At 37.9% G+C, this 40,960-nt stretch carries 35 protein-coding genes and 1 pseudogene (1 of these 36 running past the window's edge); 16 read left to right on the forward strand and 20 right to left on the reverse strand.

Annotated features, from left to right (window positions below):
• The 3 genes from atpB to M2R48_RS20280 form a co-directional block, all read right to left on the reverse strand.
• Nucleotides 1–505, reverse strand: partial view of a F0F1 ATP synthase subunit A gene (atpB, locus tag M2R48_RS20270; protein ID WP_004723427.1) — the 5' portion only. Its footprint begins 371 nt before the window's first position; the window shows 505 of its 876 coding nt (coding positions 1–505); its start codon is at nucleotides 503–505; the stop codon falls past the left edge of the window.
• A 103-nt stretch (nucleotides 506–608) separates the two neighbouring features.
• Entirely contained in the window at nucleotides 609–1,007 is a 399-nt protein-coding gene (locus M2R48_RS20275; protein ID WP_004723429.1) for an ATP synthase subunit I, read from the reverse strand.
• 171 nt (nucleotides 1,008–1,178) lie between these two features.
• On the reverse strand, nucleotides 1,179–2,021 hold the full coding sequence (locus tag M2R48_RS20280) for a metal ABC transporter substrate-binding protein (RefSeq protein WP_151802219.1): 843 nt from the start codon (nucleotides 2,019–2,021) through the stop codon (nucleotides 1,179–1,181).
• A 138-nt stretch (nucleotides 2,022–2,159) separates the two neighbouring features.
• On the opposite strand from M2R48_RS20280, the gene M2R48_RS20285 reads away from it, so the two are divergent.
• Genes M2R48_RS20285 through znuB form a run of 3 tightly spaced genes read left to right on the forward strand, consistent with a single transcriptional unit; the run spans nucleotide 2,160 to nucleotide 4,234 of the window.
• Nucleotides 2,160–2,657 carry a transcriptional repressor gene (locus M2R48_RS20285; protein WP_004723431.1) on the forward strand — a complete coding sequence of 166 codons (498 nt, stop codon included), beginning with the start codon at nucleotides 2,160–2,162 and terminating at the stop codon, nucleotides 2,655–2,657.
• A complete protein-coding gene (gene znuC / locus M2R48_RS20290) occupies nucleotides 2,630–3,430 on the forward strand; it encodes a zinc ABC transporter ATP-binding protein ZnuC (protein WP_004723434.1) in 801 nt (266 codons plus the stop codon). Before M2R48_RS20285 ends, znuC begins: the two co-directional genes overlap by 28 nt.
• Nucleotides 3,431–3,433: 3 nt before the next feature.
• Nucleotides 3,434–4,234: a zinc ABC transporter permease subunit ZnuB gene (znuB, locus tag M2R48_RS20295; RefSeq protein ID WP_262087304.1), complete on the forward strand. Its 801-nt coding sequence runs from the start codon at nucleotides 3,434–3,436 to the stop codon at nucleotides 4,232–4,234.
• Between the two features lie 33 nt (nucleotides 4,235–4,267).
• On the opposite strand, the gene M2R48_RS20300 is transcribed toward znuB, so the two are convergent.
• Complete coding sequence (locus tag M2R48_RS20300) at nucleotides 4,268–4,888, reverse strand: LysE family translocator (protein WP_262087305.1); 621 nt, start codon at nucleotides 4,886–4,888, stop codon at nucleotides 4,268–4,270.
• Nucleotides 4,889–4,960: 72 nt separating this feature from the next.
• Complete coding sequence (locus tag M2R48_RS20305; RefSeq protein ID WP_004823696.1) at nucleotides 4,961–5,581, reverse strand: LysE family transporter; 621 nt, start codon at nucleotides 5,579–5,581, stop codon at nucleotides 4,961–4,963.
• A gap of 162 nt (nucleotides 5,582–5,743) precedes the next feature.
• Here M2R48_RS20305 and M2R48_RS20310 point away from each other — a divergent pair, with 162 nt between their 5' ends.
• Nucleotides 5,744–6,664: a Dyp-type peroxidase gene (locus M2R48_RS20310; protein ID WP_262087306.1), complete on the forward strand. Its 921-nt coding sequence runs from the start codon at nucleotides 5,744–5,746 to the stop codon at nucleotides 6,662–6,664.
• 247 nt (nucleotides 6,665–6,911) lie between these two features.
• Here the strand turns inward: M2R48_RS20310 and M2R48_RS20315 are convergent, their stop codons facing one another.
• The 7 genes and pseudogenes from M2R48_RS20315 to M2R48_RS20345 form a co-directional block, all read right to left on the reverse strand.
• Complete coding sequence (locus M2R48_RS20315) at nucleotides 6,912–7,373, reverse strand: hypothetical protein (RefSeq protein ID WP_262087307.1); 462 nt, start codon at nucleotides 7,371–7,373, stop codon at nucleotides 6,912–6,914.
• A gap of 56 nt (nucleotides 7,374–7,429) precedes the next feature.
• Nucleotides 7,430–8,048 (reverse strand): annotated as a pseudogene (locus tag M2R48_RS20320) (transposase family protein).
• 160 nt (nucleotides 8,049–8,208) lie between these two features.
• On the reverse strand, nucleotides 8,209–8,733 hold the full coding sequence (locus tag M2R48_RS20325; RefSeq protein WP_262087308.1) for a hypothetical protein: 525 nt from the start codon (nucleotides 8,731–8,733) through the stop codon (nucleotides 8,209–8,211).
• Between the two features lie 402 nt (nucleotides 8,734–9,135).
• Nucleotides 9,136–9,879 (reverse strand): RND transporter, encoded by a 744-nt coding sequence (locus tag M2R48_RS20330; protein ID WP_262087309.1) that lies wholly within the window; start codon nucleotides 9,877–9,879, stop codon nucleotides 9,136–9,138.
• Complete coding sequence (locus M2R48_RS20335) at nucleotides 9,876–12,242, reverse strand: LysM peptidoglycan-binding domain-containing protein (RefSeq protein ID WP_262087310.1); 2,367 nt, start codon at nucleotides 12,240–12,242, stop codon at nucleotides 9,876–9,878. Before M2R48_RS20335 ends, M2R48_RS20330 begins: the two co-directional genes overlap by 4 nt.
• 20 nt (nucleotides 12,243–12,262) lie before the next feature.
• Nucleotides 12,263–15,565 (reverse strand): type VI secretion system Vgr family protein, encoded by a 3,303-nt coding sequence (locus M2R48_RS20340; protein ID WP_262087311.1) that lies wholly within the window; start codon nucleotides 15,563–15,565, stop codon nucleotides 12,263–12,265.
• A 158-nt stretch (nucleotides 15,566–15,723) separates the two neighbouring features.
• Entirely contained in the window at nucleotides 15,724–17,421 is a 1,698-nt protein-coding gene (locus tag M2R48_RS20345) for an NAD-dependent malic enzyme (protein WP_262087312.1), read from the reverse strand.
• Between the two features lie 323 nt (nucleotides 17,422–17,744).
• On the opposite strand from M2R48_RS20345, the gene M2R48_RS20350 reads away from it, so the two are divergent.
• Nucleotides 17,745–18,341, forward strand: a complete 597-nt coding sequence (locus M2R48_RS20350) for a hypothetical protein (protein WP_244014397.1) — start codon at nucleotides 17,745–17,747, stop codon at nucleotides 18,339–18,341.
• Nucleotides 18,342–18,346: 5 nt separating this feature from the next.
• On the opposite strand, the gene M2R48_RS20355 is transcribed toward M2R48_RS20350, so the two are convergent.
• Both M2R48_RS20355 and M2R48_RS20360 read right to left on the reverse strand, forming a co-directional pair.
• Nucleotides 18,347–18,616: a DUF2798 domain-containing protein gene (locus M2R48_RS20355; RefSeq protein WP_004723447.1), complete on the reverse strand. Its 270-nt coding sequence runs from the start codon at nucleotides 18,614–18,616 to the stop codon at nucleotides 18,347–18,349.
• Nucleotides 18,617–18,674: 58 nt separating this feature from the next.
• Nucleotides 18,675–19,094, reverse strand: a complete 420-nt coding sequence (locus tag M2R48_RS20360; RefSeq protein WP_262087314.1) for a hypothetical protein — start codon at nucleotides 19,092–19,094, stop codon at nucleotides 18,675–18,677.
• Between the two features lie 194 nt (nucleotides 19,095–19,288).
• Here M2R48_RS20360 and argS point away from each other — a divergent pair, with 194 nt between their 5' ends.
• The 7 genes from argS (at nucleotide 19,289) to M2R48_RS20395 (ending at nucleotide 26,682) form a co-directional block, all read left to right on the forward strand.
• On the forward strand, nucleotides 19,289–21,079 hold the full coding sequence (argS, locus tag M2R48_RS20365) for an arginine--tRNA ligase (RefSeq protein WP_004823680.1): 1,791 nt from the start codon (nucleotides 19,289–19,291) through the stop codon (nucleotides 21,077–21,079).
• Nucleotides 21,080–21,224: 145 nt separating this feature from the next.
• Nucleotides 21,225–21,818: an SPOR domain-containing protein gene (locus M2R48_RS20370; RefSeq protein WP_004723450.1), complete on the forward strand. Its 594-nt coding sequence runs from the start codon at nucleotides 21,225–21,227 to the stop codon at nucleotides 21,816–21,818.
• A 441-nt stretch (nucleotides 21,819–22,259) separates the two neighbouring features.
• A complete protein-coding gene (gene creB, locus M2R48_RS20375) occupies nucleotides 22,260–22,979 on the forward strand; it encodes a two-component system response regulator CreB (RefSeq protein WP_262087316.1) in 720 nt (239 codons plus the stop codon).
• 3 nt (nucleotides 22,980–22,982) lie between these two features.
• Nucleotides 22,983–24,446, forward strand: a complete 1,464-nt coding sequence (creC, locus tag M2R48_RS20380) for a two-component system sensor histidine kinase CreC (RefSeq protein WP_262087318.1) — start codon at nucleotides 22,983–22,985, stop codon at nucleotides 24,444–24,446.
• A gap of 113 nt (nucleotides 24,447–24,559) precedes the next feature.
• Nucleotides 24,560–25,975: a cell envelope integrity protein CreD gene (gene creD, locus M2R48_RS20385; RefSeq protein ID WP_262087320.1), complete on the forward strand. Its 1,416-nt coding sequence runs from the start codon at nucleotides 24,560–24,562 to the stop codon at nucleotides 25,973–25,975.
• 66 nt (nucleotides 25,976–26,041) lie between these two features.
• Nucleotides 26,042–26,266 (forward strand): hypothetical protein, encoded by a 225-nt coding sequence (locus tag M2R48_RS20390; RefSeq protein WP_209828918.1) that lies wholly within the window; start codon nucleotides 26,042–26,044, stop codon nucleotides 26,264–26,266.
• A gap of 59 nt (nucleotides 26,267–26,325) precedes the next feature.
• Nucleotides 26,326–26,682: a RidA family protein gene (locus M2R48_RS20395; protein WP_262087322.1), complete on the forward strand. Its 357-nt coding sequence runs from the start codon at nucleotides 26,326–26,328 to the stop codon at nucleotides 26,680–26,682.
• A 59-nt stretch (nucleotides 26,683–26,741) separates the two neighbouring features.
• Here the strand turns inward: M2R48_RS20395 and M2R48_RS20400 are convergent, their stop codons facing one another.
• From M2R48_RS20400 to M2R48_RS20415, 4 genes are all read right to left on the reverse strand, one after another.
• Nucleotides 26,742–27,266 carry a DUF2726 domain-containing protein gene (locus M2R48_RS20400; RefSeq protein ID WP_262087323.1) on the reverse strand — a complete coding sequence of 175 codons (525 nt, stop codon included), beginning with the start codon at nucleotides 27,264–27,266 and terminating at the stop codon, nucleotides 26,742–26,744.
• Between the two features lie 431 nt (nucleotides 27,267–27,697).
• Nucleotides 27,698–30,103, reverse strand: a complete 2,406-nt coding sequence (locus M2R48_RS20405) for a YgiQ family radical SAM protein (protein ID WP_166782828.1) — start codon at nucleotides 30,101–30,103, stop codon at nucleotides 27,698–27,700.
• 266 nt (nucleotides 30,104–30,369) lie between these two features.
• Nucleotides 30,370–31,590 (reverse strand): MFS transporter, encoded by a 1,221-nt coding sequence (locus M2R48_RS20410; protein ID WP_262087324.1) that lies wholly within the window; start codon nucleotides 31,588–31,590, stop codon nucleotides 30,370–30,372.
• Between the two features lie 234 nt (nucleotides 31,591–31,824).
• Entirely contained in the window at nucleotides 31,825–32,478 is a 654-nt protein-coding gene (locus M2R48_RS20415) for a response regulator (RefSeq protein ID WP_004823671.1), read from the reverse strand.
• Nucleotides 32,479–32,856: 378 nt separating this feature from the next.
• Here M2R48_RS20415 and msuE point away from each other — a divergent pair, with 378 nt between their 5' ends.
• The 3 genes from msuE (at nucleotide 32,857) to ampC (ending at nucleotide 36,230) form a co-directional block, all read left to right on the forward strand.
• A complete protein-coding gene (gene msuE / locus M2R48_RS20420) occupies nucleotides 32,857–33,594 on the forward strand; it encodes an FMN reductase (RefSeq protein ID WP_004723461.1) in 738 nt (245 codons plus the stop codon).
• A gap of 46 nt (nucleotides 33,595–33,640) precedes the next feature.
• Nucleotides 33,641–34,759, forward strand: a complete 1,119-nt coding sequence (sfnG, locus tag M2R48_RS20425) for a dimethylsulfone monooxygenase SfnG (protein WP_034614949.1) — start codon at nucleotides 33,641–33,643, stop codon at nucleotides 34,757–34,759.
• 346 nt (nucleotides 34,760–35,105) lie between these two features.
• Nucleotides 35,106–36,230: a class C beta-lactamase gene (gene ampC, locus M2R48_RS20430; RefSeq protein ID WP_410004184.1), complete on the forward strand. Its 1,125-nt coding sequence runs from the start codon at nucleotides 35,106–35,108 to the stop codon at nucleotides 36,228–36,230.
• A 216-nt stretch (nucleotides 36,231–36,446) separates the two neighbouring features.
• Here the strand turns inward: ampC and M2R48_RS20435 are convergent, their stop codons facing one another.
• Nucleotides 36,447–37,631: an acyl-CoA dehydrogenase family protein gene (locus tag M2R48_RS20435; RefSeq protein WP_262087326.1), complete on the reverse strand. Its 1,185-nt coding sequence runs from the start codon at nucleotides 37,629–37,631 to the stop codon at nucleotides 36,447–36,449.
• 169 nt (nucleotides 37,632–37,800) lie between these two features.
• On the reverse strand, nucleotides 37,801–39,744 hold the full coding sequence (acs, locus tag M2R48_RS20440; RefSeq protein ID WP_096735376.1) for an acetate--CoA ligase: 1,944 nt from the start codon (nucleotides 39,742–39,744) through the stop codon (nucleotides 37,801–37,803).
• A 293-nt stretch (nucleotides 39,745–40,037) separates the two neighbouring features.
• On the opposite strand from acs, the gene M2R48_RS20445 reads away from it, so the two are divergent.
• Nucleotides 40,038–40,619: a DUF805 domain-containing protein gene (locus tag M2R48_RS20445; RefSeq protein WP_262087327.1), complete on the forward strand. Its 582-nt coding sequence runs from the start codon at nucleotides 40,038–40,040 to the stop codon at nucleotides 40,617–40,619.
• Nucleotides 40,620–40,960 lie beyond the last annotated feature (341 nt).

The following is a 40,960-nucleotide window of genomic DNA, read 5'->3' on the forward strand; positions in this document are numbered from 1 at the left end:
ACATACCAAGGGTAATGTTAGGGTCTGTAGATGGAACAACCTTGAAGTAAACGTGGTGAGGGTCCATACCAAATACGTTTGCACCAATCAATTGAGCTGTATACGGAATCCAGTCAACAGGAATTAAGTCCATCGCATTCATGAGGAAAATCCACACGAAAATGGTCAAGGCTAAAGGCGCAATTAAACGTGATTTACCATGAAACGTATCACGAACACTTGAGTCAACAAACTCGATAATCATTTCGATTGCAGACTGGAACTTGGTAGGAACACCAGAGTTTGCAGCTTTCGCTACGCACCAGAATATCAAACAGAAAATCACACCAAGGCCAATTGACCAACCCATTGAATCCAAGTGGATAGCAGTGAACCCCATCTGTTGAGCTTCTGCACCACTTTCAGCCAATTTCCAAGTACCATCTGGCATTTTGCCATAGGTCATATTGGTCAAGTGATGCTTGATATACTCGGTCGAAGTCAGGGCATGTTCTTCAGCAGCCATAAATCACACCTGGTCAATGTCAAATAATAAATAGAGTTAACGAATATCGCGTGCTGCATGATATCTCGTTAATCCCCAAAAAAATTTTCAATTTCTGCTGCGCTTATACTCGTTTTTGTTGTCGTGCTACCCAAAAAGGTGCAATCCACGACATCGCTTGAACGAGAATAAAACCACAAAACAATGCCACCGGAGATAACGGTTTGACATTGCATAAAATTAAAATGAAACCAACGATCACAATTGCAAATTTGCCCATTAAGCCTCTATACATGTTCGAAAGAACCTGTTTTGAAGCACGCGCCCCTGCTGCTCGAAACGACTGCCAAGAAAAATAACAACTGGCAAGCCAACATATCAGTGCACCTAACGCTGCACTCAGAGCCGCAGTCGAGTCTTTCAAGACCCACGCTACCAAGGCTGAAACAGGAATCATAAACGCTTGCAAATAGACCAAAGCTTTTGCTAATCGTCGGTCAATCAAGCGACTAGTTTGGCTCATTTTTTATCCACTCACAGCATAAATGCTTGACAAGTTTAGCTGATGATCGTTTTTAATCGCAGGCATTATAGAGTTACACCCCTGAACATGCAATCTTTTCCCGACCTTAGTCGTGTTTTTTTCGATATACAGGTTGCTTTGCATATGAACAATTGTTGATTAATTTTTGCATCATTTCCGTGCATTAAGTACGCAAGCTTGTGTTTGTTGAGCCAAAGTCTGCCATGCAACCACAAAATCTTGTTGTTTAGCTAAAGTTTCGTCTACCGCTTGAAATGAAATTTCACCCAATTTTCGGTACTGACTTGGACTTGCGCTGCCTTCTGCCAGCAAGCACATTTTTTTGTAAGGTCTCGTGTCATTTAAAAACTTGATTTGAGTCACAGTCGGCGCAACATGCGGATCATCTGTCATCGCACCTGCAAATTTTAAGTTTAATGAACGCTCTAAATATTGGTAAGCATCATGATAAGCCCAGTATGGACGTGCGCTACCAGCACTGATACTTTTCTGTGAAACGCGCAGCATTTCACTGGCAAACTTCTTCGCATTATTCCAATATGCTGCTTTATTTTCTGGATGTTGTTGTGAACGTAAGGCAGCAATGAAGAAACCGATACGTACAGCATTATTTGGATCTAACCACACATGTGTATCAATCGTATCTTTCAGCGCAACACCTTTTGGACTTCTTAAAGGAAGTGCTTGGATAATGCCTGAATTGAGTATTGAAATCGCTTTTGGATTGTCACCTAAAACCTTTTCCAAAGGCGCTTCATGTTCTTTTCCCAGCCAAATCACCAATGAAGCATCCATAATCGTTTTGCGATTATCTGGTGTAAGTTGCACATCATGCCCCGTTTGATTTCCCAAAAGTAAAACAGGCTCTTCTATGCCTTCTGTTATTTCTTTTGCAATCAAATAAATAGGATGAGTTGACACCACTAAAGGCGCTTGAGCCCAAGTGACACTAATAAATAATGCACATAAGCAAAAGGCGATAATGCGATTCATGGGAGTGTATTACCAAAAAAAATTTATGTTATAGTATAACAGAAGTTAAAAAATACCTACGCCATTCGTAAGTTGATAGAGCTTCATGTTAATATTTGCGATTCTCTTCCATTCAAATAACAAGTTTTGAGGTCTGATATGAGCTTATGTTCACACGAGCAGCATGATACTTTGCATGGTGTACACGATCATCTCAATGTAGAAGCTCGTTTATCAGAAGCAGAAAGCCTTTGTGCAACCTCAGGTGCCCGTCTTACCCCTTTGCGTAAAGAAGTACTTGAATTAATTTTGAATGCCTCAGGTCCTGTAGGTGCTTATGATCTTTTAGCCAAGATGAAAGGTGCTGCAGAACGTCCAGCTGCACCACCTACTGTGTATAGAACCTTAGATTTTCTCTTAGAAAAAGGTTTTATTCATCGTTTAACCTCTATTAATGCTTATATCCCTTGTTGTCACCCACGTGAAGGACATCAAGCCGCATTTTTAATTTGCACTGAATGTCATACAGTGAAAGAAGCTTCAGCAAAAGGTTTGATTCAAGAATTAAACCACTTAGCCGCGTCAGATCACTTCAATGCACATCACAGTATTATTGAGATTTCAGGAATATGTCAGCAGTGCTCGAACAAAGCGTAAACTCCCCTCTCGTTCAACTGCAACAAATTAATGTCCGAATTGATGATCGTGACATTCTAAAAAATATAGATTTTTCATTACAAGAAAAAGAAATTGTCACGCTTATTGGTCCCAATGGCGCAGGCAAATCAACCCTGATCAAAGTATTATTGGGTATTTTAAAACCCAATGCGGGCAAAATTATCAGCTCAAAAAAAATTAAACTGGCGTATGTACCACAAAAATTTAATCCCTCTCATAGTCTGCCTTTAAGAGTAAAAGATCTACTGGATCTTGAGAAATGTGATAAGGCTATTAAAGCTGAAATCATTCGAGATACAGGCATTGCCAAATTAGAGTACGCCAAAGTACAACAACTTTCAGGTGGTGAACGTCAGCGGGTTTTATTGGCGCGTGCTTTATTACGCCAACCCGATATTTTAGTTTTAGATGAACCTATGCAAGGTTTAGATATCCAATCTGAAGCTGAACTGTATGAATATGTGCGTAGCCTACCACAACGTTATGGTTGCGCCATTTTAATTGTGTCTCATGATTTACAATGGGTCATGCAAGGCACTCAGCGAGTTGTCTGTTTAAATAAGCACATTTGCTGTAGTGGTTTACCTGACAGTATTCAGCAGCATCCAGAGTATCAAGCTTTGTTTGGTGATACCTTTGGAAAATACCACGCTTTTTACCAACACCATCATGACCATTGTGCACATGGTGACTCCGCCAAAACTTGTGAACATGGCCCACATCCACACATTCACCCAGAACCGGAAGCTTAAACCATGATGGAATGGTTAGAATTACTGTTACCTGCATGGATTATGGGAACACTTTTAGTGTTTCTAACAGCTCCGCTAGGTTGTTTGATGCTATGGCGTAGAATGTCGTTCTTTGCTGACACGATGGCACATGGTACCTTGCTAGGTGTTGCGTTAGCCGCTGTTTTAACTTTACCGCTTTGGGTTGGTGTTACCTTTACTGCGATCCTCTTGGTGGCTGTACTTTGGGTTTTACATGACCCGCGCTTACCCAATGACGCCTTACTTGCATTATGTGCTGCGACCTTACTTTGTTCTGGTCTATTGTTAATTCAACACTTACCCGCATTACGTCCTGAATTATTAAGTTATTTATTTGGTGATTTATTAACAATTGAGTGGTCAGACCTACCTATTTTTGCAACTGTGATTATTGTTGCTTTAGCTGTCCTCTACCGTTACTGGCAAGCACAAATTCAAATTGCGATTGATCCTGATATTGCAGTGAGTGAAGGTGTAAACGCCAAATGGCAACGCTTAATTTTTATGTTGTTATTGGCTTTATTCACCGTACTCGCTTTACGTGCAGTTGGTTCGTTATTGATGGGCGCATTATTAGTTATTCCAGCACTGGCTTCACGTCTTATTTCGCACTCACCGAAACAAATGGTGATAGGGGCGTTTGTAATTGCTCAAATTGGTGTGACTGTGGGGTTATGGTCAAGTGCAGCCCTGAACATCTCTACAGGGCTAAGCATCGTATTAACCATGTCTTTGCTGTTTGCTGTGATTTTCTGTGTAATGAAAGTAAAAAAGATGGCTTGATGGATCAATTCCATCTTTAGCCTCAATCAATATTTAAACCATGCTTTTTAACGAAACATATAACCCATATACAGCAATGACAATCAGAATTAATCCGCAAAGCCCTAATATTTTTGGATAAATTTGACTTTTAGAAAGCTTATTAAACGACAGATAGACCAAAGATAACGTGAGAAAATCTAAAATAATCCATGTCACGACTAAAATAACCAGACTGGTATTTATATCAGCATGAATATGAATAAACTGCGGAAAAAATGATGAAAAGAAAATGATATCTTTAGGATTTGAGATACCCACTAAAAAGCCTTTGCTGAGACCACCCTCTACAGGCGACAACATCGTATTGAGTTGATGCTCCTGCTGCGATAATACTTCTTTTAGAATTCCATAACCTAGATAGGCAATATAAAGACATCCTAAAACTTTAATGATCAAGAAAAGTGTTTCATTGACACTAAACATGCCTTTTAAAATTAAAATAGAGGCTGTGATAAGTACCAAAGAAGCCAAATTTGTCCCAACAATAGTCAGTAAAGACTGTCGGTAGCCGCCTTTTAAACCTGCACTTGCAACCAAGATCATGACTGGACCAGGCGTTGCAATCATGATAATCACACTAATGGCATACAAATAAAATTCTAAATAATTCAAAGTAACCTCGAAACAATGGCTTATTTATATGGTCAAATCTCTAACGAATAACGCACTTAATCGCCTAAGTTTTTATTGATGAACCAGACTTAATAAGCCAGCGGCACAACTAAACAATACAGCAAAGGTACGGTTCATATATTTTTGTTGTTTTGGTGATTTTAATAGTCTTAACACTTTGGCTGCCAATCCCGTATAACCAGCCATGACTATCAAGTCAATCGTGATCATGGTCACTGCCATAATCACATATTGAATCCATTGTGGTTTAGACAAGTCTAGAAATTGTGGCAAAACAGCAAGTAAAAAGACGATAGCTTTTGGATTACTGATATTGACAATAAAGCCATATAAGATCAGCTTGGGAATAGATTTTGTCGGTTGCTCAGTTGGGATATCTATCGACTGTGTTTTCGTCGTCCATTGTATGTAGGCTAAATACAGTAAATATAAAACCCCAAACCATTTCACCACGAAAAATGCCAGCGGTGTGGTTGCAAACAATACCCCAACCCCTGCTGCGACAATCGCAATTTGAACCAACAAGGCCAGTTGTAAACCGATTGCATTCCAATAACCACGGCGAAAACCATAATTTAGACCGCTCGACATAGACGCGATCGCACCCGCACCAGGTGAAATACTGATCACCCAGCACGCCAACATATAGGCAAACCAGACTTGATACGACATAACAAAAGGATAGAAAACTTTTAACACGCTATTATAGCGGTTTTAAAACCATACATTTCGATTAATTTAATTGGTAAAAAATATAAGACTTTACTATTCAGCTGTTGCTTGATCATGCACAATAAGGGGATTGATAAATAAAAATTGAGGAGCCATCACCATATGACAGCCCAATCTGTAATTCTACCTTTACCTTCTAATCATGCTCGTTTCATTGTTTTAAATTTAAAAAATCTGTCTACTGATGGCTTAAAAGAACAACTCAATGCGTTGTTAAGTACACGTGATCGCCTAATCACTCAACATCCTGAAGCCGAAATTAAAACCTCAATCGCTTTTGGCCCTGAACTTTGGGCAAAACTTTATCATACAACTCCTGAAGGGTTTAAGCAGTTAGAACCGATTCAAGGCGCATTTAAGATGCCAGTGGTTCCTGCTGATGTACTCATTCATATTGCGTCTGCACGTACAGATATTTGCTTTGCGCTTAGCCAATCCTTTTTTGATGGTATCCAAAATCAAGTTGAGGTTCTGGATGAACGGGTGTGCTTCCGTTATCTCGACGGTCGTGACCTGACTGGTTTTATTGATGGTACTGAAAATCCTCAATTCCCTGATGATCGTGCTGAGACTGCGTTATTAGGTGAAGATTCAGGTATTTTTGAAGATGGATCTTTTATTTTTGCACAACGTTATGTACATGAACTTGAAAAGTGGAAACGTTTAAAAGTTGATGCACAGGAAAATGTGATTGGTCGTTCTAAATTAGAAAGTATAGAGATGGACGATGAACACAAACCTGAAAATGCCCATATTGCTCGTGTTGTCATTGAAGATAATGAAGGCGAAGAATTAGAAATCCTACGCCACTCTCTTCCTTATGGCGATGGTCAAGGCGAGCAAGGCTTATTTTTTATTGCCTATACCAAAGACTTAACCCGTATTGATCGTATGCTAGTCAATATGTTTGGTACTCAAGGCGATGGGATTCATGACCGTTTGCTGCACTTTGTAACACCTATGGATGGTGCTTATTTCTTTGCACCAAATGAAGAAGTGTTGGAAGATATTTTGGAAGATTGAAAGAAATCCATTAAATAAGCAGCTTTATAAAGCTGCTTATTAATTTAAAAAATAATCTCAACATTCTGAAATTATATTATTTTTCATTAACCAAGGTGTTCGTTTTCTATTAAGAACAGCCGACTATCAAAAATAAAATAAAGAATAAATGTTTTTCCCGAAACTAAATATCATCAATATAGGCTTCCTATAAATGTAAATAGAATTGAATAACTAGGCTCCTAATTTACATAAAAGCCCAGAAATTTTATAATTTTTCTTTTATCGTTTTTCCATTTTTGATATAAATTAAATTATAGTTTTTATCTATAATAAACTTTGTTTTTTCAGATAAACTTTTTCCTGTGACAACTCCAAATTTATCAACAATGTTTATATTTAAAAGTGTTTCGCTTTCATCTGAAAAAGGCGAAATAACTATCAACTTCCCATCACTACTTTCAGGTAGAACAACCCCACGCCCATACTGAGAATTTATAAAATTATAAGCATGAGTAAGTTTACTAGAAGAAATTAAATTTACTGATTGGCAATTATCTTTAAAGTTATTTTCCAAACATTTCAAATGATCTTGAGAGTTATAAGGTAAATGCGTTATCTCTAAACCATCACTATTTTTATCTTTTTGCTTAATATTATCCGCACCAGCATAAGTGCTAAAACTTAAGAAAATAATAATAAATATTTTTTGGTAAATACTTTTAAACAAGTTGAATTCCTTCGAAATATTTAGGATCTGTTGACATTTAGGGTTCATAATTTAACCTACAAGTGGAGCCATAAAAATATGCAAGCTAATGCAACAGAAATTTCATAGTTCCGTTTTAATTTGTCATATCAAGTGGCTATTTCTCAAAACTACTTTAATCTACAAAACATATTTTCTACTAAATGCCTGACTTTATATAAATAACAATCTATATGGTCATTGTTTGATTAGCTATTGGATTTTTTCTTTTTACCATTATAGAACTTAATTTGTTTGTTTGTTTGTTTGTTTGTTTGTTTAGGACGTTCTATCTCAGATTCTGTTACCTCCACAATAACAAAGTCATGATCTGTAATGTATTGATTTCTTTTAGGTAATAAAAATACTCTAGACTGTATAAGCCAGTTCTCAATTTTTTGGATGGTTCGATTAACGTTGCTTTCAGCTATTGCAAACTCAGCAGACAATTCAAGCTGAATACTATAAGATCATAAGTACTTCAATGTTAATAACAATTGATCTTCAATTGCTAAGTTGTGAGGACGGCCAAATTTTTTTCTTAAAACGCTCAGCCTCTTGTAAAACGAGATCCATTTTACAAAATAAAGGACATGTCACTCCGACTAAACGTTTGAACTCAATATCATCGAACTTTGTTAAATTTTCATATCTCATAAAGCTATTATAAACAATTTATACTTTCGTAAGAAGTCTAATATAATTTTTGTACTCATAGCAAAAGCATCAACATATGATGCTTTTTCCTTATGGCTATTCCTTGCAATTATTAATTAAATTTCATTTTAAAAAAAGTAATATCTAGTATTTTAGACAACTAATTGAAAGGACTTTTACTTTTCATAATAATGCCATCATCAGAAATTTTATAATAGTTTATTTTAGCTAACTTACCATCATAGCTTTTAACCTTAATATTATATTTTTTATCAATCCAGAATTCTGATCCCGTTCCAAAATTCACAGAATGTCCCTTGCCATCTTTAAATACATTAAGACTATAATTTTCCAGCTCTCCTTCATCAGTAAAATAAGCAATAAAAACCGTTTTATTGCAAATATCTGGTAATCTTATTGCTCCTCCAAATTGCACAAAATCACCATGATTCTCTGAAAGTTTTTGTAAAAAACTTTCAGAGAATTGAGAGAATGAAATTGTATTTTCTCTTTTTAATTTACTCTTTGATGAGATAGGTAGAGCCACTGGGAGTACACTTTTAAAGTTATTTGCTACAATATTATTTTTATTACAAAATTCTCCATTATTATTTGGCTTAGCTATAGAATTAGTCATATAAATCAAATTCATAATAACAAGAAATATAATAAGTAAATTTTTCATTTTACACTCCAAACTGTTTTTTCACTTCCCATCTCACTTTTTTTGTTACTGATGATATTGATAGATTTTTTCTAAGATTTGTTTGACCATTTTTGTAGAACTTGATTTTGCTTGATTAGCAGTACTTTCATAATAGTATTTTGTAATCATGACAATAGCACCTATGTATAGTGCTTATTTTTACAACAAATAAAGATATTTTGGAAGGCTGATAAAAATCAATTAATAATAAATTTATTAATTACAGTGTTTAAAAATAATATCTTACAAAAAACCAAGCAATCTTAATGAAAAATCAATATAATCAAAACAGAACTCTTATATTCATTAGCTATCTATCCATTAGTTTCAGTATTTATTAAAAAATCGCACTCTAAAAATTAGACTGCGATTTTAAAACCTTCATTTTATTTGTTGAATTTGCATAAAACCTTCATTACATTCAAGAATTGAACCTTTTAAGTCCTCGCATTTAATTTTATTATTTTTCATTAACTTAAATTTAAACCCGTTATTAATTTTATGCCCTGGTTTAAATTCTTTTGATAAAACTGCCCAAATAGCAGGGTTGTTCTGCTCATATACAGAATCTACACTGTACGTATTTAAAGAATCATCTACGCTAATTTTCTTTATATAATTTTGATCTAGAAAATTATAATCATACTGACCATTCTTATTACGAGAAACACTTGTGTTATTTACTTTAACAACAGCAACTTCTTTTGCTTTCTTATTAAAAATATAAAATTTCTTTATAACATAAAAATCACCTCTTAATATGTTTTCCGTATATTGCACAAAACCAATAAAATTGTTATCAGAAAAGTAAGGTGAAATAACATACCTATTCAAACCATATATTTTATTTTTATCTAAAGTATATAAAACATCTCCTTTCTTCAAAAGAATACTATAAGAATTAGCACTATTATTATCGCCAGAATTCAAAGAGTTTTCTTTAGTTATAATCTCATAATCTTTATCTATTTTTACAGACTGCCCAAGTTCATTAATACTTTTGTAGCCTTGAGAAATACCACTATTTGAATCATCATAAAGAATAATATTTTTCGCCTGTAAAAGGCCTGGTATCAACAGAGCTAATATTAAAAATATTTTTCTTAAATACATATCTAATCTCATCGTTTTTCTTTAGTTGGAGGTAATGGGTTATTAAGTAAAGGATACGGATCAAAACGCCCAACTAGACCTCTACCATCTTGATCCTTTGTTGGTAATGATTTGTTCCCTTTCCCATGATCCTTCAAATACCAAACTTCAAAATGTAAATGGCTACCTAATTCAACTGTTGGCATTACATGTGCATTTCCACTACAGCCAGTTTTTCCTAATGGAGTGCCAGCATCAATCCATTGTTCATCACTTTCAAAACTATTGATTTGACTCAAATGGGCGTAAAAAAACCAAACAAATGTTATATCCGGATAGCGTTTTCTTATGTAAGATTTTTGTTTATCTGGTAAATCATCTACTTTTACTTGCAATGTAATAGATGCTCCAAAACTACTATCTCCTTTAGCATTAAAGTCCCTATTAACAGCATATAAAGTTCCTGAAGCAACAGCCTTTATTTCATCTCCAACTTTTGCTTCTAAATCAATACCTTGATGTGCTCTTGTTCCACCATTTCTGACCATGCCAAATGTGCAAGATTTTGCAACTGCAGCATATTTTCCTGCAGACCTCATTCTATTTACTCTTAATGGATCAAACCAGACATTTGCTCCACCAATTTTTGTTTCCTGTTTTTGTTCCTGTTTTTGTTCCTGTTTTTGTTCCTGTTTTGCTTCCTGTTTTGCTTCCTGTTTTGCTTCCTGTTTTTGTTCCTGTTTTTGTTCCTGTTTTGCTTCCTGTTTTGCTTCCTGTTTTGCTTCCTGTTTTTGTTCCTGTTTTTGTTCCTGTTTAGAATTTAAAACTTTCTTTTCTATATCCACCATATTAGATTCATGTAATCCATTTGTATTTAACATAAATTCTAAGGTATGAACTTTTGTATCAATCAAATTTTCATACATCCAAATTTTATAAGCTTGAATATAATTATTATTACCTTGCTTTAAGTATTTAGCTTGAACTTTTGCACTCACATTCGATTTAAAGTTCTTTTTGGCCGTATCTTCATCAATACTATTTCTCATGATCAAATATGCTGTTCCAGATGATTCATGATGACAAAAATATATCAACTTGCTCATTTCTAATGGATTTAAACTATCAACCCCACTAGTATCTAAACCATTCTTCTTTAATCTGCGCTTTAAGCCCTCTAAATTTTTTTTTGCAGACAAAGCTATAGTATCAATTGATAATCCTGCATCTGTTCTTAGTGAGTTTATCCAGTTGATATCATTGCTATTCAGCTTAACTATAGGTTCTTGTAATTTCTTCTTTTTTTGTTCTTCAGTACGCTGGTCATCAGAAAGCGTATAGTTTCTCCAACGACCACTTCCAACTAACACCTTATACCCTTTCTTCTTAACTATATATTGATTAAGCTTACCCGTTTTATCTGTTGCTAATTCCAACCAAGTTGGTGTAAAAAACTGACCTAAACCGACTCCCGTTCCTTCTGGATTTACTGCTTTTGAATCCCATTTATTTTCGACTTTCCCTCCACCTGTTTCGATACAAATAAGAGCTGCTATTGTTGCTGCATTTATGCCATATTTTTTTTCAGCATCCAGAATATCTTTTCTATAAACTTCATTTGCAGCAACCAGTCTCAAATTTCCTTCAATTCCGACCTTAGCAATAGCATGTGTTTTTTCTCCTCCTTCAGTTCTAATCGATTTGTCGATTGTTTCAGGTAAATTAGTTGGAGGTTGTTTTTCTTTTGTTTTTTGTAAACTCCCACTAGCTGGAGTCTTCTCCCCACTAGCAACCAATACTCCTTTTTGATTATTTAACTCCTTATTATCTTCAACTACTAGAGGGCCTGAGGATAATGCTACATCTTTCTTCTTTGCTATTTCTTTATTCTTATTTTTTAAATCAACTTTAACATCTTTTACTTTTTGATTTTCAGTACCCTCTTTATAACCATATACACCGTATGATTTCATCATTCTTGAAGTTAAAATTAATTTCTTTTTCCCTAAAGGCAATTTCTTATGATCAGCAATTAAATAAAAGCCTTTTTGGTTACTTTTAAAATAAACTTTAATCCCTTTAGTATGATCTTTAACAGCAATTACAGAAGAATTTCCATTTAATATTTCAATTTCTTTTTTTATACCATCATATTCTAAATTTAATATGGCTGTATTAATTGGATTAAATGCTAAATCCAATAATCGAATAGTTAGAAATGTGTCAATTTCTTCTTCAGGTGGGCATAAGTATATTTTTTGCCCAATACTTATATTATGAATTCGTCGCCCAGTTAAGTTATTCCAGTCAGCTAAATTGTTTAAAGGAATTCCATAGTGTTTTGATATCCCCCAAAGTGTTTCACCTTTTGCAACATTGTGTATCTTCTTATTCATTTATTCATACCCACTAAAATTTAATCAAGTTGTGAACCATGGTCGCCCGGTTCTAAAATCATATCATTACTACTCTCATCATCGATTTCATCATCATAAAAAGAGCTAGACCATTGATCAAAACCTAAATATGCAGAATATTTCTTAGCATCGTCGCTTTCTAATAAGGCTGTTAAACCACTTCCATCAGTTAATCCTTCCCATAGTGTCTGTTTTTCTAAGTCATCAAACACTATAACTTTAGCTTCAGGAATTGCCTCTCCAAATATTGAAGTAAATAAAAATTTAATTGCAGATGGCCCAACCTTCGGCAATTCAGGTATATCCGAAGACACCTTTTCACCACTGGTAAACAACTGTTGTCCCGATTTAACCTCAAACTTTCCACCAGTTTTAATAAAGACACCACTACCATTAACCACAAGCTGAGTCCCGCCTGCTTTTAAGTCAATTTCTTTAGAACTGGTCAGCTCAATCTTATCTTCAGTCGCGATGAGTTTAATCACTTTCTTCGCAATGATTTCAATCAAATCATCTTGCGCCTGCACCTTGATCGGACCCTTTGCGGCAAATGCACTTAAACCTTTCTGTGCTGCAAACAAACTGATCTTATCCTGTGCATGACCGACAATATTCTTCTGTGCACTTAAATTAATTGAGCCTTGGGCACTTTCAGCAATATCTTGCGAAGCTTGTAACACGATGTCTTCTGGGGTGGTTAATGCAATCCCATTAGGTGAAGCCAGTAACATCAATGCCTGACGAAAGATCTTACCTTGTTCTTGTTTGGCACTATCACCACTACTTTCTAAGTCTTTTGTATAACTTTCCATAAAGCCCTGTAAGGAGCCTAAAGCCTGCATCGGATTCACATCCAATTTGCTGCCTTTATTAAAAGTTCCACAAACACTAGTTAAATCAAAATCCTTAATTTCAACATTGGCAATTACCTTACCCACGTCTTTTAAAGCGCTTAATGGTTCTGAATCAAATTTGTCTTTTAAACTGGTTAATTTACCTTTTAAAACATCTGAACCATGTTCTTCAATATTTTCGATAAAACTCTTTAAGTTCTCAATCGACTCTTTGGAATCATTAAAAAAGTCTTTAAATTCATCTACAATATTCTTGGTATCTTTACCAAATTTCTGGATGTCCTCGATAAAATCACCACTGTTTTTCAGTGCTGAAATTGGATCACTCCCCACAGCATTTTTAAATAAACCCACGGTTGCCTGTAAAGCCTGATTTGCACCTTTTAGTTCTAAAGAGTTAATCAGTTTCGGTAAACGATTGACAACATTCAAGGCATCTGTTTGTTGTTTGACTGCTATTTCACTCAGCACTTTCATACTTTCTGCACCTTGATTTAACAAGGACTGCGCTTGTGCTGCTTCTAAGTGGTCTGCAATCGCATTTTCTTGGGCATACGTCGTGATAAGCATGCCTTTGCCTGCACGCATCGCACCATAAGCATCGGTTCTTAACTCAAAACCTTCACCACGCCCATTGCTGGTTTCCTTATCTTTCGGATGGCTTAAGTTCCCAAGGTTAAGTTGTGTTGCTGCATGACTACTTTGTAGCTGCGTACTGATTTGGCCTGTTGTATCATCAAAGCGGAGTTGGTTAAAACCTGATCCACCTACTTCCGATGAGCGAATACCGCTTAATTTTTTGGTATCAGGCAACTGGCCTTTGATATCAAACATGGTTTGATGACGTTCTGCTTCATGTAAACGTCCCATCACAAATGGACGGTCGACATTGCCATCAAAGAAATCAATCACTACGATTTCACCAATTCGTGGGTGGAATCTTGTGCCATAACCTTCTCCCGCCCAAGAGGTCAATACATCAACCCAAGCTGAGTCTGTATCATTGTCATTCGAGCCTGCACCACCATCATGACTATTGTCATCGGTACGGGTGAAGAGGAAACGAACTTTGATCCGTCCCCATTGATCGACATAAATCGTTTCGCCTTGCGGGCCAACCACTTTGGCACGTTGTGGAAATGCAGAAGGTCTATGTGCTAAAGGGTTATACTCAGGAACGATCGGAATTCTACGGCGTACCAAGGACAACTCATTGGCTTGACGCTGGTCTTTAATTAAATGGTTCCAATAATTTAAATTAAGCAGCTTGGATAACTGATCTTGTAACTCTTTAGGTAAGTTATTTTGATTGTAAAAAGTCTTACCTAAGATTAAGAACTCACGATCCGAACCATCATGTTGATCAATTTCAGGGTGTTCTCTTAATTCAAACCAATAGCCAACTTGCGCATCACGCACTGAACTGGTTGCAGTAAAATATTTGGACTGTAATTCTTGGTATTGTGTTAGTTGGATATTTAATTTATCAACTTGGGCTGAACTGGAAACTGTGGTTTGATCTTCGCCATTGAGATCACTGGTCCAAGCTGGGCTAATTGTCCAAGCCTGCTCTAAACTTAAAGTTTCATTATCTTGTTGATCACTATGTTGGTGATTACTTAACTGGCTATCGCCCTGATCTTGTAAAAGGCTATCCGCTTGCCAACGTTGTACTTGTATTGCTGTTGATTGAATTGAGCGCTGGGCAATGAGGCTGGTAATCGTGTCAAAGCGTTCTGTTGCATGACTGCGATGGAAACGAATACTTCGTCTAGGCATTGCCTCATATTGCGTATTGTCATCAATGAGACGTAATTTCTGTGCCTGAATCTGCGTTGCCGAAATAGGCACAATTCGTACAGATTCATCAACTAACCAGTTAATACCTTCACTGCGCCACAAGCGAGTTAAAAACTCATAATCCGTTTCATTGGCTTGCATTACAAAAGGACGGATATCGTATTGTTTTTTTAAACCACTACTGTCCAGACTTAAACTGGCAGAAAATAAGGCACTTTTCGCTTGCCACTCTTTAAATAAGATTTCCGATATTTCCAGAACACTTTTGTTCATAAAAACACGGCTATTACGACGCTTATGCCAAAGACTGGTTGCATCTTCAAGCGTTAATTTATAAACGCTTAACGCCCCATCACTCTGCCCTTGGCTTGCCCCTGTTACAATTCCAGTGGTTCGGTACAATTCACCAAAATCGGTGACTTGATCAACTGCAACCTGACACCCGATAAATTGTTTTAAAGCAATATGCGCACTGGTTGAAAGGCAGAGTAATTCTGCCTTTAAGCCTTGATTAATCTGTTGTTGCCCCTGAATGCATTGCAAGAATACACTGCTGTTTAAGGCTTGATTTGAGAATTGAACGTGGATCGCTCGTGTTTGTAATCCCAAGCCAAAGCTTTCAAGTAAGGTCGTAATATTTTTCAGCATTTTAGTTATTGATATTTAATTACAAGTGTCCTTATTTTAATTAAAAATTCAAAAAAAGACACCGATAAATTGTTATATTTTTTAATCAATATCTCTTTTAAAAAAAGGGAAATTATCTAGTAATTTCCCTTTTTAACTTCATTACCTATCAATAAAAGTTAGAACGGAACACGTTTATAATCACGATATTCTGGTTTCCAGAAGTTCTGTTCAATACTTTCTAGCAATTGCTCATCACTGATCATCGGTGCTACACCATCTTGAATAGCGGCTTTAGCAACTTTAAACGCGATAATTTTAGATACTTGCTGCAATTCATTTAAATCAGGCAATAAATCTGCGTGGATATCTTGCAACTTCGGTGAACAATCGGCCAAAGCTGAACTTGAAGCCATCAACATATTGTCTGTAACACGGGTTGCTTGAACTGCAACCACACCCAAACCAATACCAGGGAAGATATAAGAGTTATTGCACTGTGAAATCTGATAGGTTTCATCATGATAATTCACTGGGGTAAATGGGCTGCCTGTCGCAATCAATGCTTTACCTTCTGTCCATTGAATAATATCAGCTGGCACGGCTTCAACTCGTGAAGTTGGGTTGGATAAAGGCAATACAATCGGATATTCACAGTTTTCAGCCATCGTTTTAATGATCTCTTCTGTAAATAAACCTGGTTGACCGGATACCCCAATCAATACGGTTGGTTTGGCATTTTTCACAACATCAAGCAGTGAAATGATTTCCTCAGCATTGCCCCAATGTGCAACATCTTCAGGTTTCTGCGCAAGTTTACGTTGGAAATCCAATAAGTTTGGCTGATTTTCAGTGATTAAGCCAAAACGATCTACCATAAATACTTTGGCACGCGCTTCAGCATCCGTCAGGCCTTCAGCAACCATCTGTGCAATAATTTGTTCTGCAATACCACAACCTGCGGAACCAGCCCCTAAGAAGGTAATTTTCTGGTCTTTGAGCTGTTTACCTGCGGCTCTACTCGCAGCAATTAAAGTACCAACGCAGACTGCCGCTGTTCCTTGAATATCGTCATTAAAACAACAAATCTTATCACGATATTTTTCAAGTAAAGGCATGGCATTTTTTTGCGCAAAATCTTCGAATTGAATCAATGCTTTTGGCCAACGACGTTTAACCGCTGCAATCACTTCATCGACAAATTCATAGTATTCATCCCCACTGACACGAGGTTGCGACCATCCCATATAAATCGGGTCATTCAATAATTGTTGATTATTGGTTCCCACATCAATGGTAATCGGCAATGTATAGGCTGGACTAATACCACCACATGCGGTGTAAAGAGACAGTTTTCCAATTGGAATACCCATGCCGCCAATACCTTGGTCGCCTAAACCAAGAATACGCTCACCATCTGTGATTACAATCACTTTGACATTTTTACGGTTTACGTTGTGAATGATTTCATCAATGTATTTACGGTCAGGATAGGAAAGAAATACGCCACGATGACGACGATAAATATCGGAGAAACGCTGACATGCTTCACCCACTGTCGGTGTATAGATAATCGGCATCATCTCACTTAAGTGATTTTCAATCAGGTGGTAAAACAGCGTTTCATTGGTGTCTTGAATATTTCGTAAATAAATATGCTTATTGATCGCTTCACTGAAAGAACAGAACTGTTGGTATGAACGTTGACTTTGTTCCTCGATACTTTCGATCACATGAGGAATTAAACCGTGTAAGTTAAATTGAGTTCGTTCTTCTTCTGTGAAGGCTGAACCTTTATTTAATAAAGGCAGCTCTAATAAGGCATTACCTGCATAATGAATATATAGAGGATATTTTTTCAGGGTTTCCGTTGGCATTTCCATTCTCATTGAAGCAGACTGCCTGCTTCTATCTTTTGCTAAGCTACGACTTTGGTCTGATACAAGCTTAAGCCTATTTTTGACTAAATGGGTATTTAGATACGTGATAATGATATTCAAAGTATTTTACAGAATGATAAATTATTCTCAGTTTTGCGGATCAAATTCTCTTTTTTAAGCAATTTAATATTTTTCCATAAAATAATGAGTCATGATCCCGCCATTAAAATGCATATTTGTACGCAATTTTGACCAATCATTGATTTTTTTTCGGTTTAGATTTATTTTGTTTAAAATACGATGAAGCTAAACCAATAACAATGAACACAAAGATCTCTCTACTCCTTCTTAGCACAGTCATTGCATGTACTGGTTGCCAAACTGCAAAAAAAGTCTCTTCTGGTGTTTCTAAAACCACTGAAAAAGTCAAAAGTATGGTGGGCTTAGGCGAAGCCAAAGTTCCAGAAGTTGATCAACAAGGTGTGGTTGATGTCAGTAAAGCCACCCTCGAAAAACTAGAACAAATGAAGATCAATATGCCCACTGGACAATGGGTCTATATTGAAAATGATCTTCAAGGTATTTACACCTTACAGAACAAATCCAGTGATGGAAACGTCCTATATTTGCGTTTGAATTGTAAGATTCCTTCGCAGAAGTCTGGTTTTACGATTGAAGATAAAGATGGCAAAGAGCTGCTTAAAGCACATGATGCGCAAACCGGTCAAGTTCAATTCTTAATCGACAATAACAACTATGGCAATCCATTTGACTTAGTCAATGCGAAAAAAATGCCGACATTTAAAACAGCACTGAGCAAAGCCAAAGTGATTAAAATCTTTAACAATTCCAAACTTTATACCTTTACAAATGGCCATGCTGAATTGCTTAGCAAGCCTGTCACATGTAAAGAGTAGATCCATTATTTAGGCATATCCACAAATACGGCGGTTAAACGTCGTACTAAGGGTAAAACAATCAGAACCACAGGATATGCCACAGCCCATGATACCATCCATGCAGCAAGCCATTTGACCCAAAATCCGTTAATCAAACCCACATTGATCAACATATTAATCAATGACACCATGCCACTCATTAAACAAGATAAGAACAACGGCATAATCCATGCTGCAAATTTTGCAGGGAGTTTTGGGATATTGCCAATAATTGTGGGAGGAGTATTTGACATATATCGCTCTAAATTTACCAACAGGACACATTTTATTCTTTTAATAGACCTGAAACAATTAATCCTTCCACATAACATCGGCCACATTTTGCCATTTGATTTGATTGGACAAATTTAAAGGCTGATCATAGAGCTCAGATATCACATTGATTGCATCATCGAGTGAAATAATTGAATTTAAAGGGAGCCAGGTGTCATCACCAACATCAAATAACGCTAAGTTCAGATCTTCATTGCAAGACAGCCACGACTCGCCTTGTTGGGCAGTAGGGATATTTTTATCGTAACGCAAAATCAAGTGAGTCGTATCTATCCACCAAAACAATAAAATGATCTGACCTTGTTTTGGCATATCTAGCGCAAGATAACCTGAATTTGAATATTCCAAGTCTGTGGGCTGAATCTTCGCAAATAACTGTATAACTTGTTCTTTTTCTATATTCTCATGATCAATTTGATCTAAAAAACTCACAAACATATTTTTTATCCAGTGATTAAAGCAGTGTAATCCGTCAAATCCATTTGAAATCTAAACGCCAATACACAGTGAAATTGAGCATACTGCCATTTTTCTTATCGAATAAGTTTTATTCTATACAAATGCATTCACCTAAAAGGCGCAAAATTTGCTATATTTAGCGTTTTTCTGCGACATTTATTTCTCTATAGATTATGAATACGGCCATACAAGCAGCTCTTGATCATGCAGTGCAATCCCTACAAGCTGAAGGGACTCTTCCATCTGACTGGAAAAACACAAGTGTTTTAACGCGAACTAAAGACCGAAGCCACGGTGATTTCGCATCAAACATTGCCATGATGGGCGCTAAAGTTGCTGGTATGAAACCACGTGATCTTGCAGAGAAAATTTTGGCAAATTTACCCGAAGTGGTTGATATTGCCAAAGCTGAAATTGCGGGTCCTGGTTTTATCAACTTCTTTTTAAATGCCGATCAACGCTTTACTGTGTTGGATCAGATCCAAGCACAAAAAGAACAATTTGGTAAAACCCAAGCAAATGCAGCCAAGAAAATTCAGGTTGAATTCGTTTCTGCAAACCCAACCTCTAGCCTGCATGTAGGTCATGGTCGTGGTGCTGCATATGGTATGACTGTTGCAAACTTACTTGAAGCAACAGGTGCCAAAGTTGAACGTGAATATTATGTCAATGATGCTGGCCGTCAAATGGACATCCTCGCCACATCAACTTATTTACGTTATTTAGAATTAAGCGGCCAAACTTTAGTTTTCCCTAAAAATGCTTATCAAGGTGATTACGTTAAAGAAATCGCCCAAGGTATCATCGACAAACATGCTGATGCTTATGTACGTAGTGTGGCTGATGTTTACAAAGATGTTCCAGAAGATGTGCAATATGCTGAAGAGCTTGATGCCGATGGCAATAAAGTGGTTATTTCAGGCGATAAAGAAAAGCACATTGATGGCTTAATTCACAACTCACAAGCTTTAGTGGGTGAAGGTTATCGTGTATTCCATCAAGCAGCTTTACATGCCATTTTAGATGACATTAAAGATGACCTTGGTGAGTTTGGCGTAACGTTTAATCACTGGTTTAGTGAAGCATCTTTGGCTGAAAAAATTGATGAAGCCTTACAAACATTAGACCAACGTGGTTTTCTTTATGAAAAAGATGGCAACATTTGGTTTAAATCAACTGAATTTGGTGATGAAAAAGACCGCGTAGTCAAACGTCGTAATGGACAAACCACGTACTTTGCCTCTGACATTGCCTATCATTTAAATAAATTACAACGTGGCTTTACTGACCTTGTTGATATCTGGGGTTCAGACCACCATGGCTATATTGCACGTGTTAAAGCTGCAATTGATGCGATGGGCTATGACTCATCTAAATTGACGGTACTTTTAGTACAGTTCGTCAGCTTATGGCGTGGTGGTGAGATGGTACAAATGTCATCTCGTTCAGGTCAATTCGTGACATTGCGCGATCTTCGTAAAGAAGTCGGCAATGATGCAGCACGTTTTTATTATGTGATGCGTAAATCTGAACAGCACATTGATTTCGATTTAGATTTAGCGGTATCTCAAAGCAAAGACAATGCCGTGTATTATATTCAATATGCACATGCTCGTATTTGCCGTATGTTAGAAAAAGCAGCAACAACAAATATTCAATTTGATACTGAAAATGCACGTCAATTTGCTGCAAAATTAGAACTTGATGCTGAAACTGAAATTTTAGCGAAACTCGCGGCTTATCCTGAAGTCCTTATTCGCGCTGCAAATAATTATGAACCACATCAAGTTGGTAATTATTTGAAAGAACTTGCTGCTTTATTCCATGGTTGGTACAACGAGAATAAAGTATTGGGTGATGATGCCGAATTGACTCAAGCCCGTTTATTGCTTTCAGCAAATATCAAACAAGTCTTACATAATGGTCTTGAATTATTGGGTGTATCTGCACCTGAAAGTATGTAAGTCAAGAATTGCTTTACATGTTCCCAAGACCAAGGTCTGGCTCAAAGTAAGCATTGAAGTGTGTAATAAATCATTACTTTACATCGTGTTCAAGCAAAACTATGCTTGAACACGATCTAAGCAATACATAATAAGAGGGTTCCACGTGTTTGGAAAAACGCAACGCGGTGTTTCAGAAAGGCCAACCAAACCTAAACAACCATTGATTCCTAAATGGTTAGGGATGCTTGTCGTCATTTTAATCGTGTTAAGTTTTGGTGTCGCACTGATGCTCTGGAAACCGTGGGCGCCCGTCCAACCCAAAAACGAAATCACGTCTGAGCATTATCAAGAAGATACTAACAAAGACTATCGTTTTTATGATCTGTTACCTCAACAACAGGTTACCCCTATTCCTGAACAAGCTGTTCCTGAAAGTAGAAATCAACAACAACCAGTAATTGTTGAAGCGCCTTCTCAATCTGAAAATGTTGATGTCGGTGTAAATGCTGAACGTACAACACCTGTTCAACCCGAATATATTTTACAAGTTCGTAGTTATGATGATCCTGATGCTGCCGATGCACGTCGCGCTGAAATTATCTTAAATGGTTTATCTGCCGATGTGGTTCAAAGTACAGAAGCTGGAAAAACTTGGTATCGTGTGATTTCAGGCCCTTATGAATCACAAAATGCAGCAGTAATTGCCCAACAAACCTTACAACATAGTGGTATTGACTCTATTGTAGTTAAACGCTGATCCATTCAGGCATGGCCTGATCAATCAATCGTTAAAACAGGATGCTTTGGCATCCTGTTTTATTCTTCAAAATCGTTTTTAACCTTGCTTAGATATGTGGGCAAATTGAATAATTTTTACTCAAAAGAAATATAATTCGATAAAAATTTACCCAAATTGATCAAAATTAGAGTAATCTATTTTCCGCAATACATTACCCATGTCGTTGCCGAGATATCAAAAGTCACCAATACTTTTGATTTGCTGTCCTGTGATTGGCGTGACGATCAAATCCGAAGATTACAGGGCGCTCAGAAATTCACATGGGTAAAAGCCCACACCAATAGGCATTCAGCCAATTTCAAACAATAAAACAGTTCATCTAAACTTCACTGAAAATTCATTCGCCTAAGTATTTCAATTTGAGTACACTCCTATTGAGATTATGAGTTTTTAAATGCAATGAATAATAAAAAACAGATTTTATGTGTAGAAGATGATGCTGCTATTCTTATGCCGTTACGTTACGCACTTGAACGAGAAGACTGGCAAGTGACTTGGGCCAATTCAGGTCTGCAAGCCATTGATTTTATTCAACAGCAACCCTTTGATTTTATTATTTTAGATGTCGGATTACCTGATTTAAATGGTTTTGATGTCTGTAAAAAAATTCGTCTCTTTAATCACACACCCTTGCTATTTTTAACCGCACGAGATGATGAAATAGATCGTATTGTGGGTTTAGAAATTGGTGCAGATGACTACTGTACCAAGCCATTTAGTTCGCGTGAAATTGTGTCTCGGATTAAAGCCATTTGGCGCAGAATGGAGATACAAAATCAATTGCAACACACCTCACAGCCGAACACACAGCTTTCTGCAACGCCAGCTAGAGTTTGGCAATGCAATGATGAGGCTTTGCAAATCCATTACTTAGGCACAATACTACAGCTGACTCGCTATGAATATCGCTTACTTAAATTATTGATTCAACGCCCTGAACAGGTGTTTAGCCGTCAACAATTGATGGATCATGTATGGGAACACCCTGAGCACAGTTTAGAAAGAACTGTCGATACCCATATCAAAAGTATTCGCAATAAACTTAAGCAGATCTCTCCTGAGCAAGACCCAATCGAAACCCATCGAGGTTTTGGCTATAGTTTAAAAAGGCAAGGCTAAACCATGTCCATTTTTATTCGTATTTGGTTCTTCTTTGGATTGATCATCTTGCTGGGGTTATGGTTTATGTCTTATACCTTCAATCAACAAGTAAAGCCCAATGTACGACAGGTCGTAGAAGATACCCTTGCGGAAAATGCCAATATTATCGCGATGTTAGTGGCTGAAGATGTCTATGAAAATAAAGTCAGTACCATTCAGTTTGATGAAAAAATTCAAAAAGCGCTGAATCGAAAACTCAATGCCACGATCTGGAAACATAATAAAAATGAGATCAATCAACAAATCTATATTACCGACAACAAAGGTATCGTCATTTATGACTCACAAGGTATCGCTACAGGACAAGATTACTCACGATGGAATGATGTTTACCTGACCTTAAAGGGAAAATACGGCGTTCGCTCTACACGCAGTTATGAAAAGGACAGCAATAGCAGCACCATGTTTATAGCAGCACCAATCTATTATCAAGTTGGTCAACAACAGCAATTGATTGGTGTTGTCAGTATTGGAAAGCCCAATATTTCAGTACAGCCTTATATTCAGCGTGCTGAAAATCAGCTGATCCGTCAAGCCGCTTGGATTACATTACTCAGTCTGTTTCTCGCCAGTTTGGTGGCCTATTGGCTAAAACACAGCATTGACCGTGTGCGTAAATACGCACAAGCACTTGCCCCTGTCAATCAAACCCCCTATTTTCGTTCAGCAAAAGAGCTCAATCAAGTTGCTCAAGCAGTTGAAAATATGCGAGAAAAACTCGAAGATCGTGCTTATGTGGAACACTATGTCAATACACTGACCCATGAACTCAAAAGCCCACTTACCGCAATTCAAGCCAGTGCAGAACTACTCAAAGAAGATTTACCATTAAATGATCAACAACAATTTGCCACGCATATTCATGAACAAAGCCAGCGCTTACGTAGCCTGATTGATCGGATGCTCTTATTGACCCGTCTGGAAAAATCTAAACATCAAATTGAAATGCAAAATTTCAATTTATCTGAACTGATTCAACAAACTTTAGACCAGCATGCCAGTCAAATTCAGGCCAAAAAAATCCAGTGTTTACTGGATATTGAAGCCAATTGTATGCTTGGTGCAGATCGGTTTTGGATTCAACAAACTCTCGCCAATATTTTAGATAATGCGCTGGATTTTTCTGCAGATTCAGCAAAAATCCTGATTCGGCTTCATCGTCAAACACACCAGCAAGTAGAATTACAGGTTTTTAATGAGGGCGAATGGATTCCAAATTATGCACTTACGCAAGTGTTTGATACTTATTTTTCCTTGCCTCGTCCGATTAGCCAGCAACGCAGTTCTGGTATTGGACTAAGCATTGTTAAACAGGTCATTGAACAACACCATGGACAGATTCACATTGGCAATATTCAAGGAAATGAAATCACCATCTTACAACCCCACCAAAAAGGTGTATTGGTAAAAATTCAATTGCCTTAGCACGACCAAACTTCACTTAAAATTCATATAAAAAACCGATACACCTCAAACAAAGCACATTGCTGTTTCGCATACTCAACACTGACAAAAAACAACGGCGAAGGAAAACAGTGATGCGCTCCAACTTTATTACATTCAAAATTATTGCAATCGCAATTTTAGTTGCCTTATTTTGGATAGGCTTACTCTTTATTAACAGTCTGGTTTCAGAACGACAAGATTATCAACGGGCATTTCTGAAAGAAATTGCACAAAACAATATTAGCCCTCAAACCGTGATTTCACCGTATATCCGTGTGCCCTACAATGAGCAAAAAAACTGCCTCGATGAAAAGAAGGTGGCCTATTTGTGTACTGAGGAACAATGGCTATATATCAGTGCTGACAGCACACAATGGTCATCCAACTTTAACGTTTCTGACAACACTTATAAACGCACCATCTATCGAGCAATTAGCTACACCGCCAATCTCATGGCCAAAGGGGTATTCCAAAAACCAACACTAGAAAAGAAAGATTACCAATGGGACCGAGCTGAAATTATCTTCCCTGTGCATGATCCTCGCGGTTTGGATACCCAACCGAGCTTAAACATGCTCAATAAAACTTATGCTTTTGAAATGAGTGCTCAAGGCAGTAATAGTTCTGGTTTTGACTTTATGTATGTTTCTGCAAAAAAATATCCTGAATTAATCAATGCCATTCAAAATGGTTTCACTTTTGATTTAACCGCCAATATTACGGGTCTGGGGAAATTCACCCTGATCCCAACCAGTCGTAGTGTCACTTATCAGGCCAAAGGCAATTGGGCGGATACCAAATATTCAGGACAAAACTTACCCTTTGCAAAAACCAGTACACCACAACAATTCACTGCACAATGGAAAAATATTGCTCTAGGTCATCAAAACATCAGTAAATTGATTGATTGTGACAACAATGAGTGTATTCGCCAGTTTAGTAATGGCTATTTTTCCCAAGAGCCAGCTTATATGGGTGAACCTGCTCAAAGTATTGGTTTATCAACAGAATTCCTAGAATCAGTCAATGTCTATACACAAACAGATCGTGCGATTAAATACGGTATTGTGATTATCATCATCACCTTTGCTTGTTTCTTTCTCTTTGAAGTGCTTAAAAGCTTACGGATTCACCCCATTCAATATTCTTTGGTGGCGATGGCTCAAGTAGTGTTCTTTGTCTTACTACTTTCAATCAGTGAATACTATGCCTTTGCATGGGCATACCTCGTCGCTGGAATTGCCTGTGTCGGGCTCATGAGTTGGTACCTATACTATGTGATGAAAGGTTTTAAAGCCGCTGGCCTATTCAGCATCATTCTGAGTTCACTTTATGCCGTAATGTATATGCTGTTGCAATCTTCAGGTAAAACCTTTCTGATCGGCTCTATCATTTCATTTGTTTTACTTGCTGTGGTGATGTTTATTACACGGCATATCGACTGGTATCAAATCAACAATAAGCCTGAGCAAAAACTCAAATCCTATACGCCTCCGCAAGCTTGGTAACGGCACAGTGAATAGCTCAAAGCGATTCACTGGCTTAAAAATAGAATCTAAATAATAGGTATTTCAATGAATACTTCCATACCACAGGAGCAGCAACACTTTAAGCAGTTGCAACAACTTTGTCCTCTGCAATGTTCAATTGCATTTTGTTTAAATCAGTTACGTGGTGCGCAAATTCAATTTTTAAATTTAGGCAATTTCATTATTTGCCCAGAATATAACTGTTTGATTATTTTTAAGTATAAAATTCTCATTCGTATAGATAGATTCACCAACAAGCAACAAAGTTGATTTGCAGATTGTAAATCATGACGTAAAATTTAAAACATAAACAAACTTTGAGAATGATCATGACTGTACAACGTTTGCACGTAGAAAAACGCTTTTCTGAAATCGCAATTTCGGGAAATTTAGTTCACTTGGCGGGTCAATTGGCTACGGATTTAAGTTTGGATATCAAAGGGCAAACTCAACAAACCTTAGATATCATTGATCGTTTTCTTGCAGATGCGGGCACAGATAAAAAGCATATTATGTCTGTGATGATTTTTTTAAAAGATATTGAAAATGATTATGCAGGAATGAACGAAATCTGGGATGCATGGTGTTCAGATATGCAAGCTCTGCCGAGAACTTGTGTAGAAGCAAAACTTTATCGACCTGATGTTTTAGTTGAAATGACGGTTGTTGCGATCAAACCAGAATAAACTCGTTATTAATTTTTGGAAAGCGTAAAAATGCATGTTTAAACATGCATTTTTTTTGATTAACTATATGCGCGATTTGAGTACAGATCAAACTTCCCCAGTACATGTTCCTCCAACATTTGCGAATGGCTCATTTCTGAAAATTCTGTTAAAAAATCTTCTCGCAAATCCTGATATTCTGGAATTCCCATATAACGAATCACGCGATAACCTGCCGACTGTAACAAAGCATCTTCATAGGTATTTTGATTCGAACGCTTGATCGCATTGATATCATCTAAAGCAATCACAGCTAAAACTTTATAATCTTTGTCCAGCACAACAAAATTTGCAAACATTTGCTGATACTTACGACGTGTATGTAAATATTTTGTCGTTAACAAGGCATCAAAAGATACATGAGCCAAGATATTGGCTTCAGGTAAAATTTCTTTTAAACGCGTAAACGTAATTTGTTCATGTGAGTTAAATACTGCTCTTCTTCGTAAAGCACTATCTGCTTGTTGCTTATTTTTCAATCCTTTATAAGCAGCACCAATCACGACAGCAAGTAATATCAAACTCGCAACGATTATCATGTCCATTTTTCATTTCCTAATTCTTTATTATAATTTGGTCTACGACCAGTTCTTGTGTATCAAAGATACTATTTTTCATCAGTTCAATTTTGTAATATGCCAGACGCATTCTCATATTTGCTTTTTCAAAATAATCAAATAAATCACATTTTTAACTTATTTATTGAACTATTATTTGTTTTATTCACTTGGTATTTCAACCAAATGAATTTAATTGCACCTCATATATAGCGTGTATTGAATGCGAATACAACTGAATTTAATGAATCTTGAGTACTATTGTAGGACAAGGATATTCGAGAATTGTGTGTTTTTAGTACACTAAAGTTTTCAACAGTTTACAGAGAGTTATCCACAGTTGCGTATTTTTATTATTCAATTGCTGATTTAAGAAAGGATGCTTAGGCATCCTTTCTTATTACTATTTTGAACAGTACCTAAGCTCTACTTTTTGACTTAGACTTTGCTTTGCTATTTCCAGCAAATGGTTTTTTATCACCTGTTTCACGCGGCGGTAAACCTGTATGTTGCGTCAGTATTTGACCACGTTCAGGACGCTTTTTAGTATTGGAAGGGCGCGATTGCGTTTTCGCCTGCGAATTACGACTATCTCCAGTACGCTTTTGCGAATCACCATCAACAGTCGAGTTTTTCTTACGCGCAGATTGGTATTGCCCTTCTGTTCCTTGTGGTTGATAAGTTGGAATCAGATGGTGCTTAGAGTTACCAATCAAATCTACCCGGCCCATTTCACGTAATGCATCACGTAGTAATGGCCAGTTGTTTGGATCATGATAACGTAAGAAGGCTTTGTGTAAACGACGACGCTTTTCACCTTTTACAATATCCACACTTTCGGTATAACGAGCCACTTTGGCCAACGGGTTTTTCCCCGTGTGATACATCGTGGTCGCTGTCGCCATTGGTGATGGATAAAAGGTTTGCACCTGATCAGCACGGAAACCATTTTTCTTAAGCCAGATCGCAAGATTCATCATGTCATAATCCGTTGTTCCCGGATGCGCTGCGATAAAGTACGGGATTAAATACTGTTCTTTACCCGCTTCCTTACTAAAACGATCAAACATCTGTTTAAAGCGATCATAGGTTCCGATTCCCGGTTTCATCATCTTCGACAATGGACCTTTCTCAGTATGCTCTGGTGCAATTTTTAAATAACCGCCAACATGGTGTTGAACCAGTTCTTTGACATATTCAGGGTTCAATACCGCAAGGTCATAACGTAAGCCTGAACCAATCAGAATCTTTTTGATGCCTTTAAGCGAACGTGCTTTGCGATAAAGTTGAGTAAGTGGCGCATGGTCAGTATGTAAATTTTGACATACACCAGGATACACACAAGAAGGTTTACGACAGTTCTTTTCAATCTCAGGATCTTTACACTGCAAGCGATACATGTTTGCAGTAGGACCACCTAAATCTGAAATGATGCCTGTAAAACCTGGGGCTGTATCACGAATTTTTTCAACTTCACGTAAAATTGATTCTTCTGAACGGTTTTGAATAATACGACCTTCATGTTCAGTAATCGAACAGAATGTACAACCACCAAAACAACCACGCATGATATTTACAGAGAATTTGATCATATCAAATGCAGGGAAACGCGCTTCACCATAAGCTGGATGTGGTAGACGCGCATAAGGCAAGTCAAACACATAATCCATTTCTTCGGTGGTCAATGGAATCGGTGGTGCATTTAACCATACATCACGTTCACCATGCTTTTGTACCAATGCACGAGCATTCCCGGGATTGGTTTCAAGATGCAAGATGCGGTTAGTATGTGCATAAAGTACAGGATCCGTTGCCACTTCTTCAAAAGCAGGCAAACGAATCACAGCCAATTCACGCGGCGGTAATTTATGTTTAATCGCTTTGGATGTCGGCAATAAACGTACAATCTGGGTATTTTCATCCAGTTGATCACCTTCACGAACAACAGGATTTGCCACCAATTCTTTTTGGAAATTTTGGTATTGGGTTAAAGAATTTCCTTTGCCTTGCTCAATTTCGCAACCATCTAAATCTTCAGTCATCACATAAGGATTGATGATTGGATCAACACGGCCAATCGCATCGACATCATTCGATGCAATTTCAACAAACTTGGCTTTAGAAACACGATTAATTTTATTGACGATAAATGCAGTACCACGAACATCAGTGATTTCATGAATTTTTTCGCCTTTGGCAAGACGATGCATAACTTCAACAACAGACCGTTCACCATTGCCATACATCAATAAATCCGCTTTGGAATCCATCAACACTGAACGACGAACTTTGTCTGACCAGTAATCATAATGTGCAATACGGCGTAATGATGCTTCGATACCGCCCAATAATACGGGTACATCAGGAAATGCTTCACGACAACGCTGACAATATACAGTTGCAGCACGGTCAGGACGTTTATTGGGTAAATTGTCTGGTGAATATGCATCATCAGAACGGATTTTACGGTCAGCCGTATAGCGGTTGATCATAGAATCCATATTACCCGCAGTCACACCCCATGCAATATTCGGTTTGCCTAATACTTTAAATGCTTCGGCAGAAGTCCAATCTGGTTGTGCAATAATGCCGACACGGAAACCCTGTGCTTCAAGCGTTCGGCCAATAATTCCTGAACAGAACGATGGATGATCGATATAAGCGTCACCACATACGAGGATAAAGTCACAACTATCCCAACCGAGTTGATCCATCTCCTCGCGTGACATTGGCAAAAATGGTGCTGGTTCAAAGCACGATGCCCAATATTTGTCATAATCAAACAACGCAGTAGGCGCTGTCTGAGCAGTATAAGCGGTCGACATGGTGAGTTTCTCGATTGGCAGTTGGCGATCGGGAGAGATCTAAAATGAAAGTTGATCATTTTACCATGAATTTTACTCATGTTGTTTGATTAAAAAGTAAACATTTCTTCTTGGTCTTCTATTTAGTCTGTTATTGATAGCTTTTTAAGATGTTAAAGGTATTCGTCATACATTAAAAAAGAAAATTTACTCATTATGGCGCATTGTTTAAAAGCGCAGAGAAATTGAATAGAAAAGGTTATTTCACGCTATTTAGATGCAGCCGCTCATACTTTTGCCTGATCTTTATGCTGCGTTTGATTTAGTTTTAAAGCCACCAAGAGCCCGATACAAAGTACACAAGTCATCGTAACTGTTAGGCCAAACCATCCATATTTTTCCCAGACTAAACCACTACTGCTGCCCAAGAAACTTGAACCAAGATAATAACAAAATAGATAAAGCGAAGAACCGACTGCACGATATTGTAAGGATTGTACCGATACCCAACTGCTTGATGTGGAATGGGCAGCAAAAAATGAGAAAGTAAAAATCAATAGACCAATCAAGATCCCCCATAGTGATGGAATCAGCATCATCCATAACCCCAGAATCATGCTTGAGAACATCACAATCAATACCTTACCTCGTCCAAATTGACGACTCCAACTGGCTGCACGAGGTGAACTATAAATGCCTGATAAATAGGCAATCGAAATTACACCAATCCATGTTTGTGATAATTCAAAAGGTTTTTCTAACAGATGATAACTCATGTAATTAAACACGGTCACAAAGCATCCCATCAGAATAAAACCTTCTACAAACAATAATCTGAGCTTTGGGTCCGAAAGATTTTTCTTAAAGGATTCGATAAAACGTGTGAATTGAATGGGATAAGATTTAAAGTGTTTAGAGGCAGGTAAGGCTATGTAAAATGTAATCGCGATCAATAAATTGAGTAGACCAATAATCATTGTCGCAGTTTGCCAAGAGATATAATCCAGCAATACCCCTGCAATCAAACGCCCGCCCATTCCCCCTATCGCAGTACCTGAAATATACAGTCCCATGGCAAAGCCAACATCTTTTTGTGCAATTTCTTCACCGATATAGGTCATTGCAACAGACGCGACACCACTAACAGCCAAACCAATCATCATGCGTGTTGCAAGAAATATCTCCCAATACGGTAAAAATGAACTCAGCAATAACAAGCTTGCCGTGGAAAATAAAGAAATGGCCATGATCTGCTTACGACCATAACGATCTGAAATCAGTCCTGCAAAAAGAAGCCCTAAGGCTAAGGCGATGGTGGAAAATGAAAGCGGGAAACTACTATGGGTTGGTGTAACATGAAAAAAACTTGCCAAAAACGGCATCATCGGCTGAACACAGTACAACGATGAAAATACAGCAAAGCCAGCTAAAAACAATGAAAGTAAAATTGCGATAAAAGGCCGAGTGCCATACTCAATATAAGCTGTAGATTCAGGTGCTTCAGACATAATTATTCCTCATGTCCATTCAGTATACGCCTATTTTTAACTCTTGATAAAAGCTAAAATTTTATTGCAGACAATGCCTTGATCATTCAAGTTAGATATAAATTTTAAATATTTGATTTAGAATAAAATTACATGAGGAAATGCAGAAATAAGAAAATAAAAAAGAGCATATTTTTAATACACTCTTCTCGTAATTTTTCAATATATTGAGGTTAAATTTAACTAGCAAGAATCTTAAACTTTTCGTTCTTCAATATTGAGTGCATTGATTGCGAGTACTGCTTGAGTACGGTTCTGTACACCTAATTTACGGAAAATTGCCGTCACATGCGCTTTAATGGTCGCTTCCGAAACATCAAGTTCATAAGCAATTTGCTTATTCAATAAACCTTCTGCAACCATCATCAATACCCGGAACTGTTGTGGTGTTAACGATTGAATACGTTCAGCTAAAGCTGTTTCATCTGCGGCACGTGGGTCAAAATTCATATTCGCTGCGGGTAAGTTTGGCGGTAACCAAATATCACCATCCAGCACTTGGCGAATTGCTTCCCCAATATGGCTTGGATGCGCAGATTTAGGAATATAGCCCATTGCGCCATGTGCAATTGCACGTTGAATAATGGACGCATCTTCGTGAGCAGAAACCACAATAATAGGAAGTGCAGGATACTGTGCACGAACATGTACCAATGCAGAGAAACCCGATGCGCCTGGCAGATTTAAATCCAACAAGACGAGATCTGGTTCTGGACCATTTTCCAAACGCTCATAAAATTCATTAACAGCCGCAGTTTCACTAATTTGAGCCTGTGGCAAACTATAACGAACCGCCTGAATTAACGCATGGCGAAACAGTGGATGATCATCAACGATTAAAATATTCATAAGCGAAGCGAGAGATCTCTAGCGCAGTTATTTCATTCTAACCGCACTATTGCTATTTAGGATACGTAAATATTAACGAATTTTTGAATAATTTGTCGGCTTTAATTAAAATTCCCTACAATCTTTAGGTCATTTATCGAAATTAAGATTTGAATATCACTTTTAAATATAAAATAAACAGTTAAAAATGAATTACTTATTCATTTTAAGAATATTATTTAACTTCAAATACTTAAAAGACGAAATCCTGCATTATCCCATGTCTTTCCGGTTTATCTTAAAAACAGATAACCAATCTGTTTTTCATTATTTTACAGCGCTTCGTCAAATATAGATTAATGAATGGCATTCCGAGATTCAATTTATTAGGTTGCCAACATGTCTATTTATACTCAACAAAAACCATTAAATATTGTTGCTGTTTCAGGGGGATTAAATAACCCTTCAAAAACCGAAAGTTTAGTTCAAGCGATTTTAGATGAGCTGGGTCAGGCAACACCGATTCATGTTCACTTTATTAAATTCAGTGAAATAGGCCATTTGTTAGGGGGCGCAATTTATCGCAACCAACTGCCACAACGTGTTCAAGATGACTTAGCTGCCGTAGAAGCAGCAGATGCGCTCATCGTGGGAACACCTGTTTATCGTGCATCATTTACTGGTTTATTTAAACATTTCTTTGATTTTGTTGAACAAACAGCGCTAGTCGATGTTCCTGTATTGCTTGCTGCATCGGGTGGTAGTGACCGTCATGCTTTAGTTCTAGAGCATCAGTTACGTCCATTATTTAGCTTCTTTCAAGCGCAAACGCTGCCTATTGGTGTCTATGCAACAGATCGTGACTTCACACCTGAGTACACCATTAAAAGTGAACACATCCAAGACCGTATCACTTTAGCTGTCGCACGTGCATTGCCAATTTTAGAATGGGCGCCTGCAAAAGGTCAGCGAGCAGAAGTGGTCAAAGCCAAAACAGAACAAGCCAATCAAAATTTAGGCATCAACAAACAGATTGAGCAAGATGATGTGCTTCCTTCCGCGGCGATACCAGACTTGGATGCGGCAGAGTCTCGTCTACATGCAAAATCCAAAACACCACAATCACAGGTTGCTTAAACGCAACCTTGTTATGAATAAATCATAAAAAATTGAGGGTTATGATATGTCACAGTTTTCATCGAATAATGGTCAAGCAATTCGATTTGCCTATTGGGTTCCCAATGTCAGTGGCGGCTTAGTGGTCAGTAATATTGAACAACGGACAGACTGGAGCTATGACTACAATGTCCGTTTGGCACAAGCTGCCGAAAAAAGTGGTTTTGAATATGCCCTCACCCAAATTCGTTTTACCGCAGGGTATGGCGCTGAAAATCAACACGAATCTGTGAGTTTTAGTCATGCACTTTTAGCCAAGACTGAAAAATTAAAAGTAATTGCAGCAATTCTTCCGGGACCATGGAAACCTGTTTTAGCCGCAAAACAGTTGGCGACCATTGATTACCTGACCAATGGGCGTATTGCGATTAATGTCGTAAGTGGTTGGTTTCGTGGCGAGTTTGATGCCATTGGTGAGCCATGGCCTGAACATGATGAACGCTATGTTCGCTCAGAAGAGTTTATTCGTACGTTAAAAGGTATTTGGACAACGGATAACTATAGCTTTGATGGTAAATATTATCAGTTTAAAGACTACACTTTAAAACCAAAACCTTTGCAGAAGCCCCATATTGAAGTATTCCAAGGGGGTAGTTCACGTGCTGCACGTGACATGGCTTCGCGTGTTTCAGATTGGTATTTCACCAATGGCAACACACCTGAAGAACTAAAGAAACAAATCGATGATATTCGTGAAAAAGCCAAGCTAAATAATCATTCAGTCAAAATCGGGGTCAATGCATTTATCATTGCTCGTGATACTGAAGAAGAAGCAAAAGCGGTGTTGCAAGAGATTATTGACCAAGCTAATGTTGAAGCGGTCAATGCCTTTGGTGATGCAACCCGTGAAGCAGGCGCAGCATCTAAAGAAGGTGAAGGTAACTGGGCAAAATCAACCTTTGAAGACTTGGTGCAATATAACGATGGCTTTAAAACCAATCTGATTGGTACACCGCAACAAATTGCTGAACGTATTGTTGAACTCAAAAATGTAGGGGTAGATCTGGTGTTATCTGGCTTTTTACATTTCATCGAAGAAGTTGAATATTTCGGTGAAAAGGTCTTGCCTTTGGTTCGTCAAATTGAAGAAGCACAAAAAGATCAAATTACTGCAAAATCAGCTTAAGGTTTATCTCTTCATCGATGGTGCTGTGAAAACAACAATAAACAACTAAAACAGCTTTGCAGCTTTCCCTCTTGACTCGGCTTGAGGGATTTTTTTTAGAATAAATAAAAAGCATTTATAAAAATAAAATCGTATAAATTCAGTACAATTATCCTTATATAAATTAGCCAACTTTTGCTTTTTATTTTATTGAGTGTATTTGTTCTATACATATACTCAACAACCGCAATCTTGGAAAAAATTTCTTTCAACCTTAAAATACGCCCTTTTTGTAGCATAGATGGAAAAAGTGGGTATGGTAGTTTTAAATAAAACAAAAACGATATTTTGTGTCCTCATTGGCAGTATGAGCTTGACGACCTATGTCAACGCCAACGACATACCTGCAACGTCTATAAAAGTTGAAACTGCGATGAATACTGCATTTCAGCCATTAATGAAAACTTATGCAGTGCCCGGTATGGCAATAGGTGTTTTGTATAACGGGAAAAGTTATGAAAAATACTACGGCGTGCAATCACTTGCGAATGCGAAAGCCGTAAATAAAAATACCCTTTTTGAATTAGGCTCAGTCAGTAAGATATTTACTGCAACAGCAGGCACTTATGCACAAAATTTAGGTAAAACTTCTCTTCAAGACCACCCTGGTAAATATATACCTGCATTAAAAAACTCAGACATTAATCAAGTCACACTCTTAGAATTGGCCACCTATACCAGTGGCAATCTTCCATTGCAATTTCCTGATCAAATAAAAACAAATGCGCAAACACTTCAATATTTTCAAGATTGGAAAGTCAAAAACCCGATTGGTCAATTTCGACAATACTCTAATCCAAGCATAGGGCTATTCGGTGAAGCGACCGCTAAAGCCATGAACATGCCTTTTAGTGCTTTATTAGAACAAGTGATCTTCCCCAAACTAGAACTCCAACATACTTATGTCCAAGTTCCTAAAGCACAACAAGGCAACTATGCTTTTGGTTATGATCAAAATAATCACCCGCTTCGGGTCACTGCTGGCGCTTTTGATGCGCAGGCCTATGGGGTGAAATCTAGCCTACCTGATATGCTACATTTTTTAAATTTAAACTTAAATCCAGATCAAGCCAAAGCAGTGATTAAACCTGCAATTCTAGCGACACATACGGGTTATTTTAAAATGGGTGGTATGACCCAAGCCCTTGGCTGGGAATCATTCAGCTACCCAACCACATTAAACACACTATTAGAAAGCAACTCTGATCGGGTTGTGATGCAATCTAACCCTGTTGAAAAAACCCTCGTGAAGACTGGTTCAAGAGTCTTTCATAAAACTGGCTCTACCAATGGTTTTGGGACCTATGTGATTTATATTCCACAAGAGAATTTTGGTTTAGTGATGTTAATGAATAAAAAAATTCCCAATGCTGAACGAATTAAGGCAGCGTATGAAGTGCTCAATAGCTTAAAGCAAAAATCCAATCCTTGATGCTGAAACACGTCAGATCGGGCCAGGCTTTAACTTTGTGCATTGTTAGATCATTCATGTTGTATCTATTGCAAGGCAACATAATTGTCGCTGTTGGTAGGGGGTATAAGACCTACCCCTTATCCAACACAGATTTTTTTCAATCTAAGATAGGCAATACCAACTACTAAAGCGCTAAGAATGAACTTCTATAAAATGTCATCGCTCAGCTTAGGTTCAAGAATAAAAACTTGGATCAGGCACTTTTCCAGTCAATACCCATTCCCCTACTTCCTGATACTTATAATCAATCGGATCATGCAAAGTCTGAGTACGGACATTTCGCCAAAAACGATCTAAATTCAATTTGGCTGTTGTCGCTCTGGCACCCATCACTTGGAAAATATTTTGCGTTATAAACAGTGAGCTATTGGTTGCAGCAATTTTTGCAGTCGCAATGGCAATTGAGACTTCACCACGTTGTTCTGCTGTTAATTGCTCACCAATATTCCAAGCCGTTTGCAATGCTGCAATGGCTTTATCGGCAAGTAAACGTACACTTTCAAGCTGTACATAAAACTCAGCAAAGTGCTTCTGGGTAAATGGATCATTCACCGCATTTTCAGCCAAAGACGTTGACCATGCTTTCTGACTTTGTATTGTTTGTCTTGCAAGGTCAAAGGCACCTTCAGCAACGCCTAAAAACAGATGCACAAAAATTAATTGCGCAATCAAAGGTCGTAAACTGGAGTAAGGTGTACTTAATGGTCCTGGATTTAACAATAATTCATCTTTGTGAATTTTGACCTGTTCAAAATGACTGGTACCACTGTCCGTTTGGCGCTGCCCCATATTATCCCAATCGCCTAAAAAGCTGACTCCTTCTCGACGTGTTGGGATCACAGCTATCAGTAATTTTCCAGCATCATTAAAGCCCGAACAAAGCAGTATGTCTGAATCTATTGATCCTGAGCAAAAGCTTTTATCACCATGAAAAATAAAGTCGTTCTCAGTGAGTTGTTGTACCTTCGTACGCTGATCTAAAGGGTTTAACGTATTGCCCCAAAACAAGTTATTGCGGGCAGTGTGTTCAAACCATGCCGAATATTGTTGAGGTTGAGCAAATAACTGTACGGTGGCGATTAGTAAATGATGAAAGCCATATACATGTGCCAAGGAGCTATCGACTTGTGCAATACTTTGAATGGTCTGGAAAATTGTTTTCCAATTTGCCCCCTGCCCGCCATATTGTTGTGGAATAGACAGTCCCAATAAGCCACTTTGACGAATCAAGTCCCGTTCCAGCTTTGGATTACCACCTGCTTTATCACGCTCAGCAGCAGTCTGCGCAAATTGTTCTGCCAATTGTTTTGCTGTTGCTAAAGCAGAAAGGTTTATCGCCTGTTGAGGTGCATTCATCATATTTACTCTTATTCCCAGTGCCTTGAGCTTATCAAATCAAGTAAGATTTCCTTATCTCAATGCCTGCATTACTTATTCTGTGGTTTGAAAATCAATAACAAAAAAATACCGCTAGAATTTCTCTAACGGTATTCAACTTTTGGCTAGCAAAATCAAGAGACTTCAATCATTAAGAATTGGCCTTAACCTCAGTAATTAACTGATCTACCACACCTGGATCAGCCAAAGTAGAAGTATCACCTAAACTATCTAGCTCATTGGCAGCAATTTTTCTTAAAATGCGTCGCATGATTTTTCCAGAACGGGTTTTTGGCAAAGCAGGTGCCCAATAAATTGCATCAGGTGTTGCCACAGGTCCCAGCACTTTACGTACCCAACTGACCAATTCTTTACGCAATTCTTCAGTTTCAGCTTCACCGGCCTGCAAGGTCACATAAGCTGCTATGCCTTGCCCTTTAATCTCATGTGGCATACCAACAACAGCTGATTCAGCGACTTTTGCATGCGCAACCAAGGCACTTTCAATTTCAGCAGTGCCCAAACGGTGACCCGAAACATTCAAGACATCATCTACACGGCCGGTAATCCAGTAATAACCATCTTTATCACGACGCGCACCATCACCAGTAAAATAACTGCCCGGATAGGTTGAGAAATATGCTTCAATAAATCGCTCAGGATCGCCCCAAATAGTCCGCATTTGCCCCGGCCAAGAATTCTTAATAATCAAATTGCCTTCTGCTTCACCTTCGAGTTCTTGACCCTCAGCATCAACCAATGCCGGTTGTACGCCAAACAATGGACGAGTGGCCGAACCCGGTTTAAGTGGGGTTGCACCCGGCAGTGGAGAAATTAAAATACCGCCTGTTTCAGTTTGCCACCATGTATCCACAATTGGACAACGGCTTTCACCCACAACGGTATAGTACCAATTCCATGCTTCTGGATTAATCGGCTCACCCACGGTACCCAATAGACGCAAACTGCTACGGTCACTTTCACGCACAAAAGCATCACCCTCACGCATCATGGCGCGGATCGCTGTTGGTGCAGTATAGAGAATGGTAATATTATGCTTATCTACAATATGCCCTGTGCGTGCCCATGTTGGATATTGTGGGATGCCTTCCGACATGACCGTGGTTGTACCATTGGATAATGGTCCATAAAGCACATAAGAATGCCCCGTAATCCAGCCCACATCTGCAGTACACCAGAACACATCATCTTGTTTAATATCAAAAACTTCACGGAAAGTTGAATTGACATAGGTTAAATAACCACCCGTGGTATGTAACACCCCCTTAGGCTTTCCGGTTGACCCAGACGTATACAAAATAAATAAAGGATCTTCGGCATTCACCGGTTCTGGCGGACAGATATCTGTGACCGTCATAATTTCCATGTGATACCACAGGTCACGCCCCTCCTGCATTGTTATTGGATGGCCTGTACGATGCACCACAATCATTTTTTCAACCGAAGTGGTTCCATCCAGCGCCAATGCTGCATCTACATTTTCTTTTAAGGGAATCGTTTTACCACCACGCATACCTTGGTCAGCGGTAATCACCAATTTGGCTTGACTGTCGTCTATCCGACTTGCCAATGAGTCTGGAGAGAACCCACCAAATACCACACAATGCACCGCCCCTATTCGGGTACAGGCCAGCATGGCAATCGCCGCTTCAGGGATCATCGGCATATACAAAATGACTCGATCACCTTTCCCGATTCCATTTTTCTTTAAGACATTGGCAAAACGACACACTTCATCATGCAGTTCTTCAAAAGAAATGATTTTATGGCGAGATGGATGATCCCCCTCCCAAATAATCGCAGGTTTCAGTGGATGCTCTTTTAAATGACGATCTAAGCAGTTGGCACTGACATTCAGTTGCCCATCTGCAAACCATTCAATTTTAAAATTATCTTTGTCGTAGCTGGTGTTTTTTACTTGAGTAAATGGCTTAATCCAGTCCAATTTCTTTGCAGCTTCTGCCCAAAACTCATCTGGATGCTCTACTGACTGTTGATAACGATCGAAGTATTCTTGTTCATTGGTCCTTGCTGTTTTAACAAATTGTTCTGGAACTGGATAGATTTCATTCATATTCTGCTTCCTTGATTTGTCACCTCATCACGAGATGTATGCCTACGTTCTTGATTTTATTTGCTGCATGTGTTCAGTATTACGATAGCGCATTTCGGTTAACAATTGTGCTTTGGTCGTAGACACGGGGGTCACTTTAACCATCGGAAAATCTTAAGTCATTTGCCAAAATATTCGAATTTTCAATATCTATGGAGTTTTTTTGATCTTATAATTTGTATTCAGAAGTGCATATGGTTTTTTTCAGAAAAAAACATTTCCTTACCGAACTCATTCAACTGGACGCGATCGTCATGCAAATACAAGAATCGTCGACTTTTTTTTCAAAGCATCAAGTATCACCAGTAGATCATCCCCTTTCTACTCAAGGCCGCTTTAATCGTTTGAGTTATATTGCTTGGTTTGGATTTTTGCATCTCATTTTTACCATTGCATTGCTTGCCCTCGGTCTAGTCTTTGGCATTGTGAATTTACATTCACTGCAATTCAGCCAACATGCGATAAATTCGATTTCAGGATTAGGACAGTTCACTTACCTCGCACTCAGCTGTCTTTATTTATATGGAATGATGGTTGTGATTATTCGCAGGCTGCATGATCGTAATAAATCTGGTTGGTTTATTCTGTTATTGCTGATTCCCATTGTGCAATTCTTGATGCTGCTGTATTTACTCCTTGCACGTGGTTGTAATCGCGCCAATCGTTTTGGTCACCCACGCCCATCGACTTTTATAGAAAAATTAATGGCTTGGCTGATGCTAATAGGCTTTATCATCAGCTTAGTTAGCTCTATAAGCGTAGTGTCATTTATGCTGGGGACTGGAGAAATTGAAAATCCAACAACAATCATTGAAAAAGGGACTAAATATTTTTAAGGATAATTGGGGTCTGTTGACAATTCGTCTATGTTTGCGACTACGTGTGTTTTTTAGGCGATACTAGGCGCGAAATACGAAATTTAGTCATTCTAAATGATGAGAAACATCGTTTCGCAAGGTAACACGTAGCGGCAAAAAACACGCTAGTCCCCCCGCTGCGCCTTGCGCTGCAAACAAAGCAGTGCTTTGTTCTTGCTCAGGGTTGTGGCTAAAATTATCTCAGCCTTCGTTATGAAACTCGAAAATAGTCTCGCTATTCTCTTCGTTTCCTGCCTTGCCTGCTCAATTTTAACCTACAACGCAAGCCATTTATGAAATGCCTACAGACCCCATTCCTT

The sequence above is a fragment of the Acinetobacter sp. I-MWF genome, assembly GCF_025433935.1.
GTDB lineage: Bacteria > Pseudomonadota > Gammaproteobacteria > Pseudomonadales > Moraxellaceae > Acinetobacter > Acinetobacter guillouiae.

Coding starts and splice junctions, on each gene's coding strand:
- creB (WP_262087316.1), top strand. CDS start 22,260: ATGAATAATAAAAAACAGATTTTATGTGTAGAAGATGATGCTGCTATT.
- M2R48_RS20310 (WP_262087306.1), top strand. CDS start 5,744: ATGACAGCCCAATCTGTAATTCTACCTTTACCTTCTAATCATGCTCGT.
- M2R48_RS20435 (WP_262087326.1), bottom strand. CDS start 37,631: ATGATGAATGCACCTCAACAGGCGATAAACCTTTCTGCTTTAGCAACA.
- creC (WP_262087318.1), top strand. CDS start 22,983: ATGTCCATTTTTATTCGTATTTGGTTCTTCTTTGGATTGATCATCTTG.
- creD (WP_262087320.1), top strand. CDS start 24,560: ATGCGCTCCAACTTTATTACATTCAAAATTATTGCAATCGCAATTTTA.
- M2R48_RS20355 (WP_004723447.1), bottom strand. CDS start 18,616: ATGTCAAATACTCCTCCCACAATTATTGGCAATATCCCAAAACTCCCT.
- M2R48_RS20340 (WP_262087311.1), bottom strand. CDS start 15,565: ATGCTGAAAAATATTACGACCTTACTTGAAAGCTTTGGCTTGGGATTA.
- znuC (WP_004723434.1), top strand. CDS start 2,630: ATGTCAGCAGTGCTCGAACAAAGCGTAAACTCCCCTCTCGTTCAACTG.
- M2R48_RS20280 (WP_151802219.1), bottom strand. CDS start 2,021: ATGAATCGCATTATCGCCTTTTGCTTATGTGCATTATTTATTAGTGTC.
- M2R48_RS20395 (WP_262087322.1), top strand. CDS start 26,326: ATGACTGTACAACGTTTGCACGTAGAAAAACGCTTTTCTGAAATCGCA.
- M2R48_RS20445 (WP_262087327.1), top strand. CDS start 40,038: ATGCAAATACAAGAATCGTCGACTTTTTTTTCAAAGCATCAAGTATCA.
- M2R48_RS20415 (WP_004823671.1), bottom strand. CDS start 32,478: ATGAATATTTTAATCGTTGATGATCATCCACTGTTTCGCCATGCGTTA.
- msuE (WP_004723461.1), top strand. CDS start 32,857: ATGTCTATTTATACTCAACAAAAACCATTAAATATTGTTGCTGTTTCA.
- M2R48_RS20335 (WP_262087310.1), bottom strand. CDS start 12,242: ATGAATAAGAAGATACACAATGTTGCAAAAGGTGAAACACTTTGGGGG.
- M2R48_RS20400 (WP_262087323.1), bottom strand. CDS start 27,266: ATGGACATGATAATCGTTGCGAGTTTGATATTACTTGCTGTCGTGATT.
- sfnG (WP_034614949.1), top strand. CDS start 33,641: ATGTCACAGTTTTCATCGAATAATGGTCAAGCAATTCGATTTGCCTAT.
- M2R48_RS20345 (WP_262087312.1), bottom strand. CDS start 17,421: ATGCCAACGGAAACCCTGAAAAAATATCCTCTATATATTCATTATGCA.
- M2R48_RS20305 (WP_004823696.1), bottom strand. CDS start 5,581: ATGTCGTATCAAGTCTGGTTTGCCTATATGTTGGCGTGCTGGGTGATC.
- ampC (WP_410004184.1), top strand. CDS start 35,106: ATGAGCTTGACGACCTATGTCAACGCCAACGACATACCTGCAACGTCT.
- M2R48_RS20275 (WP_004723429.1), bottom strand. CDS start 1,007: ATGAGCCAAACTAGTCGCTTGATTGACCGACGATTAGCAAAAGCTTTG.
- M2R48_RS20350 (WP_244014397.1), top strand. CDS start 17,745: ATGAACACAAAGATCTCTCTACTCCTTCTTAGCACAGTCATTGCATGT.
- M2R48_RS20405 (WP_166782828.1), bottom strand. CDS start 30,103: ATGTCGACCGCTTATACTGCTCAGACAGCGCCTACTGCGTTGTTTGAT.
- M2R48_RS20330 (WP_262087309.1), bottom strand. CDS start 9,879: ATGAGATTAGATATGTATTTAAGAAAAATATTTTTAATATTAGCTCTG.
- M2R48_RS20390 (WP_209828918.1), top strand. CDS start 26,042: ATGAATACTTCCATACCACAGGAGCAGCAACACTTTAAGCAGTTGCAA.
- M2R48_RS20325 (WP_262087308.1), bottom strand. CDS start 8,733: ATGAAAAATTTACTTATTATATTTCTTGTTATTATGAATTTGATTTAT.
- M2R48_RS20285 (WP_004723431.1), top strand. CDS start 2,160: ATGAGCTTATGTTCACACGAGCAGCATGATACTTTGCATGGTGTACAC.
- acs (WP_096735376.1), bottom strand. CDS start 39,744: ATGAATGAAATCTATCCAGTTCCAGAACAATTTGTTAAAACAGCAAGG.
- argS (WP_004823680.1), top strand. CDS start 19,289: ATGAATACGGCCATACAAGCAGCTCTTGATCATGCAGTGCAATCCCTA.
- M2R48_RS20410 (WP_262087324.1), bottom strand. CDS start 31,590: ATGTCTGAAGCACCTGAATCTACAGCTTATATTGAGTATGGCACTCGG.
- M2R48_RS20360 (WP_262087314.1), bottom strand. CDS start 19,094: ATGTTTGTGAGTTTTTTAGATCAAATTGATCATGAGAATATAGAAAAA.
- znuB (WP_262087304.1), top strand. CDS start 3,434: ATGATGGAATGGTTAGAATTACTGTTACCTGCATGGATTATGGGAACA.